The sequence below is a fragment of the Roseixanthobacter psychrophilus genome (assembly GCF_043195195.1).
Classification (GTDB): domain Bacteria; phylum Pseudomonadota; class Alphaproteobacteria; order Rhizobiales; family Xanthobacteraceae; genus NCEH01.
In genome coordinates, this window is record NZ_JBAFWT010000029.1 from 1 (window position 1) to 56,899 (window position 56,899).

Here is a 56,899-nt window from a genome sequence, read left to right on the forward strand (position 1 = left end):
GTCCGGCAGGCGCTCCTCGTGGCCGGTCTCCTCCAGCATCTTGAGGAAGAGGAGAAAGGTCAGCTCGGTCACATACTCATTGTAGGTGACGCCGTCGTCGCGCAGCACATGGCACAGGCTCCAGAGCTTGGCCACGATATCGGTGGTGGTGGTCATTTACCAAACCTTCGTGAGCTGATCGCCGCCGTCGAGGTGATACATGTTAAATCCAAGCTCATTAAATATAGTAGGCATTACCTTCTTCATTTCAGAAGCTGCGTGCAATGCAATTTGAAGGTCATTCTTTTTGTTTCTTCTCCGAGAGCGGTTCTTAAGTCGCTCTTGAATTAGAAATGACCAAAATATCATATCAACACACGAAGAAACAACCCAATCCACGGACTTCGAATAACCTGCAATCCAATTGAAATTAATTCCTGTATTTCTATCTAGTAAAAATTTAGCGTTATTTTCATTGCATATGAGACAGCTTCCAAAATACAATCCTGTCAAGGTGTAGCTTGAATTAGATGATCTCAATATATTTCTAAGTTTGGTTCTCGAGATATCATGGCCTTCACTTCCTTGAAGAGAGCTTTGATCTCCATGGGCGGCCAAATATATGGCGTGAAATTTGATGTCGCTTCCAACAAATGCCGTTGTTGTCGATAGGGAACTCTCATCGCAAAACATGTCATAACGAAATGAGAATGGGTTTCCTGTCGCGAGACCGCAAACACTTTCGAATAGGCCTCTCACGCTATGATTTCCATCGTCCCACCAGCGAGCTTCAATAACAGCGAGTCCAGTTTCCATTTTTCTATACCGCTCTTTTCCACATCTCTTCGTTGATCCCAGCGAGGATGCTCTCAAGCTCCCCGCCGAACACCTTATTCAGCCGATTGAACCCCCCATCGGCGCTGAAGGGCTCCTTGTCGATGGCCTCGCGGTCGACGACCACTTCCTTCTCGATCTGCTCGCCGATGCGCTTCAACCACTTTTTCTGCGGCTCCGTCCAGGAGCGTCCTGCCAGGATGGAGCGCATGGCCGCTTTCACGCGGTCGGCGTAAGGCACCAGCGGATCGCCGATCGCCGCCTGCCGCACGAAGCCGATGATGGAGGCTGCGATCTCCTCATTCCTCGCGTCAGCCCAGGCGCGGCGCAGGTTCGCTTCCGAATAGCCCTTGCGGTCGAGGGCGAGGCGCAGCTCCTTGAGATCGGCACGGGTGAGGTCGCGGGGACGCTGCACCACCAGTTTCAGCGCGGCGATGGCGTTCATGTTGTCGCGCACGAAGGCCGAGAAACTGTCGAGGAAATCCTCCGGCTTTTCGCCCGTGCCATAGCCGCGCGTGACGGCGACGATCTCGTCGTCATGGTTTGAGATGGGGATGAAGCGCGGCGCCTGCCCATCTGCCTGCCAGTCGAGGATCGGCCCAATGGCGGTCCGGCCGTTAAGCCAGGATGCCAGAGCCGCCGGCGCGTCGGACAACACCTGCTGCAACATCGCCTCAGGGGTTATGCCTGCGATCGCCTCGAACCGTTGTCGGGCTTCCGCGGGCAGCTTTCCGAGCCGACGCCGCAGCTTGACGGCCAATTGCTGGCGGATCGCTTCGCGTTGGGCATCGTCGGTCGCACCGATCATCTCGGCGACGAGCTGTTCGAAGCTGATGGCGGGATTGACCACCACCGGCTTCATGTCGGTGAGGTTCTGGAGGTGCGGGTAGAGGTCCACCGCGTCGAAGATGCGGAACACCTCCTTGTTGATCTCGTCGCACCGCCGCGTGGCCCGCCCGATCATCTGCTCGTAGAGAATGCGGCTGTTCACCCGGCGCAGGAAGACGAGGTTGACGATCTTCGGAACGTCGATGCCGGTGGTGAGCAGATCGACGGTCACTGCGACCTTCGGATTCGTGTCGTTACGGAAGGAGCGGATCAAGGTCTGCACCTTGTCCACGCTGCCAGTAATCTTCCTAACCGCTGCATCTTCAATCTCGCCATAGGCGTGGGCGAAAGCCTTCTTGATGGCGTTCACGACCATATCGGCATGGCCATCGGTGGCGGCGAAGATCAGGGTCTTGCCGGGCAGTGACGGGTCAATGTGCCTCGCCAACTCTTCCGCGACCACGCGGTTGAATTCGGAAGTGATGACCTGCTTGTTGAATTGCTCGACCTCGAAATGAATCTCATCGGGCAGGATCGCGGTGTCGATTTCGCCGGTGGCAGGCGCAAGGTGTTCCACCTGCTCTCCCTCGGAGAACGCGATGCCCGAGCGAGCGAGGGCGGTCTCAATGCGGATGGGCGGTTCATGATCGATGAGAAAGCCGTCGATGACCGCCTCGCGGTAGGAATAGCGGAAGATCGGCTCGCCGAAGATGTCGGTGGTGTGCAATGCCGGCGTGGCGGTAAGGCCGACCTTCACCGCATCGAAATACTCCAGCACCCGCCGGTATTTGGAGATGTAGTCCTCCTGGCCCCGGAAGCTGAGCTCCTCGTCGGACATCTCGCGGTCCAGCAGATAGCCGCGGTGGCATTCGTCGATGACCATAAGATCGTACTGATCGACCGGCGGAGATTCTGACCCATCGGCGGCATACAGCACCCGCTTCACCAGCCCTTGGATGGTGCAGATGTGGACTTTCGTCTCCAGATCTGGCGTGACATCTTCGAGCCCCTTCAATCCGAAGATCTCGGCGAACGTTTTGCCTGATACGACCTTCGTGGTTGAGAACTCGCCCTCCGTCTGGTGGCCGAGCGCCGAGCGATCCACCACGAAGCAGATGCGGCGGAACCGCTTGGCGGAAAGCAACCGGTAGAGCAGAGCGATGGCGAGCTTGGTCTTGCCGGTGCCGGTCGCCATGGCAACCAGCATGGACCTCCGTTCCTCGGCGAGCGCCGCCTCGACGGCACGTATGGCATTCTCCTGATAATGGCGGAGAGGGAAGCCGAACGCGAAGGGCTGGGCCTTCAACGCAGCAGAGGCGGCGTCCTGGTCCACTTCGAGCAGGCCGGTGAGGCCCTCCGGCGTCGGCCAGTCCACCAGAGCGCGGCGGTGGTTTGCAGCGCGGCGCGTATCCCGGAACCAGATGCCGCTCTCGGTCTCGATCTGCTTGAGGTAGGAGCGCCCGTTGGCGGCGAAGACGAACGGCACGCGATGGTCACCCCACGGGCCGCCCGCATAGACGAAGTCGGTGCTGTCCTTGATGCCGATCGAATAACGTTGTGATTGGTCGATGGCGGCGGAGACGTTCCGGCGCTGGCGCTTGGCCTCCACCACACCGATCAGGGTGGTCCCGACGAACAGGGCATAGTCGGCCCGTCCTTTGGCGGTGGGCCATTCGGCGATGGCCATGTTCCGGCCCTTGGCGGGACGCACGCCTGAGCTATGGCGCAGATCCCTGGTGTCTGCCTCCCAGCCCCGATCGCGGAGTTGCTGGTCAATGAGGGCGCGAGTTTCCGCCTCGTCGAGTTCGAGCTTGGCAGCGGCCTGCTCGCCACGCTCCACCAGTTCGATCGCGTCTTGTCGTGGCGCGGCTTCGGCCTCCGACTGGAGGGCCGCGAGTTTCTCCGCGATGGCGGCCTTCTCCGCCTCCGTCTCCTGGGCCAGTTGCTCCCACGCCGCCCGCTCTTCCGCTTCTCGCCTCAGCCGTTCATCAAGCGTTTCGCGAGCACGAGCATGCTCTTCTGCCTCACGACGCGCCGTGGCAGCGACATCCTCGCTCTCCGCAACCTTGCGGAGCAAAGCCCGAATCTCCTCACGCAATGCTGTGGTGGCATCGATCGGCTCCGGCGGTGGGAGAAACACGCCCGGATTGAAATTCGGCTGCCTTGCATAGGTGCGGTGAAACCAGATGCCGAGCGAATGGGCGAACTTGAGCGCGGTTAGGGCCTCTGCATGACTGCCTTTCGCCTCGTGAACGGCGGCATTGCCCGCCTTACGCAAGGCGTGAAAGACATCAGCGACTTCCTTGGGGATGATCCGCTCATAGGACAGGCGCCGCAGGGTGTCATCGAGCGTCTCGCGCTCACCGCGATACGAGGCATGGCGGGCAGCAATGATCTTTGCCGTCAGCTCCGCGAATTGGCGCAGCTTGACGATGGCCGTCGACGGGTCCTCGCGGAAGTAGCGCTCCGCGAGCCCTCCAAGCACCGAGAGCTTCGCGTCGTGGGCGTCCAGAAAGCCGAAATTAACTGAGCCCATTGCCCCCTCGCCGGCTGAGGTCCCGCGCGGCTCAATCTCACAGACCCACCGAGGAATGTCTAACGAGATAGGAGTGTCAGGCACCTTCATTCCGAGGAAGCCATGCGCAGCCCCCCATCCACGCGCTGCACAGCCGACACACCGATGCCGAGCGTCTTGGCCACCTTCACGATGCCCATGCCCTGCGCCCGAAGTGCCCGAATGCGGGCCTCCAGGTCTGCGCCGATGGTCGGCCGGCCCAACTTGCGGCCCTCTGCCTTCGCACGGGCAAGACCGGCCTTCACCCGCTCCTGGATCATGGCCCGCTCGAACTCGGCAAACACGCCCATCATCTGGAACATGGCCCGGCCGGAGGGCGTGGTGGTGTCCATGGCCTGCTGGTGCAGATAGAGGTCCGCGCCATATGCATGAAGCTCGGACAGGAAGGCCACGAGGTCCGGCATGGAACGGCCAAGGCGATCCACGGACCATGCGGCCACCATGTCCACCTCGCGCCGGGTGATCGCCTTCAGCATGGCGTCATAGCCGGGGCGCTGTTGCCGGCCCTTGGCCCTGGAGATGCCGGCGTCCTCGAACGTCACCACCACATCCCACCCCGCCTTGTCCGCCACGGTCTGTAGCTCGCGGCGCTGGTTCTCGGTGGTCTGATCGTGGGTGGAGACGCGGAAATAGAAGGCGACGCGCCGATGGGCCTTGGCGGGCATGGGTGGGTTCCAGGATGTCGGTGAGCTTCATACCGAATACAATTGATTACGGTATGGTGTCAACAACCTTCGCGAGGCGTTGGAAATGCTGGGGCCGAAGCGGTGGTTTTCAGAGGGGCTTTCGGTATGGGGGCGAGCCGTGCCGCACGGCAGCTCTCCTCTGCCTCCCGCCGGATGTGCGAAGGCCGCCGGAGAGGGACTCAGGGAAGATGCCCACGGCGATGGCGGCGGGCCGCACACCGATTGGCGCCGACCGGGGGGCGGGGGATGTGCCGTGCGTTGGTTTCTATCGAGACGGCTTCACGGATTTCCGGCAAATTTGGCCGGGGTGGTGCGGGACGGCGCTGGTCAAGGCCAGTTCGGGGCAAATCCCGATGAGTTGTTGAGCTGCAAGGGCCGGCGGGCCATTCTGGTGTCTAAGGTGTTCAATTTGAACAGCCCGCCGGTAAGTCGTTCAGAAGTCGGGGTTTCCCTCCTCTTCGCTATTTTCTGTCGGCTCCCACGGCCTACCGTCCGGGATCTTGGCCTCGATCTCGCGAAGGTGCCGCAACAGCTCCCGGCGATCCTCCTCGTTCAGCGCCCGTGCCTCCGCCGCCGCTTGGTCCAGGCTGGCCTTGGCGCGGGCAAGGGCGGTGATGGCCGGGACGCCTTGCGCTTCTCCGCCGTCCGGCCGCCCGCTGTCCTCGCCCATGGCGCGAAACACCGAGGGAAAGTCCTGCTGCATCCAGTTCCTGATGGTGGTGTGGCCGACGCGGTTGGCGTGATCCGTGGCAATCTCCCGGTACGACTTGAACCGCCGGCCGTCCCGGTGCTGGCGGCTGCGGACATAGGCGCGGAAGACCGTGCGCACCTCGCGGGGCTTGAGCGGCAGGCCATGGGACAGGTTCGCCCGTGCCGCCGCCCACTGCGCCTCTTCCTCGCTCATGTCGGCGACTTCGGCGCAGATGAAGGTCTCGCCGTTGAGCTTGGCGGCCTCCAGCCGGTGCCAGCCGTCCACGAGATAGAGGGCGCCGTTGATGCGGGCGACCTGGATGGGCGGCAGGGTGCCGCCGGTGCGCGTGACGGTGGCGTAGCTGCGCACGATGCCGGGATCGATCTGGGCGCGGACCTGCCAGTCCGAGCGGGTGACGATATCGGCGATGTCCAGGATGGTGGCGATGGGCGCGGGGCCGGCGGCCTTCGGGTGCGGGCCGTCGAGAAGATGAAATTCGTCCGTCATCGCACCACCCCTTCCATCCGCCCGAACGGGGCGGGTTCGTGGGGCGACGATACCGGCGGGCGGGCGCGGAGTGCCAGCTTGGCCTTCTCCGCCTCCGCCCGTGCCAGCCTGTCCACGGTCTCGTTCATGGCATCGCCGTCATGGCCCCGAACCCACCGCACATCAGCGTTGGGCTTGGCGTCCTTGGCGGCATAGAGAAGGCGCCAGAGGTCTGGATTCGCGACGGGCTTGCCCTGGGCATTGCGCCAGTTCCGCCGCTCCCAGCCCTGCCGCCATTGATTGAGGCCCTTCACGACATATTCGCTGTCGCAGAACAGCACGGAGGGAACGTCGGCGGGCAAGGCCCCGAGCGCCGCGAGGGCGGCCGTCAGTTCCATCCGGTTGTTCGTGGTGTCGGCGTCGGAGCCAGTGAGGGTTCGGGTGGCACCGTCCTTGCCGATGATCACCACCGCCCAGCCGCCGGGGCCGGGATTGCCGAGGCAGGAGCCGTCCGCATGGGCGATAATCATGCCAGCACTCCCGCCAGTTTGAGCGCGGCGACAGCGATATAGGGGGCGAAGACCGCCACGGGGGGAAGACTGCTGACGAGGCGCCAGGAGGTGAGGGCGTCTCGGATTTTTCGGCACAATGAGGCCGTGCCCCGCCGAGCGGCGGAGGCGCAAGAATGGATCATGGATGTCCTCGTGAGTTGGGTCGGTGTCCACGGCGTACGACCGCCCGCGCCGAAGCGAAACGGGCGCGAACGGGGCGGTGGGGCTCAAAGGTGGAGGCGCAAAACCGGCCGGCAGCGCTCGCGCCGCGAAGGTCCCGGTTTATGCTTGAGTGCGACCTAATTCGGACGCCTCTCAGATCGATTCAGAGGCGACCCTGGCGGCCGATTTGGCCTGATTTAGCAGGGGTATTGGCGCTGGAAAGCGGCCGCCGGCGACGCTCCTTGGCGATCTGCGAAGGCGGCGCACAGGCTGAGAAATTGGGGCCAGGAGTGACTCCGCGACCTGCACCGTGGCAGCGTTTGATCATCTGCTATGGCAGTTTCACCGCCTCCACGCACCTCCTGGCCTGTTCCATTAACGGCCCTGCGGAGTATCTACCGAGGGTCATGCCCGTTCGCTTGTGTCCGACCACCACGGCGATGATGCTCTCCGGCTGGTCGGCTCGTTCCGCCATGGTGATGAACCAGCGACGGAACGAGTGGAAGTTGACCAAGCTCCTCCGCTTGCCCGCCACCACAGCATCCACCCCGACCGTTCGCCGGTAGGCGGTGAAGGCGTTAGAAGCCTTGAACGACCGCTCTCTCATGCTCCCAGCCTTCCGAGGTGCCGGCCATTCCGGGAAGAGGCTGTCACCTGCCTCCTTGCCTTCGGTGCGGCGGCGCACGATCTCCGTCAAGGCCGAATGGATTGGCACGGCGCGAGGGGCCGGTTCCTTCTTTTGCGGCTTGAAAACAAAGAGACCGTCTGCGCAATCACCCACCTTGAGGTCCACAATGGCATCCAGCCGGGCGCCGGAAAGCGCCGCGATGCGCATCAAGTCGTGCATGGCTGGCGTAGTGTGTCCACCGAGGAGCCGTTGCATCTCATCGTTGCTGAAGGCCCGTTCCACCTCGTCGTGGGGCGTTGGCGGGGAGGAAATCTTCACCCCGTGCCAGACATTGGTTGTGACGTGTTCCCGGTGCTCCATCCACTGCCAGTAGCGGGACAGCCGCCCGATGTACTTATTCAGCGTCACCGCTCCCCGACCTCCGGCAATGCTCGCGAGGCTGTCCGCGAACCGCGTGGCCTCTTTCCGAGTGATTGCCTCGACGGTGGGCGAGATGCGTTCCCGCTCGCACCACGTCTGGAGAAATTGGATCGCCCGCGCATCATCAGCCTTTGTTCGGGCTTTGGTATGCTGTTGGGCCAAGTATGCCTCATGATGAGCGTCCAGCGGCGTGGCTTTCCCGGTGGCCAGGGCGACGTACGCCAGGGCTTTGCGCTCCCTCGCGGGGTCGTGGAGATAGATCGGCTCGCCCGTGTTCGGGTCGGTTTCGACAGCGGTGTAGGGGCCGGCAAGCTGAGCCGCGCGTTCAGCGATGGTGTCGCTCAGGATTTCAAGTTCGCTCGGATCGCTCACCGTCCGCCGATATGCGGCCAGGGCCAGCGCCTCGGTCGTCAGCACATCCTTCCCCTTCGTCCCACCTGCCTCCGCAATCCGCTGCTTGAACTCCGCCACCACCGGCCACTTGAGGCGGTTGGCGACGGCGAGGCTGTCGGTGTTGAGCGGGGCCTTCAGGCGCGTGCCGAGCTTGCCATGAAGCCTGCGAGGGACGGCGACGGAAACGCGCCATTTGCCGTCTTTCAGTTCAAGCCATCGACGGTCGGAGGAGGAGAGGCGTGCCATGTTTCTGCGACTGCGTACCCGGTTGCGTACCCGAAATGCGTACCCGAAACATGGGGCTCAAGTCCATGAATTTAAAGGGATGAACGCTTTCGCATTCGCGGAATGTAGTATCCCCTCGGCTCCACCACCTCGTCGTTCTTGTCGTCTCACGACACATCAAAGAACCGCAAAATCAGCCCCTTACGCGCTAATTGTCGCGCCGGCGCGTCTCTTGCGGTGCCGTTGCATCTCATGAGTTTGTAGGCAGGTTCGTCGGCATCTGCCTCGCGCCGACAAAAGTCACGCTTACGGGTACCTCTAGCGGACCTCGCGCCTCGCAACGCCAAGCCGAAGGACAAAGCCTACAAGCTGTTCGATGGCGGCGGCTTGCATGGGCTCGTCAGCCCGACCGGAAGCCGCATCTGGCGTCTCGCCTACAGGTTCGCCGGTAAGCCGAAGCAGCTTTCCTTCGGGCCCACGGGGGAGAGGAGAGTGAACCGCCAAGCGGCAAGAGGGGGCGCGCTGAGCGGGAAAGGCATCGAACGGCACACGCACCCGCCGACGGTTCATCAAACGACGGAGCCGCCGCTCAGTCTCGCCGCTGGGAGGCGAGGAAGTTGGAGAGCTGGCGGGAGGCCTCTTCGGAAGCAGCGGCACTGTCCTGTTCCGCCGCCCAAATCAGACGGTCCACCGTCCGCCGCGCGGCCGCCGACTGCTGCCCCTTGAAACGACGGATCATGAAAAGCGCCGCGTCATGCAGGGTAATGAGGGTCTCTCCCTCATCGGCGACGGGGACGGGCAGCGCGAGCTTTCGATTCCAATTGGCCATACCCAAAAACGCAGGAATGTGCGGATGGTTGCAGCTCTGCCCAGCACTGATCAAGAATTCCCCGGCCCACGCTCAGAGCACGGCGCGCATCAGTTCCAGGCGGTCACGGAAGGCGACCAGGGCACCGGGCGCTTCGGCATCGAGGCCATTGAGGACGAATTCCCCGAGCGCGTCGGCATTCTTCTCGTGCAGGAAGCCCATGGCTTCGTCGATCGAGGCGACCTCGCGGTCCTCGGTGCCAATGACAAGACGCAGGGAAGAGGGAGCGGCCGTGGTGAGGGAAAACGAGCCCATATTGGTTCCTTCCGTCCGTTTTTCGCAGCGCCTCGCGCGCTGGCCACATAGTAAACGCTCTACTCCGGCTCGGGTTCCGCCATAAGAAAAACCCCGCCCCCTTGCGGAAGGGACGGGGTCTTTTGCTCTGGCCCGCGCCGCAGTCTCAGCGGGTCGGGCCATCAGCGTCAGCGCTGGTCGGGATTGCGCTTCTGATCGGGGCGCTGCTGGTCGGAACGCTGCTCCGATCCGTGCTGGCCGGCCTGCTCGGGACGCTTCTGCGTTCCCTGCTGGCCCTGGCCGGCTCCGGTCTGGTTCTGCTGGCCGCCCGCCGGATTTTGCCCGCCCTGCTGGCGGTTGCGCTCTTCCTGTTGGCGCTGGCGATCCTTGTCCTGGGGATCGCGATCGTTGGGATTGCCCATCGGACGTTTCCTTTCGGTTGTCGGGGAGCGTGTCCCCGCAGACTCAACCAAGAGGGGTCCGACGCGTTCCAAGCTTGACCGAAAATAAAGCTGGCTCACCATTATCCCACAGGGCCCCGTCGGAAAGCCCGTCCCGCAAAGCAGCCTGGGACACCGGTGGGAAAGGCGCCCGGCCGACAGGCCGGGCGAAAGCGATCAACGGGCGGCGAGATAGCCGAGCACGAAGCCGACCGCGCCGGCGATCAGCAGCGCCGGCAACGGCCGGTGCTCCACCTCGCGTTCCACCATCCGCCGGCCCTCGCGCATCTTGTCGGCGGTGTCCCCCAACGCCCGCTGGGCGCCGCCGGTGACCTGGTCATACATGCCCTCGGCCTTGAGCGAGGCATTGCCGGAAAGGGCGCCGGCCGCTTCCTTGATGCGGCCGCCGGCCTGGTTCGCAACGCCTTGCACTGTGTTCTGGTCCATGGTTCGCTCCCTGCGTGATCCAGAATGGAAACGGGAGCTGGGGCGCGATGTTCCTTCAGAATGCCCAAATTGCTGCCGAAATCGGCAGGGTCCGCCCCGCGCCGGGGCCGCTTTGCCGTGTCGCCCGCTGCGCGCGTCTCTAACAGGGCTGGATAAGGGGCGCGTCATGGCCAATCCACTGGTCCGCAGGCTTCAACATTACGATCATCTTTCCGCAGATGAATGCCATCTGCTGGAGACGCTCCCCAGCCATATCGTGGAGATACCGTCCGGCGAGGACGCCGTGCGGGAAGGGAACCGTCCAGGGGTCAGCACGCTGGTGCTCAGCGGATATTGCGCGCGCTACAACCTCAGCGAGGACGGCCACCGGCGCATCACGGCGCTGCACATCTGCGGCGATTTCGTGGATCTCCACGGCTTCATCCTGCGCAAGATGGATCACAGCGTCGGGGCGCTGACCGATTGCCGGTTCGCCTGCGTCGACCATGCCGTCGTCAAGGAGCTCACCCGCACCCACCCCCACATCACGCGCCTGTTCTGGCTGAGCACGCTGGTGGATGCGGCGGTTCATCGCCAATGGCTCGCCATCTCCCATGCCTCGGCGGAAAAGCGCGCCGCCCATCTGTTCTGCGAATTGTTCGTGCGCAATGCGAGTGTCGGGCTTGCCACCGACGACAGCTATTGGCTGCCGATAACCCAGGTCGACCTCGCCGATGCGCTCAGCATTTCGAAGGTGCACATGAGCCGCACCATGAAGAGCCTGCGCGCGCGGAACCTGATCACCTGGGAAGACGACCGGCTGACCATCTCGGATTGGCAGGCCTTGGCCGCCTTCGCGGACTTCGATTCGACCTATCTCAGCCTGTCCAAGGAGCCGCGCTGAGCGCGCCACGGCGACGGTATTTTTTCCTGCAAAGTTAACCTGCGTTATCTCGCCCCCGGCTGGGGTCTGTCACACAGCGGCATGGAAACACACATCGCGCGTGAGATGGGGCGGGCTTTGAGCGGACGGCGAAACCGGGTGCTGCTGGTCGGCGACGAATATGTGCTCATGAGCGACATCGCGCGCATTCTCAGACGATGCGATTTCGACGTCGCGGGGCCAATCACCTTCTCCGCGACCGAAGCCTTCCTGCGGGAGGCGGCGCCCGTCGATGGGGTGGTGATCGACGTCAATCTTCACCAGCCGCAGCTTGAACCCCTCGCCATGCACCTGCGGGCGCAGGGGGTGCCGATGCTGTTCGTCGCGCCGCTCGGGATCGCGCGGGTGCCGCCGGCGCTGGCCGATGTCCCGGTGTGGGGGGACGCCTTCGACCACGAGAGCATCACGCCCCATCTGGAGGCGCTGATCGCACAGGGCGGGCGATAGCCCGGTCGGCCCTGCGTCTTTTCTCCTGCGAGAACTTCTGCGGAATTTGCAATGTTCGCGGTGGAACAGCCGGGTCAAGCGGGCTTGAATCCGGCGTTCTTCTACGCGTGGGAAATGTTTCACATGAAACATTCCGCCCAGCCCCGCCCGGCAACCCCTTCACGGGGCAAGATAAAGCGTCAGTCGCGCGGCGGCGTTCTCAAGATGGGTAATCGCCGCCGCCTGCGCCTTTTCGGCATTTCCAGCCGCAACCGCATCAAAGATTGCCTGATGCTCGCTCTGCACCGCCTCGGTCAAACCGTGCATGCGCGCGGTGTTCGAGCGGGCCGCGCGGATGAAGGTGCGCACCCGCCGATCGAGAAAATCCGAGAGATCGCGGAAGAAGGGATTGCCCGTGGCTTCCACAATCGCGCGGTGGAACGCAACATCCTCGTCCACGCCGGGATCACCCCGGTCGATGGCCGCCCGCATCGCGTCGAGCTGCGCCTGGATATGCTCCAGGTCTTGCGCGGTGCGGCGCACGGCGGCATGGGCGGTCGCCGTGGATTCAACCGCCATCAGGAGTTCCACGATGTGGCGGATCTCGTCCTCATTGTGGAAGTCCGAAATATCGATGCGAAACGTGGAGACGGCGCCCGGTTCGGCGACGAAGGCCCCTGCCCCCTGGCGTGTCAGCACCAGCCCGTCATGTTTCAGCCGGCCCACCGCCTCGCGCACGATGGGGCGGGACACGCCATAGGTGCCGGCCAGTTGCTGCTCGGTCGGCAGCCGCTCGCCCGGACGCAGCCGACCCGAGGAGATTTCCTCGCGCAGGCGCTGCGCCAAGGTGTCCGCCAGGGAGGGACCGCGTCCGATGATGTCGTGGGTCCGGGTCATCCTCTTTAACTCCAGATGCTCGGTGCGCCCGAGCGTCGGACCGGTTGCGAACAGAATCGCTCGCGCGATCCCCTTGCAACGTTAAGTCCTTCACGCCGAAAAATGGATAGACCGGCGGTGATGCGGCGATCGCTGTGCGCGGCGCCGAACACCCGCTTGTCTATCCAGGTGGAGGGCGCCCCCACCTCAACTCGCAATATAAAGACCACCATTGACGTGCACGGTCTCGCCGGTGACGAAACCGGCCCAGTCCGAGCAGAGAAACGCCACGACGCGGGCGATTTCCTCAACCGTGCCAAGCCGCTTCATCGGCGTCTGATCCAGCAGCGCGGCGCCCTTCGCATCCATCAGAGCGCGCACCATGGGCGTATCGATCAGCCCCGGCGACACCGCATTCACCCGCACGCGCGGCGCCAGCTCGATGGCCAGCGAGCGCGAGAAGCTGAGCACCGCGCCCTTGGCGGCGGAATAATCCGCATGGGCAAAGCTGCCGCGATGACCCGCCATGGAGGCGAGGTTCACAATGGCCGCGCCTTCCGCGAACAGCGGGATCGCCCGCCGGCAGGTGTAGAACACGCCGTCGAGATTGACCGCTATCCCCTTGCGCCAATAGGCATCATCCATCTCCGCCACCTGCCGCGCCCGATAGAGCCCGGCGGAGGTGACGAGAAAATCAAGCGCCCCGAACCGCGCCTTTGCCAAAGCAAGCGCGCGATCCGCATCATCAGGGTCGGCGGCATCCTGGCGGGTGGCGACGACGCGCGCCCCGGCGGGGTCCAGGGTGCGGGCGAACGCCTCGACACCTTCGGCATCGAGATCGGTGAGCACGCAATTGGCGCCGAGGTCGAAGAAGGTCTGCGCCACGGCGCGGGAAATCCCGCCATTGGCGCCGGTGAGAAACAGGGTCTTGCCCGTAAAATCGAACATGAAATCAACCGTTTCCTGACGCTTGAAATCAGGTGAGAAGCCAGCCGCCCGCGACATCGACCACCTGGCCGGTAACGAAACTCGCCTGCTCCGAAGTGAGGAACAGGCAGGTTCCCGCCACGTCCTCGGGCGATCCGAGCCGGCGCAGGGGCGTCGCCATACGCGCCGCCTCATTGGCTTCCGGCGCCGTCCCGCGCATCAGCGGGGTATCGATGCGGCCGGGGGCAAGTGCGTTCACCGTAATACCGAGCGGCCCGAGTTCGCCCGCCAGATGCTTGGTGAAGCCAATCAGCGCGGCCTTGGAGGCGGCGTAATGCACCGCGACGATGTCGCAATAGGTGCGCCCGGCGACCGAGGACACGTTGACGATCCGCCCGCGTCCCAATTCCCGCATGCCCGGCAGAACCACCCGGCTGCAATTGAAGGCGCCGGTGAGGTTCACATCGATGACCCGCCGCCATTCGGCAGGGTCCATGGCGAAGGCGTCGACCCGGCGCTTGTCGGCGCCGGTCTTGGGCGAGATGCCGGCATTGTTCACCAGCACGTCGATGGGTCCGAGCGCCGCCGTTGCGCTCTCGATGGCGTCCACGACCGCCTCATAGTCCGCGACATCGGCCGAAACCGCCACCGCCTTCACCCCCCGCGCAAGAGCAGCCTCAGCCGCGTCCCGTGCAAGGGCGGGGTCATAGTCGAGATAGGCAACGGCAGCGCCAGCATCGGCATGGGCATCGGCCATGGCCCGGCCGATGCCGCGGCCGGAGCCGGTGACGAGAACCACCCGCCCGCTATGCGACTGGTCCGGCCCACTCACTTGCCGGTCTCCAGCATGATCTTGCCGGAATGGGCGCTCGATTCCATCAGCGCATGGGCGGCCTGCGCCTCTTCCAGCGGGAAGGTGGCATGGATGACCGGGCGCACCGTTCCAGTCTCCAGCAGCGGCCATACATCGCGCCGCAGATGATCGGCGATCGCCGCCTTCAGCGGCACCGAGCGGGCGCGCAGGGTGGAGCCGGTGAGCGTCAGGCGCCGCAGCATGATGGGCATCAGATCAATGTCCACGCGGCTCGGCTGCAGAAACGCGATCTGCACCAAACGGCCTTCGAGCGCGAGGGCCGAGAGATTGCGCGCGATATAGGGACCGCCGACCATGTCGAGAATAACATCGACGCCCATGCCGTCGGTAAGACGCTTCACCTCGGCGACGAAATCGGCCGCACGATAATTGATGGCAACATCCGCGCCGAGCGCGGTGCAGAAATCGCATTTGTCCTGCGAGCCTGCGGTGGCGAACACGCGCGCACCTGCGTTCTTGGCAAGCTGGATCGCGGTCGAGCCGATACCGCTCGACCCGCCGTGGATCAGGATGGTCTCACCGGCAATCAAGCGCCCGCGGGTGAAGATGTTGTCATAGACGGTGTAGTAATTCTCCGGCAGCCCGGCCGCTTCCAGCAGCGACAGGGGCTTGGGCACCGGCAGGCACAAAGGTGCCTCGGCAACGCAATATTCCGCATAGCCGCCGCTGATAACAAGCGCACAAACCTCGTCGCCGATCGTCAAAGACGTGACGCCTTCACCAAGCGCAACCACACGCCCGCCGATCTCCAGGCCAGGAATTTCGGTGGCTCCCGGAGGCGGCGGATAGCCGCCGGCGCGCTGCAGGCAATCGGGACGATTAACGCCCGCCGCCACCACTTCAACCAGGACCTGCCCGGGGCCAGGAACCGGAAGGGGGGCGGTCTCGACGCGAATCACGTCCGGCCCGCCCGACCCCTCGAAACGGATCTGGCGCATGGTGGTCGGTAAATCTGACATTGGCGTATTTCCTCCGCGCGGCTCTTGAAGGGGCGGCCGCAACTCGTCGTGCGACGCTAGCAATTTCCCACTTGTCAGGCAACTTGGTTATCTGCACACTTAGCTGGAAGGTCGCTCCCGAGCGGCCGCTGATGTCGTCGGCCTACGGCGCGTTACTGGAGGAAATGATGAGGAAGATTGCGCGGGCAGCGTTGGCTGCCGCTATGATTGTGGGCGCGGCCCCGTTTGCCGGCATCGCACCCGCCACCGCCCAGCAGAACATCAAATTCGGCGCGCTCTATCCGTTCTCGGGCGGGCTCGCTCTGCTCGGCGACGAGAGCTTCCGCGGCCTGGAAATCGCTGTCGAGGAACGCAATGCCGCCGGCGGCATCAATGGCAAGACCATCACCCTGATCAAGGGCGATGCGGTGGATCCCAACCAGGCGGTCGGTGAAGCGCGCCGCCTGACCTCGGTAGATAATGTCTCCGCCATTTTCGGCACCTATTCCTCGTCCTTGTCGCTCGCGGCAACCCAGGTGGCAGAACTCGCCGGCGTGCCCTATTTCGAGCTTGGCGCGGTCTCCGATCCCATCACCGAACGCGGCTTCAAGAACGTGTTTCGCACCAATGCGACCGCCAAGGACTTCTCGGTCCGCATGGTCGATTCGGTTTCCGATGCCATCGCCCCGGCGCTCGGCAAAAAGCCTGAAGAGCTGAAGATCGGCATCATCTACGAAGATTCGCTCTACGGCCAGACCATGTCCGGCTATCAGAAGTCGCGTGCGGCCGAGAAGAAGCTGAACGTTGTCGAGGCCCTCGCCTATTCCGCCAAGTCCGTTGACCTGACCCCCGTCATCCTGCGCCTCAAGAGCGCCGGCGTGGATGTGGTGCTTCAGACCTCCTACCAGAACGACACCGTGCTGTTCTTCCGCCAGATGAAGGACCAGGGCTTCAAGCCCAAGGCGGTTATCGGCGCCGGCGGCGGCTATTCGCTGCGCGATACCGTGGCGGCCGTGGGTGCGGACAACATGGAAGGCGCGCTTGACGTGGACTTCACCCAGTACCGCACCAATCCCAAGGCGGCGCCGGGCATCGAGGAGTTCGTCACCAAGTACAAAGCCAAGTACGGCACCGATCCGCGCTCCGGGCACAGCCTTGCCAACTACATGGGCGCCAAGGTGTTCTTCGACGCCATCGCCGCCTCCAAGGATCTGACGGCGGACAACATCCGCGCCCAGGTGATGAAGGTCGACCTCCCGGTGGGCAGCACCGCCACCGGCTGGGGCGCCAAATTTTCCGAGCAGGGACAGAACACCCGCGCCCTCCCCTTCCTGATGCAGTGGCAGGGCGGCGAACTCGTCACCGTGTTCCCCGAAGCCGCCGCCGTCGCGAAGATGAAGGTCGGCGTCGGGACCAACTGAGCCTCCCGGCTTGCACCTTGCGGTCGCCGCCCCCGCGCGGCGGCCGCTTTTTCAAACAGATGCCATCGGCCTCCCCTGAGGGGCAGTTGATGCTCGCCGTGCCGTTGCCCACGGCGCTTTCCGCCGCCCCGTCCGCCTGGAGTCCCGCGCGATGGACGTTTTCATTCAGCTCCTGATCAACGGCATCCTGCTCGGCAGCATGTACGCGATCATCAGCGTTGGCCTGACCCTCATCTTCGGCATCGTCCGGGTGGTGAACTTCGCGCATGGCGAGTTCCTGATGGTCGGCATGTACGGCGCCTATCTGCTCGCCGCGAAATTCGGCCTGCATCCTTATGTTTCGGCCATTCCCATCGTGCTGCTGCTGTTCGCCTTCGGCGCCCTGGTGCAGCGCTTCATCATCCAGCCGTTGCTGTCCGCCGAAGAGCATATCCAGATCTTCGCGACCGTCGGCCTGTCCACGGCGCTGATGAACCTCGCGCTGATGATCTTCGGCGCGGACCTCTATTCGGTGCCCCCCTCGGCTGTGCAGCATTCCATCAATATCGGCGGCTTCACTTTGGTGATCGGCCAGATCGTGATGTTCTTCTGCGCGCTGGCCCTGGTGGCGGGCCTGCATCTGTTCATGCAATCCACCCCGCTCGGCCGCGCCATCCGCGCCACGGCGCAGAACCGCAACGCCGCGCTGCTCATGGGCGTGCGCGTGGACCGCATCTATGTCATCGCCTTCGGCCTCGGCGCGGCCTGCGTCGGCCTCGCCAGCGCGCTGGTGATGCCGCTCTATCCCGTGACGCCCACCATCGGCACTTATTTTGTGCTCACCGCCTTCGTGGTGGTGGTGCTCGGCGGCATGCGCTCCATGTACGGCGCTTTCTTCGGTGCCATGATCATCGGCGTCGTGGATAGTCTTTCGGGATATTACATCGCGCCCGACCTCAAGGAGGTCGTATATTTCATGATCTTCATCCTGATCTTGATCTTCAAGCCGACCGGCCTGTTTGGCCTCGGCCGCGGGACGGAGTGATCCCATGACCGTCAAAGCAACCTCCGCTCCCGCCACTCACCCGAAGCGCCCCGGCCTCCTCGCCAGTCTGACCCATCCGCGCGTCTATTGCGCGCTGATCGCGCTGGCGCTGATACTGATCATCCCGATGGTCTCCGGCTCGCCGTTCGTGGTGCACGTGTTCGTCACCATCTGCGTGTTCGCCGCGCTCTCCACCGCCTGGAACATCGTCGGCGGCTATGCCGGCCAGCTCTCCCTCGGCCACATGGTGTTCTACGGCATCGGCGGCTACACGACCGCGCTGCTGATCACCCATTTCGGCCTGACGCCCTGGCTCGGCATGCTGGTGGGCGCGGCGCTGGCGGCGGTCGTCGGGCTGGCCATCGGCTATCCCTGCTTTCGCCTGCGCGGTCCGTTCTTCTCGCTGGCCACCATCGCATTCCTGGAAGTGGTACGGCTGCTGTCGATCCACTTCCATGAAGTCACCGGCGGTTCCGCGGGCCTGATCGTGCCGCTGAAGCTCGGCTGGACGTGGATGATCTTCCGCGACAAGATCAATTATCTCTACATCGCCTTCGGCCTGCTGCTGCTGTGCATCGCGGTGTCTTATCTCATCCGCAACTCGCGCCTCGGCTTCTATCTGACGGCGGTGCGCGAGCGTGATCCGGCGGCGCTGGCGGCGGGCGTGAACAACACGTCGGTGAAGCTGCAGGCGATCGCCATCTCGGCGGCACTCACGGCCCTGGTCGGCGCCTTTCACGCCATGTACATGACCTTCCTCGAGCCGGCGACCATGTTCTCGCTCGCCACCTCGATCGAGATCGCCATGTTCTCGCTGATCGGCGGGCTCGGCACGGTGGCGGGTCCCCTGCTCGGCACGGTGCTGGTGGTGCCGCTCGCGGAACTGGCGCGCGGCTGGCTCGGCGCCTCCGCCAACGGCCTGCACGGCTTCGTCTACGGCACGGTGCTGGTGATCATAACCCTCACCTTGCCCGGCGGCCTGGTCGGCACATTTGGCAAGCGGGTCGGCCGCTGGATCGATGCCCTGCCCGGCGGCGGGCGCGTGGCCCCGGTGCGCGAGGCACCTGCCCCGAATGCCATCACCGGCACGCCCGGCGAACCGATCCTCATCGCCAAGAACCTGACGAAGACCTTCGGTGGCCTGGTCGCCACCGACAACATTTCGCTCACTCTCAAACGCGGCGAGATTCTGGGCATCATCGGCCCCAACGGCGCTGGCAAGACCACCTTCTTCAACCAGCTCTCGGGGTTCCTGCACCCCAATTCCGGCTCGGTTGAGATTATCGGCGCGGATGGAGTTGCGGTGACGCCGAGCAGCGCCGACGGCTTTGCCCGGCGCGGCATCGGCCGCACGTTCCAGATCGTCCAGCCGTTCGGCAAGCTCACCGTGCTGGAGAACATCATGATCGGCGCTTTCCTGCGCCATCCCAAGGTGGAGGACGCCCGCGCCGCCGCCCTGCGCGTGGCGAAGGTGGTGGGGCTCGACGATGTGAGGGATGTCGAGGCCGGCACCTTGCCCATCGGCGGGCTCAAGCGGCTGGAAGTGGCGCGCACGCTCGCCACCGAGCCCAGCATCCTGCTGCTGGATGAAGTGATGGCGGGCCAGAGCCAGGCCGATACCCAGCGCATGGTCGAGCTCATCCGCACCATCCGCGACCATGGCGTCACCGTGGTCGCCATCGAGCACAACATGCAGGCCATCATGAGCCTGTCCGACCGGATCGCGGTGATCGATTCCGGCAAGCTGATCGCGGAGGGGCCGCCACAGGAAGTCGTGCGCGACCGCCGCGTGATCGAAGCCTATCTCGGGGAGGATTACGCCGATGCTCAAGGTCTCTGAGATTTCGGCCGGCTACGGCCGCACCATCATCCTCGAAGACGTCTCGATCCGCGTCGGGCGCGGCGAGGTGGTCACCATCATCGGCGCGAACGGCGCCGGCAAGACCACGCTACTGCGCGCCATCTCCGGCCTCGTGAAGCCAGGGCGCGGGGAAATCACCTTCGACGGCCAGCGCATCGACCGTATGGATCCGGCCGATATCGTCGGGCGCGGGCTGGTCATGGTGCCGGAGGCGCGCCAGCTGTTTCCGGTCATGACCGTCAAGGACAACGTCCTGATGGGTTGCTACCACCCCAAGGCGCGGGAAGGCGCGGCGCAGCGGTTCGAGGAAGTGCTCGACATTTTCCCCCGGGTGCGCGAGCGCCTCACCCAGTTCGCCGGCTCGCTCTCGGGCGGCGAACAACAGATGGTGGCCATTGCCCGCGGCCTCATGGCGGCGCCCAAGCTGCTGATGCTGGACGAGCCTTCCCTCGGCCTTGCCCCCATCATCGTGCAGCAGATGTTCGATGTGCTCGACCGCATCTGCAAGATGGGCACGACGGTGCTTCTTGTGGAACAGAAAGCCTTCCACGCGCTGAAGATCGCCGACCGCGCCTACGTGATCGAGAACGGCCGCATCGCCATCGAGAACACCGGCCCCGGCCTGCTCGCCGATCCGCACATCAAGACCGTCTATCTCGGCATTTGAACCTTCGGAACCCTTGCCATGCTGCATAAGAATTTCATCGCCGGCGACTGGGTCGAAGGCACGCGGGTGAACCGCAACATCAACCCCTCCAACCTCGACGACCTCGTCGGCGAATATGCGCTCGCCGATGCGGCGCAGGCGCAGGCGGCCATCGATGCCGCATTCACCGCCTTCCCGGCCTGGGCCGCCGCCAGCCCGGAAGTGCGCGCCGACGCGCTCGACCGCATCGGCACGGAAATCCTCGCCCGCAAGGTGGAACTCGGCACCCTGCTCGCCCGCGAGGAGGGCAAGACGCTCGCCGAGGGCATCGGCGAAGCCACCCGCGCGGGCCGCGTGTTCAAATTCTTCTCCGGCGAGGCGCTGCGCCTCACGGGCGATAAACTCGCCTCGGTGCGGCCCGGCGTGGACGTGGAGATCACCCGCGAGCCGGAAGGCGTCGTCGGCCTGATCACGCCCTGGAATTTCCCCATCGCCATTCCCGCCTGGAAGATCGCGCCCGCCCTCGCCTATGGCAATTGCGTGGTGTTCAAGCCGGCGGAACTGGTGCCTGGCTCGGCCTGGGCGCTGGCGGAGATCATCTCCCGCGCAGACCTGCCGGAGGGCGTGTTCAACCTGGTGATGGGGCCGGGCTCGCAGGTCGGCAACGCGCTGGTGAATTCGCCCAAGGTGCGCGCCATCTCCTTCACCGGCTCGGTGCCGGTGGGCCGTCGCATCGCTGGCGATCTCGTGGCGCGCGGCGCCAAGTTCCAGTTGGAGATGGGCGGCAAGAATCCGCTCGTGGTGCTCGATGACGCGGACCTGAAGACCGCCGTGGAATGCGCGGTCAACGGCGCCTTCTATTCCACCGGCCAGCGCTGCACCGCCTCGTCGCGCCTGATCGTGCAGAGCGAGATCCACGACCGCTTCGTCGCCGCCCTGGCGGAACGCCTCGCCGCCCTGAAGGTGGACGATGCGCTGAAGGCCGGCACCGATATCGGCCCGGTGGTGAGCCAGGAGCAACTCGACCAGGACCTCGACTATGTCGGTATCGGCAAGGCCGAGGGCGCCAAGGTGATCGGCGGCGAACGCCTGGAGCGTGGCACGCCGGGCTATTACATGGCCCCCGCTCTGATGACCGAGACCGACAATTCCATGCGGATCAACCGCGAGGAAATCTTCGGCCCCGTCGCCAGCGTGATCCGCGTGCGCGACTATGAAGAAGCCATCACGGTCGCCAACGATACCGAATTTGGTCTTTCCTCCGGCATCTGCACCACCTCGCTCAAGCATGCGAGCGACTTCCGCCGCCGCTCCCAGGCCGGCATGGTCATGGTGAACCTCGCCACCGCCGGCGTCGATTATCACGCCCCGTTCGGCGGCCGGAAGGGCTCGTCCTACGGCCCGCGCGAGCAGGGCGCCTATGCCCGGGAATTCTACACCGCGGTGAAGACCGCCTACACGCTGGCGGGATGACATGACGCAAATCACCGGGCACACGCGCCTCTTCGGCATCCTGGCCGATCCCATTCACCATGTGAAAACCCCCCAGGCGCTCAACGCCCTGATGGCTAAGCGGGGCTATGACGGCGTGCTGGTGCCGCTGCACGCCAGCGCAGAAGACCTTGCCACCGTGGTCGGCGGGATGCGGCTGCTGCGCAATCTCGGCGGCCTCATCGTCACCGTGCCACACAAGACCGCCGTGGTGGATCTGTGCGACGAGGTGAGCGAGAGCGCGCGCCTCATCGGCGCCGTCAACACCATCCGTCGCGAGGCGGACGGGCGGTTGGTGGGCGAGATGTTGGACGGGCACGGTTTCGTCGCCGGATTGCGCCAGAATGGCATCGAACCCGAAGGGCGCAGCGCCTATCTGGCCGGTGCCGGCGGCGCCGCCAATGCCATCGCTTTCGCCCTGGCGCAGGCGGGTATTTCGCGCCTCACCATCGCCAACCGCACCCGCGCCAAGGCGGAAGACCTCGCCGGCCGGCTCGCCGGTCCCTTCCCTAACCTACAGGTGGACATCGGCACGCCCGATCCCTCCGGCCACGATCTGGTGGTGAACGCCACCTCGCTCGGCCTGAAGGAGGGCGACCCGCTGCCCCTGGACGTGGCGTGCCTGACGCCCGACCAGATCGTCGCCGAGATCATCATGCAGCCCGTCACCACGGCGCTGCTGGCAGCGGCGCAGGCGCGCGGCTGCCGCATCCAGCCGGGCCAGCCCATGCTGGACTGCCAATTGGAGCTGATGGCGCGCTTCGTGGGAATGGAACCGTGAACGCGCTTGTCTCCCCCGCGCTTCCGGCCGTCGGCCTGCTGAAGGGCCGCTGTGCCCTGGTGACCGGCGGCGCCTCGGGCATCGGCCTTGCGATCAGCCGGGCGCTGCGGGCCCAGGGCGCGCGCCTCGTGCTGCTCGATCCAGATCCCAAGTCCGGCGCCGTAGCAGTAGAGCTTGGCGAGACCATCGCGGTTTCCGGCTCCGTGACCAGCCGTGCCGACGTAGCGCGCGCCTGCGATGCGGCCGAGGATTTCGGCGGGCTCGACATCGCGCTGGCCAATGCCGGAATCTCCTCGAACCAACCGACCCTCGACGTCACCGACGCTGATTGGCAAAGGGTGATGGACATCAACCTTACCGGCGTCTTCCTCACCGCCCAGGAAGCGGGCCGGCGGATGCTAGAGCGCGGGCGCGGCTCGATCCTCCTCATGGCCTCCATGTATGGCGTGGTCGCCGCTCCGGAACGCATCGGCTACTGCGTCTCCAAGGCGGGCGTGGTGATGATGGCCAAGGCGCTGGCGGTGGAATGGGCATCACGCGGCGTGCGTGTGAACGCCCTTGCCCCCGGCTATGTGCGCACCCCCTTCCTGGACGATCTTGCCGCACGCGGCCGGCTCGACCTCGACCGTCTGAAAATGCGCACCCCCATCGGCCGGCTGATCGCGCCCGAAGAGGTGGCGCAGGCGGCGGTGTTCCTCGCCAGCGACCATGCAGGCGCCATCACCGGGCAGGTGCTCGGCGTCGACGGCGGCTGGGCCGCCTACGGATATCTCTGAAGATTTGCACGAAGAGAGCGGCCCCCTCGGCCGGTCTTTGGGAGAATGATTATGGCGGACCGCATCGCGCTGCAGGCAGCGGCACCCTGGATCGAACTGCGCACCACCGAGGCCGACTGGCAGCAGGCGGACCCGAAGCTTCTGGGCGAACTGCTCACCCAGATGAACCTGATCCGCGCCTTCGAGGAGACGGTGCTTGAACTGGCCGGCGAAGGGCTGGTCCATGGCCCCGCCCATTCCTCGGTCGGCCAGGAAGGTGGCGCCGCCGGCTCCATCGTCGGGCTGCGGCCGGGCGACCAGGTGAACGGCTCCCATCGCGGCCATCATCAATTCCTCGCCAAAGCCCTCGCCTATATCGCGCCGGGCCTCGATCCGAAGGCCGCCTTCCCCAAAGGCACCGAGCCGCTGATGTACCAATCGCTCGCCGAGATCCTCGGGCTTGAACCGGGCTTCGGCCACGGGCGCGGCGGCTCCATGCATCTGCGCTGGGGGGAAGCGGGCGCTATCGGCACCAATGCCATCGTCGGCGGCGGCGTGCCGCTCGCGGCGGGCGCGGCGATGGCCCACAAGCTCGCCGGCACGGGCGATGTCGCCATCACCTATTTCGGCGACGGGGCGGTGAATATCGGCGCAGTGCTGGAGACCATGAATCTCGCCGCCGCCTGGAATTTGCCGCTGCTGTTCTTCATCGAGAACAATGGCTACGCGGTTGCAACCACCGTCGCCGAGGCGACGCGCGACCCGCGCCTGTCCGGCCGTGGTCCCGGCTTCGGCATCCCCTCCTGGCGGGTGGACGGCATGGACCCGCTGGCGGTCCATCTCGCAACCCAGGAAGCCCTCGCGGTGATGCGCTCGGGCCAGGGGCCGGCGGTGATCGAGGTCGAGGTCTATCGCTATTTCCACCAAAATGGCCCGCTGCCGGGCTCCGCCTTCGGTTATCGCACCAAGGAGGAGGAAGCCTCCTGGCGCGCCCGCGACCCCATCGATCGCACCGGCCGCGCCTTGGTGCAGCAGGGGGCCTTGGGCCAGAGCGATCTCGATGCGCTGCGCGAGCGCTGCAAGGCGCTGATGGGGGAAGTCGCCGCCCGGCTCGTGGAGCCAGACGGCAACAGGCGCCGGGTGCAGCCGGCGCTCTGGCCTGATGTCGGTTTCGTCGATACCGGCATTCGCGGCGACCTCTCCGAGCTGAAGGGGGCCCGGGTGGAGGAGGCGGTGACGTTCGCCGGCCCCACCGTTGCGCGCAAGTTCGTGGATGCCATCGCCGACGTGCTGCATCGCCGCTTCGAGACCGATGCGCGCCTTGTCATCATGGGAGAGGATATCCACCGTTTGAAGGGCGGCACCAACGGCGCCACGCGTGGTCTTGCCGCCGCCTTCCCGGACCGGGTGTTCGGCACCCCCATCAGCGAAGGCGCGTTCGCCGGCCTCGCGGGCGGCCTTGCCATGGACGGGCGCTATCGGCCGATCATCGAGTTCATGTATCCCGATTTCATGTGGGTCGCGGCCGACCAGGTGTTCAACCAGATCGGCAAGGCGCGCCACATGTTCGGTGCTGATGTGGACGTGCCCCTGGTGCTGCGCACCAAGATCGCCATGGGCACGGGCTACGGCTCCCAGCATTCGCTGGACCCGGCGGGCATGTTCGCCACCTCGCCGGGCTGGCGCATCGTCGCGCCCTCCACCCCGTTCGACTATGTGGGCTTGATGAATGCCGCGCTGGCCTGCAACGATCCCGTGCTCGTCATCGAACATGTGGATCTCTATCAGACCATGGGCAATATCCCGATTACCGACCTCGACTACATCATCCCGCTCGGCAAGGCCCGCGTCGCGCGGGCGGGCAACGACCTCACCATCCTGACCTATTCGGCCATGGTGAACCGCAGCCAGGAAGCGGTCGAGCAACTCGGCGTCGATGCCGAGATCATCGACCTGCGCACCCTTGACCGCGCCTCGCTCGATTGGGACACCATTGGCGAAAGCATCCGCAAGACCAACAATGTCGTGATCGTCGAGCAGGGCTCGGTGGGCACCTCCTACGGCAGCTTCCTCGCCGATGAGATCCAGCGCCGCTACATGGATTGGCTCGACCAGCCGATCCAGCGCGTCACCGGCAAGGAAGCCTCGCCCACCATCTCCAAGGTGCTGGAGCGCGCCGCTTATGCCGGGACGCCGGAAGTTGCGGACGGGCTCGCGGTGGCCATGGCGGCGCGCGGAACCCCGCTCCCAGCCGCCCTGCTCGCGCAGGCCGCATCATGAGCGCGGCGGACCAAACCCACACCGCGCTGCTGGCGCAGCTTCAGGACATCGTCGGTCCCACAGGGCTCATCACCGGCGAAGCCGACATGGAACTCTATGCCATCGACTGGCGCCGGCAATTCCCGGGCAAGCCGCTGTGCGTGGTGCGGCCGGCATCCACCGCCGAGGTGTCTTTGGTGGTTCGGGCCTGCGCCGAGGCAGGTGCGGCAATCGTGCCCCAGGGCGGCAATACCGGACTTGCGGCCGGTGCGGTGCCGGACGGCTCGGGGGCGCAGGTTGTGCTTTCGCTCACCCGCATGAATGCCGTTCGCGCGCTCGACCCCATCGGCATGACGCTTGAGGCTGACGCCGGATGCATCCTGAAGGTGGCGCAGGACGCTGCCGCCGAGGCCGGCCGGCTTCTGCCGGTGAGCCTCGCGGCGGAGGGGTCCGCCACCGTCGGCGGCATCGTCTCCACCAATGCGGGCGGGGTGAATGTGCTGCGTTACGGCATGACCCGCGCCCTCGTGCTGGGCCTGGAGGTGGTGCTGGCCGACGGCACCATCGTCAATGGCATGCGTCGCCTGCGCAAAGACAATGCCGGCTATGACTGGAAGCAACTTTTCATCGGCAGCGAAGGCACGCTCGGTATCGTCACCGCAGCCATCCTACGCTTGGTGCCGCGCCCCAAGCAAACGGTCACCGCACTGCTCAGCGTACCCTCCCCCGCCGCCGCATTGCAATTGCTGGCGCTGACACAGGAGGAACTGGGGGATTCCATCTCCGCCTTCGAGCTGATTTCCAGTGTCTCATTCGATCTGGTGCGGCGCCACGCGGGCCTCAGCCCGCCGATCGCAGCCGGCGACTGGTTCGTGCTCATTGAGGCGGGCGCGAGCCTGAGCGGTCTGCGCGACGCAGCAGAAGCAGCGCTTTCGGCGGCCTTGGAACAAGAAATTGCCCTCGACGGCGTGGTGGCGGAATCCGGCGCCCAGGCAGCCCAGCTCTGGGCCTTGCGCGAGCACATTTCCGAGGGCGAGGCGCGCGAGGGCAAGAGCCTGAAGCACGATATCTCCGTGCCCATCACAGACATTCCCGCCTTCCTCGATGCCGCCGACGCGGCGCTGGCAGCAGGGGCGCCTGGGGCGCGGGCCAATGTGTTCGGCCATGTGGGCGACGGCAACCTGCACTACAACGTGCTGGTGGATTCAAGCCATGACGGCGCCGCCATAAACCGCCTCGTGCACGATGTGGTGGACAGCTTCGGCGGCTCCATCTCGGCCGAGCACGGCATCGGCCAATACCGGGTGGAGGAGCTTTTGCGCCGCCGCTCGGCCGAGGAGACCGCCCTGTGCGCGACCCTCAAGACGGCTCTCGATCCGCACCAGCGGCTCAATCCCGGAAAGGTGCTGCCCGTGCGCGCGCCTTGAGCGCGCACGGGGGCCCACGTCAAGAAGAGACCCCAAAGGGGGATGTCATGGAAACGTTCGACTACATCATCGTCGGCGGTGGCACCGCCGGCTGCATCCTTGCGGCCCGCCTGTCGGAAGATGCCAAGCGCTCCGTGCTCCTTCTGGAAGCCGGCGGGCCCGACAACGGGTTCTGGATTCCCATCCCCGCCGGCTTCTCCAAGCTGTTGAGCGGCGCCGCCTTCAACTGGCGTTTTACGACGGAGAAGGAGGAAAACACCGGCAATCGCGAGATCGTCGTGCCGCGCGGCAAGGGGCTCGGCGGCTCCACCTTGATCAACGGCATGATCTATGTGCGCGGCCAGCCGCAGGATTACGACGGCTGGGCGCAGCGCGGCGCCCTCGGCTGGAGCGCCGCCGACGTGCTGCCCTATTTCCAAAAGATGGAGACCTTCGCCGCACCGGATGCCGACCCCTCGCGTGGCGCATCCGGCCCGATGAACATCGTGCGGGTGGCCGAGCGGCCGGTGCTCTCGGAAGCCTTCATCGCCGCCGCCGAAGAGGCCGGCTATGCCCGCAATCCCGACTATAACGGCCCGGACCAGGAGGGCTTCGGCTATTATCAGGTCAACCAGAAGGACGGCCGGCGCTGGACCGTGGTGGATGCCTATCTACGCCCCGCCCTCGGCCGGCCGAACCTGAAGGTTGTCACCCGCGCCCATGTTCTGAAGCTCGACTTCTCCGGCCGACGCGCTACCGACGTGCGATATCGCGTGGGCGGCAAGGATCTGGTGGCGCAGGCGCGGGGCGAGGTGATTCTCACCGCCGGCGCGGTGCAGTCGCCGCAATTGCTGGAACTTTCGGGCATCGGCGATCCGCAAACCCTATCGGCCGCCGGCCTGCCGGTGTTCCATGAGCTGAAGGGCGTCGGCAATAATTACCGCGACCATTTCGCCACCCGCATGAACTGGCGGGTGAAGCTGCCCATCACCCTTAACGAGCAGACCCGGGGTCTGAAGCTCGGCAAGGCGGTGGCGCAATATTTCCTCACCCGCACCGGCATCCTTACCCTTGGCACCGGGCTCGCCCACGGCTTCGTGAAGACCCGGCCGGAACTGGAAACACCCGACATCCAGTATTTCTTTATGCATGCGAGCTATGCCAACGCCGCCGATCGCGCGCTGGACCATCTGCCGGGTATGACCATCGGCGTCACCCAATTGCGCCCGCAATCCATCGGCTCGATCCATGTGAAATCGGCCGACCCGTTCGCCCAGCCCTCCATCCGCCCGAATTTCCTCGCGGTGCAGGAGGATTGCGACAGCCTGGTGGGCGGGATGAAGATCGCCCGCACCATCGTTGAGCAGAAAGCCATGGACCCCTATCGGGCCTATGAGATGAACCCCGGACCCGACGTGCAGAGCGACGCGCAATGGCTCGAATTCGCGCGCACCACGGGCCAGACCATCTACCACCCCATCGGCACCTGCGCGATGGGCACCGGCCCCGCCGCCGTGGTGGATCCGCGCCTGAAGGTGCACGGGCTCGACGGCCTGCGGGTGGTGGATGCCTCCATCATGCCCACCATCGTCTCGGCCAACACCCAGGCCGCCGTGATGATGATCGCCGAGAAGGCCGCCGACCTCATCAAGGCCGACGCGATCGAGTAAAATACGCAGTGCAGGCCGATCGTAGACGTTCGGCTCCTCCCTTGAGAACCGCTTTTAAGATCAGATGGAGGTCACGCCACGGAGCCACTGAGAGCAACAGCACGTCGTGTGGTTCGGCTTCTTCTTTTAGGGATCACGTCGCCCAGAAGAGAAAAATCGGCCACCACTTTCGTCCGAAATAAGCTTTTTATTTAAAAATTGCGCGATTTTGTTAAATACAAAATCATTTATATTTATATCGTCACAAGGAACCCTACTTATAAACCGCTCCGCCATCTCACTTAAAACAATATCAGGCGCAAATTTTGAAACCAAATCATAATCTATATTTGGCGACCACACGAAGAGAACCGAAGAAAATGTCTCGGCCAAAAGAGCGGTAAATGAGGCGGTTCCATAACCTGAAAAAGAGTCCCCAAATAAAATAATACGTCTTTTATCGCAATTATTTGATTCATTTTGGAATTCCACCGAAGCGCCGCCATGAATTTCACCATGGAGCTGTGGCTTCAGAAGTTTTAGAAATTTGACAACCTCATTCTCGAAGACAATATGCGAATTATAGGAGACTTGACGCGAGCGATAAATCTCTTTTATCAGGGGATTAAGTTTACTCCCAAGATCAAGGACACGCTCCCGATCCCTAAAGGGACGGTCGAGCAACCCCAATTTTGGAGCAGCGCCAACGCGTTTGCAAAATTCCTTATAGGCAGAAAATGCGCCTTCATAAGTCCAGTGGGTGTCGGTTTTCCAGAAGAGTGGGGCGGCTTTTTTTTCTCTGGCAAAGGAATCTTCGAGATTCATCGCAATGCTGTTCAGATCTGGATCTGAACCAAGAACGAACGACGTTGGCGTCAGCGTCGGAAGACTGAAGCAGGGCGGCAATACGTCCCGGTAGACCGATAATTTATCCGGCACCCAGAAATGCAGGTATTGTGCGCCAAGCTTGGCCATGCGCTCCTGCCGCTGCCGCAGCGTGCGCTGCCAAGAATCGACTTTATCGGCCAGCACCGTAGCGGGATTTTGCATTAACTCACCCACCGAGTTAGAGCCTCCGATTAGGAAGAGCCAACCTTCCTGTCCTCGGAGCACATCATTTTCAATTTTTCCCGCATCTCCAGCGTCAGTCACGTTTACGTCTCCATTGCCGGTCATTTTGAGCCACAGCGGTCTACAGGCTTAAGTTCCTCGCCTGAGTTCGGCGATGAGGATGGGTGCATGAAACATCTGGTGCTCGCTTTGCTCGTCTTCTGGCTTGCGTCGCTTAACGCGACCTTCGCCGCTGAACCGGACGGTGACAAGTGCGATGCTGCCGAAACAGAACTGGCATCGGCTATCGCTATTGCGGATACCAGCTCCTCAGTCCGTCGCCATAATATGCTTGTGGAGCATCTTCCTCCGTCTGCCGATGTTGTATTTTTGGGTGACAGTATAGTGCAATTGTGGCCGCAGGATTTGATTGAAAGCACATTTGATGGAATGTCAGTTTTGAATCTCGGAGTCGGGCGGGATAAAATCAGAAATGTCAGGTTTCGCCTGCACGATGCACGCGTCAGTTTATCAAAAATACACCCTCGCTATGTCATTTCACTTGTTGGAACAAACGATTTGGGACTGCACGAGCGGCCTTGTGTTCGCGATATGCAATACCAAGCCCTTTCAGCCGACATTCGCGAGATTTGGCCTGACGCACGCCAGGTTATGGTCGGGATTTTACCTAGAGGTCCCGGCCTTAAATCGTACACGGACGAGAGGGCGCAGGCGGACGCTGCCATGCACCGTGCATTGGAACATGAACCTCGAAGTTTCTATGTAAATCTTGACTCATTTATCTCATGTGAAAGTGAAACCAGCTGTGCGAGTTTTAGACCCGATATGGTACACCCCTCACGACTGGGTTTTATTGGGTTGAGCAATGGGTTGAAAAAATTCATCCAGTCAATCAAATAAGAGAAAACCGATCGACGGGAAGTTAAATACTACTCCGACCGACACCGTTTCGTTGGCTCTGGGCCACGTGATGGGCTCCGCAGAGGGATCGCGGACGCCATAAGGGCGCGTCTTCCCCGGCCATTTCGACAGAGACCCATAATTCTGGAAAAGGATAAAGGCGAGCCTGATTGAGCCCGGACGGCCACATCCGCTAGGGTGGCGCTTCGCAATTCTGGTGCGGCATGGATACGATTTGGCTTGAAGATTTCCTGGCATTGCTGGACGAGGGCGGATTCTCCCACGCCGCGCGCAAGCGCTCCGTTAGCCAGTCCGCGTTTAGCCGCCGCATCCGCGCCTTGGAAGACTGGGTGGGCGTGCCGCTGATCGAGCGCACCACGCATTCCCTCAAGCTGACCCCCGCGGGCGAGCGCCTGAGGCCAGTGGCGGAAGAGGCGCTGCGGCGCCTGCACCACGGCCGGCAGGAGGCGCTGATCGCGGCGCAGGCGAGCGGCGCGACGATCCGCTTCGCCGCCACCCATGTGCTCTCGCTCACCTTCTTCCCGCCGTGGCTGCGCGACCTCGAAACCAAGCTCGACGCCCCGGCCACGTTCGCACTTACCGCCGACAACATGGTGGCCTGCGAGAACCTGATGGTGGAAGGCAAGGCCCATCTGCTGCTGTGCCACCACCACCCGGCGGCGCACGTCCGCCTGGAGGAGCCGGCCTTTCTCTCGACAACCATTGGCGCAGATCGCTTGGTGCCAGTGGGGACGCCGGCGCGCGTCCGGGTTGGCGGCCCCTACCTCGCCTATGCCCCGACTTCCGGCATGGGCCGCATTCTCGCGGCGTCTGGTCTAACAAAGGACGAGACCGGCGAGCCGGCCTTCACCTCCCATCTCGCGGGCGTGCTGGCAACGCTCGCGCGCGACGGCCGTGGCATCGCCTGGGTCCCGCTGAGCCTAGTGGCGGCCGACATCCAAGCTGAGCGTCTTGCCCGCGCCTCCGATGCCGAGAGCGCCATGGATATTTGCCTGTTCCGCCCCCGCGCCCGCCAGAGTGCCGCCGTCGAGGCGCTCTGGACGGCGGTAAAGGGGTCGGCAATCTAAGGCATTTGGTATGCGCGGTCGGCCTGCGCCGACACGTCCTATTTTGCCTTGATGAGGAACTGCCAGTTGGGTGGGAAGGTCACGAGAATATCCTGGCGCCCGATGAGATGGGCATAGCCGCGCCAGTTGCGGGCAAAGTCCCACGGCTCGCGCTCGCTCAACGGGGCCAGCAGCGCCAGGAACATCATCTGCAGCAGCAAGATCACGGCCGCGGCCCTAAGCCAGCGGCTGGCAGCGCCATCCAGTATCAGGCTGGCAAAGGAAAATCCGGCCATGACCATGGGGATGAAGAAGTAGCGATCGCCATTGGTCTCGGCGAGCGGATTGGGCACGGTCGAAAATTTATGTGTTGTCGCCAGCAGGACGATGAGGGCGAAGGCAAGGCACCCTGCCCGCAGAACACGGGCGGAGCCCCAAAACAGCCCCGCCAGCAGCAGCGGGCCGAACATCAGGCTGAGGATGGACAATGGTCCCGTGCTCTGCTCCAGCCAGCGCTGGAGGCAGTGCAGCAGCGTGCCGGAAAAATCGCTTACGCCGCCACCCTCGACAGCCGCTGCCACGCTCTGTCGCGTCAGGAAATAGAACTGGACCGCCGCCCCCGCCGCCGCGATCGCAACCAGGACCGCCCCGTGCCCGTCACGTGAGCGCCAGGCGCGAGCCGCTCGATAGGCCCAGAGCGGCGCCGACAGCACCATGAACGGACCCGTCAGCGCGGTCGTAGCCATGAAGGCAATCTGGTTGCCGCGCACGAAGCGTGAGGTTGATACGGGCGCAAGGGCCAGCACCGGTAAGGCGCAAGCCATCACCCATTGCAGGTTGGTCGGCGTCGCCCACACCTCCCCCGCGTGGGGAACCAGAAGCAGCAGCAGCGCCCACAAGGCGCCCAGCACACGGGTGCCCGCCGAAGTCGCGAGGACGCCCGCAGTCCAGGCAGATACGGCAACGCTTGCATAGGCATAGAGGGTCGGATGCAATTTGTAGGGAAAAAGCTCGACACCGGCCGCGATCAAGCGTGGGACCAAATGGAGATATCCCGCATAGGGAACAAACAGCGTTTCATGGAGCGGTTTCACATAGGCCGCAGCCCAGAACACACTAAGGTCTTCCGCCCAGAAGCTCGGCTCCGCCAGATAGGGTGTGACGCGCAAATACATCGCGATGCAAAACAGCAGAACGACCGCCAGGAAAAACGGGAAAACACCCCCGCCTTCCCGCCCCATCTGCGCCCGGCGCATGTCAGCTTCCGCATTCATAAAAACATCCGCCCCCAGATCGCTCGGAACCGCAGATAGCACGGCCTTCCGATGGAAGAACAGGCATGCGTGCGTCGGTTCCGGGCCCTCCTCGCTTGGCCACGTTGAACTTGCGCGCCCTCCGGCGCAAAACAGGCAAATTGCTGCGCAAGGATCGTCCATGCTCCCATCTGACATCGAGGCCCGCAAAGCCCAGGCCCGCGCTTGGTTCGAAGCGTTGCAGGGGCACATCATCGCTGCCTTCGAAACGCTGGAGGCCCAGGCCCCCGCCTCGCTCTATCCCGGTCCGCCGGCCACCTTCGAACGCTCGCCCTGGAACCGGACCGACCATAGCGGCGCGCCGGGGGGCGGCGGCACCATGGCGCTCATGCGCGGGCGGCTGTTCGAAAAAGTGGGCGTGCACACCTCCACGGTGTTTGGCGAATTCGCGCCCGAATTCCGCGCCCAGATCCCCGGCGCGGCGGACGATCCGCGCTTCTGGGCCTCCGGCATCTCGCTGATCGCCCATATGACGAACCCCCATGTGCCGGCTGTGCACATGAACACCCGCTTCGTGGTGACCACCAAAAGCTGGTTCGGCGGCGGCGCGGACCTCACCCCGGTATTGGATCGCCGCCGCACCCAAGACGACCCCGATACCATCGTCTTCCATGAAGCCATGGAGGCCGCATGCGCCCCTCATGCGGTGGCGGACTATCCCCGCCTGAAAGCGTGGTGCGAGGAATATTTCTTCCTAAAGCACCGCAACGAGCCGCGCGGCATCGGCGGCATTTTCTATGACTGGCTGGACAGCGGGGATTTCGGCGCCGACTTCGCCTTTACCCAGGACGTCGGCCGCGTCTTCCTCGACATCTATCCCCGCCTCGTGCGCGCCAATGCCGCCACCCCCTGGACCGAGGCCGACCGCGAGGAGCAGCTTGTCCGGCGCGGGCGATATGTGGAGTTCAACCTGCTGTATGATCGCGGTACGATCTTCGGGTTGAAGACCGGGGGCAACGTCGCATCCATCCTGTCTTCCATGCCGCCGGTGGTGAAATGGCCTTAAAGTGTGGTTTGCACCGTGGCGGAGCGGTTGTGTGATGGCACTGTCATACAAGCCGTTTAGGCCGTGGGCATCTGTTGAGGAGATGCTGCAATGGCCTTCGCGCCCGGTGAAATCGTTCAACTCAAGTCCGGCAGCCCGGCTCTGACCATTATCGCCGTGGACGGCGAGATCGTCGAAGTCATCTGGTTCGCTGAGGAAGTGGCCGAATTCCGGACTCAGAAGCTTCCGGCGGTCGCCCTCGACGTGCTCGAAATCGAAGAATTCGACCTCGATGAGGACGAAGAGGAAGAAGACGAGGATTGATTTTCAAGGCCGCGCCTGGATTGGCGCTACGCTCTTCCCTCAAGGCCCTTCTGCGGAAGGGCCTTTTTCATTTTGTCGGCGACCGCAACGACTGCGACGCCACAGCCACCGCCGTCCCACCATCAAGCACCGCAGCGAAAAGCGCCTCCAAGCGCTCCGGCTCTGACGGAAAATCCGCACCGATCCAGTCCGCCTCCAAGCGCGCGAGCGCGGCCCCAAGCGCCGGCCCCGGTTGAAGCCCCGCGGCGATGAAATCAGCGGCGGAATAGGGCAGCGCCGGCACCTGCCAGGTCCGCGCGGCCTCAAGGACGCCCGCCGCTGCTCCGGCCGACGTCCGCCTGCGGGCCGCATTCACCAGCAGGCGATCCTCGAAAGCAGCATAACCCAGGCGATAGACCAAGGCCCGCGCCGCACGGGCATCGACATCCCCCCCAAACAGTCCCGCCATGCCCTGGAGGCGGCGGAATGCCTCGTTCGAAAGGCGCAGGCGCGCGCGCAGCCGAAGGGCATCCTCGAGGATGCGTACCGCCAATGCCCCCAATCGGCGCACCGCGTCCGGCGCCAAGTCGAGATCGGCTTCCAGCCCCGCCAGCCGCTCGAACGCGACAAGATCTGGCACGCCGGCCAGAATCGTCGGCAGAAAGCCGGTTTCGCTCATCAGGCGGACCGTCGCTTCGGCGCCTGCGGACGCAAGCAGCTTCAGCAGTTCCGCACCCACGCGCTCGCGAGACAGGCGCAGGATGCCGGTGCGCAGGCCGATCGCAGCGCGCAGCGCCGTAGGGTCCATGGCGCCCCGACCATAGGCCGCATGAAAGCGGAACAGACGCAGGATGCGCAAATGGTCCTCACGGATGCGGGTCTGCGCATCACCGATGAAACGCACACGTCCTTCCCTGAGGTCCTTGATGCCCCCTACGAGATCGATCACCCGGCCCTGCGCGTCGGCATAGAGGGCGTTCATCGTGAAGTCGCGCCGCGCCGCATCCGCGCCCCAGTCGCGACCGAAGCGCACGACAGCGTGGCGGCCATCGGTCTCAACGTCCTCGCGCAAGCTGGTGACCTCGAACGGCATCCCGTCCGCGACCACCGTCACGGTGCCATGGGTAAGACCCGTGGGTACCGCTTTCAGGCCGGCGGCAACGGCGCGGCGCATGGTTTCCTGCGGCAGGGCGGTGGTGGCGAGGTCGACATCGCTCACCGGCCGGCCGAGCAGCGCATTGCGCACCGCCCCGCCAACGATCCGCGTTTCCTCCCCGGCGCCATTGAGCGCACCAAGCACGCGGCGCAGCGGCGGCGCGGCAAACCAGGCGGCCTCGGCGATCGAAGGGACATCGGCGACCGAGGGGGCGGTCATTCGAACCGGCCGGGCACGAGCACCCCATCCTTCACCTGTGCGGGGATATAGCGACTGCCTGGAGGTGCGCCGCGCCCATGCTCGAAGACCAGCAGGCCGAGCGCCATAAGGGCGATGGCGAACACCGAAAGCACCACCATCATGCGTGGAGACCATTCCGCCGGCAGGATGGAGCCGCGCGTGACCAGCAGCAGCAGGGCATAGAGGACGAACGGCGTCAGAAAAAGACCGCCTTCGATCAGGAGCGTGCGGAGCATCAGCCATAAACCCGGTCATAGAGATTGCGCAGGATGCCCGCCGTGGCGCCCCAGATGAAGCGCTCGCGATAGGGCATCGCGTAGAAATGGCGCAGCACGCCGTTGCGCTCTCCGGACTGCCGCAGATGGTTCGCCGGCGTCATCAGGAAGGCGAGCGGCACCTCGAACGCCTCCTGCACCTCCGCGGGATTGAGCGTCATCCCATAAGCAGGGTCCACCCGCGCCACCACGGGCGCGATCCAAAAACCGGTGCTGGAGAGATACCCATCGAGAAATCCCAGCGGCTCGATGAAACGAGCCGCAAGGCCCACCTCCTCGCGCGCTTCCCGCAGCGCCGCTTCCACCTCATCCTTGTCCTCCGGGTCCACCCGCCCGCCGGGAAAGGCGATCTGGCCGGGATGGTGGGAGAGGTTGGACGCGCGCAGCGTGAGCAGGACCGCAGGCTCCGCCCGCGCCACGATGGGCACCAGAACGGCGGCATGCCGCGGCTCGCGCTGTGGCAGGAGCGAAGCCGGATCGGTAGCGAGCATGTGATCGCCGTTAAGGCCGGCTGCGCTCTCAGGGGAAAACGGCGGCGGCGGCGCCGTGCGCAGCCTTGTCCGCGCCCGGGCGCGGAAATCATCGAACGTGTCCATGCGCGTCTTCAGCAACTCCGTCATGTCGAGGCCCGGTCCAGCGCGTCCGCCGCCATCATGGGATAGAAGCACCCGCCGGACGCGATTCCGAACATGGGGTGCCCGTCCACATCGCGCACCTCCCCATGATCCACCAGATCCACGAACACGGCCCGAGTCAGGCGCGCCTCCAACCCGCGCCTTACATGGAGGTAGGGACGCACTTCGCCAATCCCCTTGCCGGGCGCGAAACGCAGATCGTGGCCGGGACCGCACCGCACGATGTCATCAAGATTGGTACGAAAAACCAAGACCTTGCCGGCGTCCCCCGCCTCCTCGGCGAAATCCACCGCCAGGAACGGCGCGTCCTCCACCTTCAGTCCGACCTTCTCGGCCGGCGTCTTGAGCACGAAACGCTCGCCCTCGCGCGTCAGTACCGAGGAGAACAGGCGCACCAGCGCCGGCCGGCCGATGGGCGTGCCGGCATAGAACCATGTGCCGTCGGCGGCGATCCTCATGTCGATATCGCCGCAATCGGGGGGATTCCAGTGCTCCAGCGGCGCCGGGCCGCGCCCGCCCGCCGCCGCGGCCGCAGCCATAAGGGCGTCGAGCCGCCCGGTGTCGCCGGGCGTCGCATCGCGGCTGTCTGTCATGGGGTCCTCGCGATGAGTTGAGCAAGGGAAGGTGTGCGTATGCGAAGCTGTGGTTCGACGCGGCGCAAACATATCGTAAGCTGGTCGTTCCGGCCTCCGCGAACTTTAGCGTCGGGAAGGTGGATTTGCGGGCCTCGTCTTGCCGTCTTTGCACGGGAAGATACACCGCCAAAGGAGAAGCGTGGATGTCGGCAGCAAGCGAGACGTTCGATCTGGACCAGATGATCATCCGCAATGCGGAGGCCGCAGCGGCCAGCGTGCGCACCGCGCGCGCCGCCATCGCTTCGGTGATTTTCGGCCAGGAAGCCGTAATCGACCATGCCCTCATCACCATTCTTGCCGGCGGCCACGGTCTGCTGGTGGGCGTGCCGGGCCTGGCCAAGACCAAGCTCGTGGAAACCATGGGCACCGTGCTCGGCCTCGATGCCCGCCGCGTCCAATTCACCCCGGACCTGATGCCATCCGACATTCTCGGCGCCGAGGTGCTGGAAGAAAGCGCTGGAGGCAAGCGCGCGTTCCGCTTCATTCGCGGGCCGATCTTCGCCCAATTGCTGATGGCCGACGAAATCAACCGCGCCAGCCCACGCACCCAATCGGCACTGCTGCAGGCGATGCAGGAATATCACGTCACCGTCGCCGGCGAGCGGCACGATCTGCCGAAACCCTTTCACGTTCTGGCGACGCAGAACCCGCTGGAACAGGAAGGCACCTATCCGCTGCCTGAAGCCCAGCTCGACCGCTTCCTGATGGAAATCAACGTGGATTATCCCGACCGCGATGCGGAGCGGCGCATCCTGTTCGATACCACCGGCGCCGAGGAGACCAAGCCCCGCGCCGCCATGAGCGTGGAAGATCTGCTCACCGCCCAGCGTCTGGTGCGGCGCCTGCCGGTGGGGGATTCGGTGGTGGAAGCCATTCTCACCCTCGTGCGCTCGGCCCGGCCGAATGCCGAAGGACCGGAACAAAAGCTGATCGCCTGGGGTCCCGGGCCCCGCGCCAGCCAGGCGCTGATGCTGGCGGTCCGCGCCCGCGCTTTGCTGGACGGGCGCTATGCCCCGTCGGTGGACGACGTGGTGGCGCTGGCCGAGCCGGTGCTGAAGCATCGCATGGCGCTGACCTTCTCCGCCCGTGCCGAGGGCGAGAGCGTGCCGCGCATCGTGCGTCGGCTCGCCGGTCGCCTCGGCTGAGGCGGGGCGCGTGGAGGACACCACCCAGCGCTCGGTCGCGCGCGCCTCCCACGATTCCGCAGCGCTGGCGGCGGCCATGCCGCGCCTGGTGCTGGAGGCGCGCCGCATCGCCTCCAGCGTGCAGCACGGCCTGCACGGACGGCGGCGCGTCGGGTCGGGCGAGAATTTCTGGCAATACCGTCGCTTCACGGACGGCGAGCCGGCGGCGCGGGTGGATTGGCGCCGCTCGGCGCGCGACGACCATTTGTACGTCCGCGAGCGCGAATGGGAGGCCGCCCACACGGTGTGGATCTGGCCCAATCTCTCCCCCTCCATGGATTATGCCTCACCGCGATTGCCGCCCAAGCGCGAGCGCGCGCTGGTGCTCGCCTTCGCCCTGGCGGACCTGCTGGTGAAGGGGGGCGAGCGGGTCGGCATGCCCAATCTCATGCGGCCTTCCGCCAACCGCCGGATCGTCGAGCGCATGGCCGAAGCGGTGCTGCATGCGCCGGAGCACCCGGCCCTTCCGCCCGCCTTCAATCCCTCGCCCTTGTCGGAACTCGTCCTGCTGGGTGATTTCTGGAGCCCCACGCAGGAGGTGACGACGCGTATTCGCCAACTCGCAGGCTCCGGCGCGCACGGCCATGTTGTGCAAGTGGTCGATCCCGCGGAAGAAACCTTTCCGTTTTCCGGCCGGGTCGAGTTCCACGGGCCTGAGGATGGGCTTTCCCTCACGGTCGGACGGGCGGAGACTTGGCGCGCCGATTATGAAACCCGCCTCGCCGCCCATCGCGCCGCCATCCGCGCGGCAGCGGAGGGCATGGGCTGGGCGTTCGCAGTCCACCGCACCGACCGGCCGGCGAGCGAAATGCTGCTCATCCTGCATTCGCGCATGGGCAGCGGAGAGCTGGTCGCGCCCAAGGCGGCAGAACCGGACGTACTGAGGAGCCCCGGGCCATGATGGGGTTTCCCCTCGCCTTTGCCACGCCGCTCATCCTGACGGCATTCCTGGCCCTGCCGCTGCTATGGTTCGTGCTTCGGGTGGTGCCGCCGAAGCCGCGCGAGATCGTGTTTCCGCCAACCCGCCTGCTGCTCGACATCAAGCCGAAGGAAGAGACGCCGGCTCGCACCCCCTGGTGGCTCACCGCCCTGCGGCTTTTGCTCGCCGCGCTGGTCATTCTTGCTGCCGCAGGTCCGATCTGGAACCCGCCCGCCGTAACACCAGCCGCCAGTGGGCCGATGGTGCTGCTGCTGGACCAGGGCTGGCCCGCCGCCGCCAGCTGGGAGGCGCGCAAGGCCGCCGCCGCCGGCTTCATCGATGAGGCGGAAAGCGGCGGACGCGGCGTTGCCCTCATCCCCACCGCCGACGTGCCGAAAGACGTGACGCTGTTGCGCCCCGGGCAGGCGCGCGACAAGCTGCGTGCGCTGGAACCGGTGCCTTATGCCCCGCCCCGCAAGGAAGCGCTGGCGCTCGCGGCGCGCCACCTCGCCGCCGAACCGCAGGCCGGCTTGATCTTCATCAGCGATGGCGTCGACCTGAAGGCGGACGACACGCTTTCCGCCGACCTTGCGGCGCTGAAGCCGGCCCACCCGCCGCTGGTGATTTCCGGTGGCGTGGATGCGCCATTGGCCCTCGCCGCGCCGGAGAATGCCGCCGGCGCGCTCACCGTCAAGGTCCTGCGCCCAACGGCCGGCAGCCCGCGTGCGGGACGGGTGGAGGCGCGTGACCTCAAGGGGCTGAGCCTCGGCGAGAGCAGCTTCTCCTTCCCCCCCGACGCCACCGAGACCGACGCCCGCTTCGACCTTCCGGTGGAGATTCGCAACGATGTGGCGCGGCTGGAAATTGTCGGCCAGCGCTCCGCCGGCGCGGTGCAATTGCTCGACAAGCGTTGGCGCCGGCGCACGGTAGGCGTGGTCTCCGGCGCGAGCACCGATACCGGCCAGCCCCTGCTGGCGCCGACCTATTATCTTTCCCGCGCGCTCGCGCCGTTCGCCGACGTGCGGCTGGCCGACAACGGCGCCCCGGCCGAAGCCATCAACCGCTTCCTCGACCAGCGCCTGCCGGTGATCGTACTGACCGACGTCGGCACGGTGCCGCCCGCCACCCGCACGCGGCTCGCCCGCTTCGTGGAGGATGGCGGCGTCCTGGTGCGCTTTGCCGGGCCGCGCCTCGCCAACGCGCAGGACGACCTGCTGCCGGTGCACCTGCGGCGCGGCGGGCGGGTACTCGGCGGCTCGCTCTCGTGGGAAACGCCCCAGGCGCTCGGCAGCCTCAGCCCCGACGGCCCGTTCCGCGACCTTGCGCTGCCCAACGATGTTGTCGTGACGCGTCAAGTTCTGGCCGATCCGGATGGCGCCCTCGGCGAGCGCACCTGGGCGGCGCTGCAGGATGGCACACCGCTCGTCACCGGCGCCCGCTGGGGTAAGGGAGAAATCGTGCTGTTCCACGTCACCGCCGACACGTCCTGGTCCAACCTTCCGCTCTCCGGCACCTTCGTGGAGATGCTGCGCCGCGTGCTTGCGCTCGCTGACACCGACGCCCTGCCCCCTGAGCAGGCGACGACCGGGGCCGCGGCTGCGGTTTCCAATGTCGGGGCTGTGCCCGCGGCGGTGCCACCGACCCGGGTGCTGGACGGGTTCGGCGCCTTCCACCCCCCGGGCGCGACGGTTCGTCCGATTCCTGCAAACTTCAACGGCCACCCCAGCGCCGACCATCCGCCCGGCTTCTACGGTCCGCCGGACGGGCTGATCGCGGTGAACACCCTTCAGCCGGCTGACCGCCTCGCGCCGCTCGATCTCTCGGCCTTGGGCGGCGCCATTGAGCCGCTGCGCGAGAGCGCGCCGCGCGACCTGCGCGGGCCGATTCTGCTCGCCGCCATGGTGCTGCTGCTGCTGGATGGCTTGGCGGTGCTGCTGCTCGGCCGGGGCTTGAGCCGGCTGGGACCGCGCGGCGGCGCCCGCAGCCGGGCCGCAAAAGCGGGAACGGCGGCACTGCTCGCCCTTCTCGCCGCCCTCCTGGTCGCGCACGGCTCCCCTGCCCTCGCGGCCGACGACGATTTCGCGGTGAAAGCCACATCCCAGACCCGCTTGGCCTATGTCCTCACCGGCGATGCGGAGACCGACGAAATCAGCCGCGCGGGGCTTGACGGGCTGACCAATTTCCTCAGCCAGCGCACCGCGCTTCAGGCGGGGCCGACCATGGGCGTGGACATTGCCAAGGACGAATTGGCCTTCTTCCCCCTGCTCTATTGGCCGGTGCGCGCCGATGCGCCGGTGCCGCCGGCCGCCGTCCTCGCGCGGGTGGATGCCTATATGAAGCAGGGCGGCACGGTGATCTTCGACACCCGCGACGCACTCGAAAGCCCACAAGGTCCCGGCGCCCCCCTCTCGCCTGCCGCCGCGCGGCTGCGGGAACTTCTCTCAGGCCTCGACATCCCCGAGCTGGAGCCAGTGCCGCGCGATCACGTTCTCACCAAGGCGTTTTATCTTCTCAAGGATTTTCCCGGCCGCTTCGCCGGAGGCACCACCTGGGTGCAAGCCTTGCCCGCAGCGCAGGAGGGCGAGGATCGTCCGGCGCGGGCGGGCGATGGCGTTTCCCCCGTCATCATCACCTCCAACGATCTCGCAGGCGCCTGGGCGGTGGGTCCGGATGGAGATCCGCTGCTGCCCCTCACCCCCGGCGAGCCACGCCAGCGCGAGTTTGCGTTCCGCACGGGGGCCAATATCGCCATGTATGTGCTGACCGGGAACTACAAGGCCGATCAGGTGCATGTGCCGGCGCTGCTGGAGCGGCTGGGCCAATGAGGAAAGACTTCGCCTTTTCCCTGTGGCTGGACGCCGACCCTCGCCCGCCTGAGGCAGCGGCCCCCTGTCACAAGGACGCCGCATGACCTACGGCCTCGCCTTCGAACCATTCGTTTCAGTCCCCCTGTTGGTGGCCCTCGGCCTTCTGGCCGTGCTGGTGGCCGGGCTGCTGCTCGCCTCGCGCAGCCGCGGCGCGCTGTTTCGCGCGCTGGCCCTGCTGGTGGGCCTGCTCGCGCTTTCCAACCCTTCGCTCACCCGCGAGGAGCGCGAGCCGCTGTCCTCGGTGGTGGCGGTGGTGGTGGACAAGAGCGCAAGCCAGGATTTCGGCGAGCGCACCGCCCAGACGGAAGCGGCCCGCGCGGCGCTGGCGGAGCGGCTCGGCCGCATCCCGAACATGGAGGTCCGCACCATCGAGGCCGACGCCCGCAACGGCGAGACCGATGGCACGCGGCTGTTCTCAGCCCTCTCCGCTGGCCTCGCCGACGTGCCGCCCGAGCGGGTGGCCGGTGCCATCTTGATCACCGACGGGCGGGTCCACGACGTGCCGGCGGATGCCGCCGCGCTGGGCTTTTCCGCCCCGGTGCACGCTCTCATCACCGGCAAGGCGGGCGAGCGCGATCGGCGCGTGGCGTTCGAGAAGGCACCGCGCTTCGGCATTGTCGGCCAGAAGCAGACCATCACTTTCCGCGTCACGGACGAGGGCGCACCTGCAGGTGCGCGCGTGCCCGCAACCATTCGCCGCGACGGCGAGGTGATCGGCACCCCCATCGTCACTGCCGGCCGCTCCGCCACCCTGGAGGTGGAGATCACGCACGCAGGCGCCAACATCGTCGAGATCGAGGTGCCCCCGCTGCCCGACGAGCTGACGCAGGTGAACAACCGCACCGCCGTTTCCATCGATGGCGTGCGCGACAAGCTGCGGGTGCTGCTGGTCTCGGGCGAACCCAACGTGGGCGAGCGCACCTGGCGCAATCTGCTGAAGAGCGACGCCAATGTGGACCTCGTGCATTTCACCATCCTGCGCCCGCCGGAGAAGCAGGACGGCACCCCCATCAATGAACTCTCGCTGATCGCGTTTCCGACCCGCGAGCTGTTTCAAACCAAGATCCGCGACTTCGATCTGATCATCTTCGATCGCTATTCCCAGCAGGGCGTGCTGCCGCAGATCTATTTCGACAATATCGTGCGCTATGTGCGCGCCGGCGGTGCGGTGCTGGTGGCGGCGGGGACCGATTATGTGGACCCGGGCTCGCTCTACAACACGCCGTTGGAAGCCATCCTGCCGGGTATTCCCACCGGCAACACCACGGAAGCGCCCTATCGCGCGACGCTCACCGAACCCGGCAAGCGCCACCCGGTGACCCGCGCGCTGCCCGGCTCGCAGACCGAGCCCCCGCAATGGAGCCGCTTCTTCCGCGTGATCGATTCCACCGTGCGCTCGGGCACGTCGGTGCTGGCCGCGCCCGGGGACAAGCCGGTGCTGATCCTCGACCGGGTGGGCGAAGGGCGAGTGGCGCTGCTGCTCTCCGACCAAATCTGGCTGTGGGCACGCGGCTATGAGGGCGGCGGCCCCTATCTCGACCTGCTGCGTCGCCTGTCCCATTGGCTAATGAAGGAGCCGGATTTGGAGGAGGAGCGCCTGAAGCTCTCCACCTCCGGCCGCGATCTGGTGGTGGAGCGCCAGACCATGGGCGACACCGTGCCGCCGGCCGTCATCACCCCGCCCACCGGCGCCCCGCGCACGCTCACCCTCTCGCAGGTGGAGCCTGGCCTGTGGCGCGCGACCACGCCGGCCGACCGATTGGGCCTGTGGCGCGCCGCCAACGGCAATCTCAATGCTTTGGTGAACATCGGCCCGCTGAATCCGAAGGAATTCGCCGAGGTCACCTCGACCCGCGAGGTGGTGGCGCCGATCTCCACCGCCACCGGCGGCGGCATCTGGCGCCTCGCCGATCTCAATGGCGGCGTACCGCGTGTCGTCACCATGAGCACCGGCGAGCGCCTCGCCGGGGAGGACTGGATGGGCCTGCGCACCCGCGACGTCTCCGTTGTGCGCGGCATCGGCCTGTTCCCCCTGTTCGCGGGGCTCTCCGGGCTGCTGCTGATGCTCGGGTTCATCGCCGCGACGTGGGTGCGGGAGGGGCGGTGAGCGATCCTACCTTGCTCTAGAACCACCAGCAGGGTACCCCGCAGAACTACCCACCCCTTGAATTTTCTCCGAGCATTCGATATAAAATAAAAACTCCATCGTGCCCCAATATATTAAATAGGTCGCGGTGGCATAAAAGGGCTCCTGCGGGAGCCCTTGCTATTTGGGGGTCTCCTGTGCAGCGTATCGCGGTCTTTGTGGATGCCGGCTACCTGTTCGCCCAAGGCAGTAGCGCACTTACCGGTGGCAAGAAGGCAAGAGCCGACCTCACCCTTGATGCTCCAGCCGCCATTAGCGAGTTAAAGCAGATTGCTGCAACGTGCGCGCCTTCATGTTCTCTACTTCGGATTTATTGGTATGATGGGACGCTCGGCAGTCGCCCAACGGCAGACCACGCCGTTCTGGCTCAACTGAATGACGTTAAAGTAAGATTAGGCGCGGTAAATAGCCAAGGTCAGCAAAAGGGTGTCGATTCACTTATCGTGACAGACCTAATTGAACTTGCTCGACAAAAATCAATTTACGATGCGCTTGTTTTAGCCGGCGATGAAGATATTCGGGTTGGCGTTCAAATAGCACAAACATACGGCGTTCGTGTCCATTTACTTGGAATAAGCCCGAGTAGAGGAAGCCAATCTCGCGAATTGCTTCAAGAAGTTGACACCACTCATGAGTGGCAATCTGATGTTGTGCGACGATTCCTTTCCGAGAGAACGACGCCGACGCTTAAGAATGCATCAGAGATGCTTCATCAGCCGACTGTGGAGGCTAACGCGACGGCTTCACTCGGCGGAACGGTTGCCGACCAAATTGAAAATGTGGTCTGCTCATTCATTGATGCCCTAGAATCCACCGATATAGAAAAATTGATGGCTTATTGGCAAACTGAGCGAGGACTTCCCAGCGAATACGATAGCCCTCTATTGAGGAAGGCCAGACAAGCCCTAGGGCGCGACCTCGAAACTGAAGAAAAACGTCTTCTTCGGAAGAAAATTCAAGCGAAAATACAAATTTACTCCAAAACTTAATCTTCCAACCGCCCCCCTCACCCCCGCGCGGCGGCCCGCTCTTCCGCCGCGCGCAGCTTCTCGGCCCGCTTGGTGGCGATGGAGGCGATGATCACGGCCAGAGTTACGACGCCGATCAGGATCGAGCAGGCGGCGTTGATCTCGGGTGTCACGCCAAGGCGCACCTGGGAGTAGATGCGCATGGGCAAGGTGGTGGCGCCCGGTCCGGTGGTGAAGCTGGCGATCACCAGATCGTCCAGCGACAGGGTGAACGCCAGCATGAAGCCGGAGAGCACCGCCGGCAGGATCAGCGGCAGAGTGATGGTGAAGAAGGTCTTGAACGGGGGGCAGCCGAGATCGAGCGCCGCCTCCTCCAGCGAGCGATCGAAGGTGACGAGGCGCGATTGCACCACCACCGCCACAAAGCACAGGGTGAAGGTGATGTGGGCGAGCGTGATGGTCCAGAAGCCCCGCTCGAAGCCGATCGCCACAAACAAAAGCAGCAGCGACAGGCCGGTGATGACTTCCGGCATCACCAGCGGCGCATAGGCCATGCCCGAGAACAAGGTGCGGCCGAAAAACCGGCCGTAGCGGGTGAGCGCCAGCGCCGCCATGGTGCCGAGCACCGTTGCAACCAGGGAGGAGATGAAGGCCACCCGCAGCGTCACCCATGCCGCGTCGATGAGCTGCTCGTTCTGGAACAGGGACACGTACCATTGGAACGAGAAACCGGCCCACACGGTGACGAGGCGCGATGCGTTGAAGGAATAGATCACCAAGAGCAGGATGGGGATGTAGAGAAACGCGAACCCCAGCACCAGCGAGGTGACGTTGAACCAGGAGAGGTTCTTGTTCATTTCCCCGCCTCCAATTGGCGCGCCTGGATATTCTGGTAGATCACGATCGGCACCACCAGCAGCAGCAACAGCAGCACCGCCACCGCCGAGGACGAGGTCCAGGAGCGGTTGACCGTGAATTCGGTCCAGAGCGACTTGCCGATCATCATGGTGTCGGAGCCGCCCAGAAGATCGGGAATAACGAACTCACCCACCGCCGGGATGAAGCACAACAGCGCGCCCGCCGCGACGCCGGGCAGAGAGAGCGGGAAGGTGATGAGCCAGAATGCCCGCGCCGAGGGACAGCCGAGATCCTCCGCCGCCTCCAGCAAGGTGGGATCAAGCTTTTCCAGCGCCGAATAGAGTGGGAGCACCATGAACGGCAGGTAGGAATAGACGATGCCGATATAGACCGCGAGATCGGTATTCAGGATCTCCAGCGGCGTGTCGATCACGCCCAGCGCAAGAAGCGCCTGATTGAGCAATCCCTCCTGGGAGAGGATGCCGATCCAGGCATAGACGCGGATCAGGAACGAGGTCCAGAACGGCAGGATCACCAGCATCAGCAAAGTGGGCTGGATGGAACGCGGCGCCCGCGCCATGGCATAGGCGATGGGATAGCCCACCAGCAGCAACAGCACGGTGGAGATGGAGGCGATGACCAGGCTGGAGCCATAGGCGCTGATGAACTCGTTATCGAAGTCCAGCACATAGAAATAATTGGCGAAGGAGAGTTGGGAAAAATAGTCCTTCAGCCCTGCCCAGCCCTGGGAGAGATCCAGCAGCGGCGTATAGGGGGGCGAGGCGAGGATATCCTGGGACACGCTGATCTTCACCACGATCAGGAACGGCACCAGGAATAGGAAAAGCAGCCACAGATATGGGACGGCGATGACGATGAGCCGTCCGCGTCCCTTTTCGCCAGCCATGGGCATGGTGCGTCTCCTTCAGCGTGTCAGGACCACGCCGGCGCTCGGCGCGAAGGTGACGAAAACCTTGTCTTCCCAAGAGATCGGCCGTTCCACCACACGCGACTGGTTGGGCAACGACACCTTGATGCGCGTGCCGCAGGGCAGTTCCACATGGTAGATCGAGAGATCGCCGAGATAGCCGATGTCCCAGATCTCGCCGCTGAAGCAATTGCGGCTCATGTCGGCCGGCGCCTCCAGGGAGATGCGCATCTTCTCGGGCCGGATGGCGAGCCAAGCGGTATCGCCGGGATTTGCCTCCACGCTCTGCGCGATCTCGATCGGCGCGGGGGTGAGGCTGCTGCTCAGGTGCACATCGCCGTTGACGCAGCTTTCCACCTTGCATTCCAGCATGTTCACATCGCCGATGAAGTCGGCGACATAGCGCGTGGCCGGCGCCTCATAGATGGTCGAGGGCGGGGCCACCTGCACCAGCACGCCATTGTTCATCACCGCGATGCGGTCCGCCACGGTCATGGCCTCTTCCTGGTCGTGGGTCACGATCAGGAAGGTCATGCCCAGGTCCATCTGCAGGTCCATGAGCTCGAATTGGGTTTCCTCGCGCAGCTTCTTGTCGAGCGCGCCCAGCGGCTCGTCCAGCAGCAGCACCTTGGGCCGCGTCGCGAGCGAGCGGGCCAGCGCCACGCGCTGGCGCTGCCCGCCGGACAATTGGTGCGGCTTGCGCTGGGCGAATTTCTCCAGCTTCACCAACTTGAGCATTTCCGCGACGCGGCTGGCGATCTCCCCCTTGGGCATGCCCAATTGCTTGGGGCCGAAGGCGATGTTGTCGGCAACGCTCATGTGCGGAAACAGCGCGTAGGACTGGAACATCATATTGACCGGCCGCTTGTAGGGCGGGACGCCGGCAAGGTCATGTCCAGCGAGCAGGACGCGGCCCTCGGTGGGCTCCTCAAAGCCTGCGAGCATGCGCATCAAGGTGGTCTTGCCGCAGCCGGAGGGCCCGAGCAGCGCGAAGAATTCACGCTCGTAGATGTCGATGCTTACGTGATCGACGGCGGTGAACTCACCGAAGCGCTTGACCACATTCTCGAACCGGATCAGCGGCGTTGCCGCGGGATCGGTCCATGGCGCGAAGGAGCGCCTCACGGCGCCGATGGTTTGCGTACGCGCCTTTTCGGTTGCCATCGGCTCCCCCGCTACCCATGCCTGTGGGAAAGCTAGCACCAATCCTGCGCCGCTCAAGTCTTGTGCACGCGCAAAAAACAGAAGGCGGCGCCCAAGGAAGCGGCAAAATGCCCTGCAAGCCAACGGAAGGTCGGTTTATGGCGGTATTATAATGCCTGATCCAGACCGGTTCGGCCGCGCTCCATGCGACCAGAAATCGGCCGAGCCGGCACTTGCGCCCGTGCCGGGGGGCGTCTCCCGACCTTTCCACAGCGAAAGGCGCCGGCAAATCGGGGGCCGATCCCATCTCGCCACGGCGGCATCTTTTCCGGATCGCGCCGGGCCATGGCAGGGGTTTCCCCGACTTTTTGCGGGCGATGCAAGATTGACCACAGATCCGGGGGAGCCATGGGCTTGCACCCTCAGCCGGCTTGTGGCAAGGAACCCACCACTCGCGGCGGGCCACTCCGTCGCCGGCTCGGTCCTGTTATGTGCGCGCGAAATTTTCGCGCCTCCGAAGACGTCTTCGGCCAGGATCGTCAGGATGCTGCGGTAGCTCAGTGGTAGAGCACTCCATTGGTAATGGAGAGGTCGAGAGTTCAATCCTCTCTCGCAGCACCAGCATTTCCAACGGCTTCATTAAACATGAGCGAAAGAGCCGGACAGATATCCGGACAGAAATGACCCGGAGCGCGGGAATACGACCGCCAGCCCAAATGAAAAGGGCCGCACATGGCGAGCCCCTCCGAACTTGGCGAATTTCGCGAAGGCCACCAGCTACGACACCTCATACCGCTCCGGTAGCGCAGGGTTTCGCGGCGGTGATCATGCGTCACCGCCTTCTGGCTTCTTCACCCCATGCTTCACCGGAAGATCGGCGAGGGTCACGAGGCCGGCAGCGGTCACCAGCGCGCGCGTCGAGACGCGATCGCGGCCTTCGCTGTCTTGGTATGGGTGGTCGTCGTGCTCCATGTAGCGCGGCCGCATGGCATCGTAAGCGAGCCAGTTTTTGTTGCCGGGGCGCTTGAAGGTCCACCGGATGCGCTGGAGGAAGGCGATCAGCTCGTTGCGGCCAACGCCGAGTGTCTTGGTGGCGTCGGAGATGCGCATGGAGCCATCCGCGCCTTCGAGCACCGCCAGCGTCTTGGCCTTCACGCCGAGGGCCTTGTTCTCGACTTCCAACTTGATCCGCTCCTCGGTGCGCTGGAGCAGGACCGCGCGCAGCGTAACCGGATCGCGTAAGGCCTCGATCGGGTCCATCGACCGGGCGCCCTGGGCTTCGATCTCAGCCAGCTTGTCCGTCATGCGCTTGCGGAGGCGGACATCATAGCCGGACACCAGCGTGAGCGTGTGTTCCTTATCGAGATGGATCATCGTGACACAACCACGGGCATCCTTCTCCCAAGTCACTGATTTTCCGAGATGACACAAAACGGCGTCATCCATCCGCAAGTCCTCGAACTTCCCGTCGAGGTCGCGATCATGCCCTGATCGACGCACTCGCCTTAAACGAAGTCGCGAGCCAGTTCGATGCCTTATGCGGAAGCAGCTTGAGTTCCCGGCCCCGCGTCTGACCGGGCGCCCAGCCGCCCGGCACTTCTTCGTCTTTACCGCTGTCTTCGAATTCCGCGCATTCCGGAAACTCGAAGCGAGAAATATAAATTCCCGTGGCTTTACCGCCCATTCAGTTGGCGGGCATCGTGGGCGTGCCCTTATAAAGATTTTGGAGCGGTCCGATGTCATAGAGGGGCGGATTGTTGGACAAGAAACCGATCTGGAAGTTCGGCGGATACTTCGCCAATTCCAAGAGATAGGTGCCGAGCGTGTTGCCAATGGGAACCGCCAGTGGCAGGTGACGGATGCCCACGCTCACATCTTCCTGTGGGTTGGTATAGAGGTTAACCATGATCCCGCCGCCCGTCTCCGTCACGATGGGACCGCTGAAGCCGCCGGTATTGCCGCGCTTGAAGAGGCCGTCTTCTATTTCCGCGGTCATGATGTACTTGAATTCGTCCACACGCGTCGCACTGACGTATTGGTTCATCGTGTAGATGCGCGAGCGGCGGGCCGACTGACCGTGGTCCGCCACTAGGAAAGAGGCCTGGTCCACACCGTCAACATAGCGATCCTTCGGCAGGTATTCGGCGACTTTCGCGCCCGGCACGCCGGCCAGCGAGATCAGCGTATTGAAGATGTCGGCCTGATCGAACAGGCCTTCCGACTTGCGCGGCTTAATCATATTCTTCCAGTAGACGAAGGTCGGCACGCGCACGCCGCCTTCCCAGCTCGACCCCTTGCAGCCGCGGAACATGGTGCGTCCATGGGGCGGAATCTCGCATTCGGGGCCGTTGTCCGACGACAAGATTATCATGGTGTTTTCGAGCTGCCCGGTCTCGGCCAACTTCGCCGTGATGCGACGGAGGATATCATCCATCTGAACCATGCAGTCGCTATAGCTGGTGCGCGCCCGCGAGCGGCCTGCCCACTCGTCGGAGGGGTAATTGTCAAAATGGCAGCCACGGGTGGCGTGGTAGAGATAGAAAGGCTCCGGCTTCGTCTTCATCTTGTCGATGAAGTTGAGGCTCGTCTTCAGCCATTCCTCATCCAGCGTCTTGATGGTGGTGAGGTCAATCTCTTTCAGGTTTTCGCACTTCTCCGTGTCTGCGGTCGAGCAGTGCACGTCATGATGGTTGAAGGGATCCTGCTCAAGCATCTTGAAGCGCTCAGGACTGAGGGCCACTTCGGGATTGAAATAGACATCCCGCCACTCGGTATACATGTCGGAGACGCTGAGAAAGCCGCGAAAATCATCATAGCCCACATTCTGGGGCAGAGAGCCACGGTTCTCGCCCATGTGCCATTTGCCGACGCCTTGCGTGACATAGCCAAGCGTCTTCAGAATGGCCGGCAAAGTGATGACACCAGAAAGCCCGCCGGGCTCGCCATACATGGGCGGGCGCAGAACGCCATGGTGCAGGGGATTCTGGCCGGTGTGGATGGTCGCCCGCGACGGTGAGCACGACGGCGTGGAGTAAGCAGAGGTGAGAAGCAGACCTTCATTGGCGAGCGCGTCCATATTGGGCGTATCGTTGCCTACCGCGATGCCGCCCCCATTGAAGCCGGGGTCCGACCAACCCACGTCATCCATAAGAAAGACAACGAAATTCGGCTTCTTGCCGGTCTTTGCCTGAAGCGCCGCGAGCTTGGCAACGGCTTCTTTGTCCTGATCGGGATGGGGGACCACGGCAAACATGTTGTCTGCAGGCTTCACCGGCGCCACCGTCACGAACTGATCGGGATGGCTAAAACCCGGAGCATTCGTCTGGCCGGTTGAGGCGCCCCGCGTGGTGGTTTGTGCCACGCTTGGTGCAGCCCCGAACACAAGCGCTGCCAGCACGCCCATTCCCGCGGTGGTACCCCACAAACTCCGCTTGCTCCACGCCATGGCCAGCTCCCAGCATCGTTTTTTCAACAATGTTATGCTCTTAATTTTAGAATGCGCGAGATGTCCCGATCACAACATTGATCCGTCTCAATAAAAGAAGATATGCTGGCTATGATTATTTGACGGAAATGACCCAAAAACCTGTTGGCACGATGGTTTTGCGCCTGAAAATTGGTCTGCCTTCAGGCCCGCAAGCATCTTTTGGCTTGCCGCGTCATCTGTTGCCGAATTCTTGCAAGCGAGGCACGAAAACAAAAGAGGTACTAATGTAATCCCCGCGCGCGGCATACATTATGAATTTGGGAGGCGCTCCAATTTTGGCCGGCGGCTCTGACCCACGCGGGCTTGACCCAGATCATGGCTCCGCCCAAGTTCTGGGTGCGAAAGAAAAGGTGAAGGCCGCTAGCTGAGCTTCCGGAACCGCGATCCTTCTGGCGGCTGCCGCGATCGGGAAATGAAAGCCCGTCGGGGTTCACACTATTCGGGTGCGAGAGCCTCGCACGCCCGATACGAATATTGCCGATTTTACCCTGCGGACGGCATTGCCGCCCGACTGATCCAGGATCGCGATCATGGCCCGCCACGGGACGTTGCTGAACCTCATCTTCGGCGCATTCCTGGCACGCGCGCTCCTGGCCTGCGCGCTCCTGGCTTCGCTGTTGATACTGGCCCTCGGCTGGGCGCATGGGGAGGGGGCGACGCCTGCGCTCTCTTCCACCGGAGTGGGGGTGCTTACGGCTGCGGCGCCGCCCGGCACGGTGGGCTCCAACGCCTGCGCCGGCTGCCATGCCCCGCAGACGACCGCCTGGCTCACCTCGCATCACGCCAAGGCGATGGCGCAGCCGACGGCCGAGACCGTGCGGGGCGATTTCGGCGGTGCGCGGGCGGAGAATCAGGGCGCCAGCGCCCGCTTCTTCCGCGACGGCGCGCGGTACATGGTCGAGACTGAGGGGCGCGACGGCAAGAGCGCGGCCTTCGAGGTCAGCCACACCTTCGGCTGGGAGCCGCTGCAGCAATATCTTGTCACCTTCCCGGACGGGCGCGTACAGGCCCTGCCATGGGCCTGGGATACGCGAAACAAGGAAGATGGCGGCCAACGCTGGTTCCACCTCTACCCGGACCGCCCGATGTCCGCGAGCGACCCCCTGCACTGGACCCGCTCCCTGCAGAACTGGAACTTCATGTGCGCGGAGTGCCACTCGACCTCGGTGAAGAAGGGCTATGACGCCGCCGCCGACAGCTACCACACGACATTTTCCGAGATCAGCGTCGGCTGCGAGAGCTGCCACGGTGCCGGCGGCGGTCATGTCGCCTGGGCGAAGGCCGGAGCCTCCCCCGGTGTCATCGGCCGGGGCTTCGCCGCGACAGCGCCAACCCGCCCCGCGCCCGACTGGTCGCCCGACCCGGCAACCGGCAGCCCCGCCCGTGGCGTCGCCCGCCCCGCAGGCGACGAGGTCGAGACCTGCGCCCGCTGCCATGCGCGCCGCTCGCCCCTCTCGGAGGACTGGCACCCCGGCCGTCCGCTTACCGATACGCATATGCCGGCCTTGCTCACCCCGGATCTGTTCGAGAAGGACGGGCAGATGAAGGATGAGGTCTTCAACGATCATTCCTTCAAGCAGAGCTTGATGTACGCGAAAGGCGTCGTGTGCAGCGATTGCCACGATCCCCATTCCGGCCAGCTCAAGGCGGAGGGTCCGGCGGTCTGCGGCCAGTGCCATGTGCCCGATCGTTTCGCGAGCCCGGCGCACACCGGCCATCCGGCGGGGCCGAAGGCGCCCGATTGCATCTCCTGCCACATGCCCGAGCGCACCTACATGGTCGTCGACGGCCGCCACGACCATTCGTTCCGCATCCCGCGCCCGGACCTCTCGGCCGCGTTCGGCACGCCCAACACCTGCAATGCCTGCCATTCTGACAAGACGGCGGGCTGGGCGGCAGAGGCGATCGAGCGCTGGCACGGTCCCGACCGCAAAGGCCATCAAGGATGGACGCAGGCCATGCATCTTGCCGGTACGGGCAATCCGGCCGCGCGGGAGATGCTGGTCAAGCTGGCCGCCGACCCCGGCGTGCCTGCCGTGGCGCGGGCAACGATGATCGCTGAATTGCAGGCTTTTCTCTCGGTCACGTCACAGGGGGCAATAGGGAAGGCTTTGTCTGATCCCGATCCGCTGGTGCGCGTCGCGGCGCTGCGTGGCCTTTCCGGGCAATCTCTGGAAATGCGCTGGCGCAGCGCCGCACCACGCCTCGCCGATCCATCCGCGGCGGTGAGAATCGAAGCCGCCCTGCGGCTGGCCGACCAGCCGCTCGGCAACCTGCCTGCGGCCGATCGCGCGCGGCTGGAAGCGGCATTCGCCGAGTATGAGGCGGCGCAGCGCCTCAATGCGGACAGGCCGGACGCCCGCTCCACCCTCAGCAGCTTCTTCCTGCAACGGGGCGAGCCTGCCAAGGCGGAAGCGGAACTTCTTGCCGGGCTGAAGCTGGAGCCGGGCGCGACCCCGCTTTCCGTCAACCTCGCCGATCTCTATCGCGTACAGGGCCGTGAGGCGGACGCGGAAAAGGTTCTGCGCCGGGCTATCGAACTTGCACCGGAGGCGGCGCCCCCCCGCCATTCCCTTGGTCTCGCCCTGATCCGGCAGAAGCGCACCGACGAGGCGGTCGATCAGCTTGGACGCGCTTCCCGTCTCGATACGGCGCATGCCCGATACGCCTACGTTTATGCCGTGGCCCTGCAATCGACCGGCAAGGCGAAGGAGGCGGGCGGCGTCATCGCCGATGCGCTGGCGCATAATCCTTATGATGCGGGACTGGTGACGCTCGCCCTACAGAACGCGCTGCGCACCGGGGATAAGGCGGCCGCCGCGCCCCTTGCCCGCCGGTTGTCGGATCTTCAGCCAGACAATGCCGACATCGCGCGCCTCGCGGCTCAACTGGGGGGCCGTTAGCGCATGAGACACGCCACCGAAACCACAAGCGCGCCTCAACCGCCACAGATGCATAACCATAAACTGCAACAGCAATCCGGGAAGCAGTGACCGGCGCCTATCCGTGGCCAACATCACTTGCCGAGGCTCTCGCGGAGGTGAAACAGTGAGACCGTCTCAAATGGGATCGAGCTCTGTTCTGCGGCGGCGAATGGAGCCACTATGGGGATGTTGAGTGCCGCGTTCAGCTGCTGGATCACGCGCTGAACTCCGGCCAGGCAGCAGCTTCGTGGGATGACGTGCGGGCCCGGTTCGATTGGGTGCGACACGATGGGCAATGGTCCAATCTCTCGGATCGGGACAGGCAATTTCTAGATCGGCTGGAGGCTGACTTCGCCTTCCTCCGGGCGGCGGCGCAGATCACCCAATCTGGACGCGCATCAGACGAAACAAATGCCCCCGAGGAGGGCATTTCAGCGCCCATCCAATTTGGGCGCCGCACCAATGCCGACAAGCGCGCGGACGTGCTGCACATGTTGGACGAGCGCCCCGAGCTTTCCGACCGGGACATTGCCCGGCGAGTCGGAGTCTCGCCTCAGACCGTAAACACTTGGCGCCGGAAGAAGCGCGCCGTGAGGCCAAATGCAGAGCAAGGAGCTTCGTGCGGTTTTTCCTGATCGGCCTGTACACCGGAACCAAGTCGTCAGCGATCAGGGGTTTACAGTGGATGCCCAACCTCAAGGGCGGTTGGGTCGATCTGGAGGCCGGGGTAATGCACCGTCGCACAGTCACCGATCGCCAGACGAATAAGCGTCAATCACCATTGCGAATTCCCCCTCGCCTCCGGGCATCTGGCGAAAGCTGGCCCTAATCCTCTGCGGCAAAGATGCGGGGGGCGGCGATCGCGCCACCGGCACGGTGATCCTCGGCGCCCTCCCCATGAATGCAGAGCCGCGTGCGACGAGATCGTCGCTGCGCTCGGGCGCCGGGTGTCGCTCCGCGGCCAAGCCCATCTCCAATGCCAGCGACCATGGGGCGCTGGCGCCACGCGCTATCGTGCTGCCGCCGCCGCGAGGGCGCGGGTCTGCGCGGAGATGGCGTCCGCGGGCATCTGAAGCCGGTAGAATGTAACCGGAACCTCCGCCTCATAGGAGCGCGTGCCAAGGCCGGACGTGACAATGCGGAAACTCACCGGCTGCGGGCCGGCGAGTGTCGCGTCCCCGCCTGCGGCGAGACGCAGGAAATCGTCGGTGCGGGTGACCAGCGGGGAAATCAGGAAGCCGTCGCGGGCCATGCCGGGGATCAGGCGGAAGCGCCGCGCGCTGCCGTCGGCCATGTCCAGTTCCAGGAAGACCGGCGGCGTGCGAAAGACCAGGTTCATCACACGTCCGAGCAGCGTCGGGCGGATGTTCATGGTCACGAATATGGGTTGGGTCGTGGCCGGCAGGGGCACCTTCTCCCGCAAGCGCACGGTTTCCTGGCCGATCGGCGTCAGCAGGTCTGGGAGCGGCACGGCGCGCTTGCGCAGCACCACCAGGTCGGGCAGCGCCTGGACCGGCTCGTAGCGGGCGAGGAACAGTGGCCACAGGGCCCCCTCGCTCAAGGCAGGCAGGCGCTCATCGATGGGTGCGAGGCCGAACAGCAGGTTGTCCGGCGCGCGCGGTCCCTCGAAGAACGCGCGATTGTTCTGGATGAGGGTCGGGGTGTAGGTGGTGTATTCCTGGATCGTCGGGCGGGGCTGATATTTTAGCCCATTGGCCAGCACACGGGTTTGCAGGTTCGGGATCACATCCACCGTCCCCTCCAGCGGGGGCAGCGGGTGCGCGGCACGCAGCTGCGCGAGCACCTGCTGCTTGATGGCTGCGCGCTCCGCGAAGAAACGCGTTTGCGCGAGTTGGAAATCCAGCCCCGGACCGAACTGCGCAACGCCATCTTTCAGCCGGCCGGCGGCTTGCGCCCAGGCCGGTTCGTGCACGACCGGACGCGTGGCGGCAAGGCCGAGCCCCACAATCACGCCGGTCACCAGAACCGCACTCGCAAACGCGATGCGGCCCGCGGGGGCGACACTGCCGGCCACCAGCAGGGAAAGCACCGCAAGGCCCGCCCAAGCGTGGAATGAATGGCCATCATGCCGCACGAATCCGGCCTTGAAGCAAATCAGCAGCACCGCCAGCACGAACAGCACGCGCAGCCCTTCCACCCAGAAGGCGGCGCGATCCGCATTGACGCGCAGG

Annotated in this window: 50 protein-coding genes, 1 tRNA gene and 2 pseudogenes (1 of these 53 cut by a window edge); 25 read left to right on the forward strand and 28 right to left on the reverse strand. The window is 64.6% G+C overall.

Annotation, left to right across the window (positions count from 1 at the left end):
- From V5F77_RS20680 to V5F77_RS20710, 7 genes are all read right to left on the reverse strand, one after another.
- The coding region (locus tag V5F77_RS20680) for a type I restriction-modification system subunit M N-terminal domain-containing protein (protein WP_429007301.1) at positions 1–156 on the reverse strand (156 nt) is incomplete at its 3' end.
- Positions 157–795: a hypothetical protein gene (locus V5F77_RS20685; RefSeq protein ID WP_429007238.1), complete on the reverse strand. Its 639-nt coding sequence runs from the start codon at positions 793–795 to the stop codon at positions 157–159.
- 4 nt (positions 796–799) lie between these two features.
- Positions 800–4,177: a type I restriction-modification system endonuclease gene (hsdR, locus tag V5F77_RS20690; RefSeq protein ID WP_429007239.1), complete on the reverse strand. Its 3,378-nt coding sequence runs from the start codon at positions 4,175–4,177 to the stop codon at positions 800–802.
- Between the two features lie 86 nt (positions 4,178–4,263).
- Entirely contained in the window at positions 4,264–4,881 is a 618-nt protein-coding gene (locus tag V5F77_RS20695) for a recombinase family protein (protein WP_429007240.1), read from the reverse strand.
- Between the two features lie 454 nt (positions 4,882–5,335).
- Positions 5,336–6,100 (reverse strand): ParB/RepB/Spo0J family partition protein, encoded by a 765-nt coding sequence (locus V5F77_RS20700; RefSeq protein ID WP_429007241.1) that lies wholly within the window; start codon positions 6,098–6,100, stop codon positions 5,336–5,338.
- The gene (gene rnhA, locus V5F77_RS20705) at positions 6,097–6,609 is read right to left on the reverse strand and encodes a ribonuclease HI (protein WP_429007242.1); all 513 of its coding nucleotides are present in this window, start codon (positions 6,607–6,609) and stop codon (positions 6,097–6,099) included. Before rnhA ends, V5F77_RS20700 begins: the two co-directional genes overlap by 4 nt.
- A gap of 514 nt (positions 6,610–7,123) precedes the next feature.
- On the reverse strand, positions 7,124–8,479 hold the full coding sequence (locus tag V5F77_RS20710; protein ID WP_429007243.1) for a tyrosine-type recombinase/integrase: 1,356 nt from the start codon (positions 8,477–8,479) through the stop codon (positions 7,124–7,126).
- A gap of 315 nt (positions 8,480–8,794) precedes the next feature.
- Between V5F77_RS20710 and V5F77_RS20715 the strand changes: the two are divergent.
- Positions 8,795–8,959: pseudogene (locus V5F77_RS20715) on the forward strand (Arm DNA-binding domain-containing protein); the annotation flags it as partial.
- An 88-nt stretch (positions 8,960–9,047) separates the two neighbouring features.
- Here the strand turns inward: V5F77_RS20715 and V5F77_RS20720 are convergent.
- The 4 genes from V5F77_RS20720 to V5F77_RS20735 all read right to left on the reverse strand — a co-directional run bounded on the left by V5F77_RS20720 (position 9,048) and on the right by V5F77_RS20735 (position 10,447).
- A complete protein-coding gene (locus V5F77_RS20720; RefSeq protein ID WP_429007244.1) occupies positions 9,048–9,341 on the reverse strand; it encodes a hypothetical protein in 294 nt (97 codons plus the stop codon).
- An 18-nt stretch (positions 9,342–9,359) separates the two neighbouring features.
- Positions 9,360–9,581 carry a hypothetical protein gene (locus tag V5F77_RS20725; RefSeq protein ID WP_429007245.1) on the reverse strand — a complete coding sequence of 74 codons (222 nt, stop codon included), beginning with the start codon at positions 9,579–9,581 and terminating at the stop codon, positions 9,360–9,362.
- 167 nt (positions 9,582–9,748) lie between these two features.
- Entirely contained in the window at positions 9,749–9,982 is a 234-nt protein-coding gene (locus V5F77_RS20730) for a hypothetical protein (protein WP_429007246.1), read from the reverse strand.
- A 195-nt stretch (positions 9,983–10,177) separates the two neighbouring features.
- Positions 10,178–10,447: a CsbD family protein gene (locus V5F77_RS20735; RefSeq protein WP_429007247.1), complete on the reverse strand. Its 270-nt coding sequence runs from the start codon at positions 10,445–10,447 to the stop codon at positions 10,178–10,180.
- Positions 10,448–10,613: 166 nt separating this feature from the next.
- On the opposite strand from V5F77_RS20735, the gene V5F77_RS20740 reads away from it, so the two are divergent.
- Positions 10,614–11,330, forward strand: coding sequence for a Crp/Fnr family transcriptional regulator (locus V5F77_RS20740; protein WP_429007248.1), 717 nt, complete (start codon positions 10,614–10,616; stop codon positions 11,328–11,330).
- Between the two features lie 117 nt (positions 11,331–11,447).
- The gene (locus tag V5F77_RS20745; RefSeq protein WP_429007249.1) at positions 11,448–11,816 is read left to right on the forward strand and encodes a hypothetical protein; all 369 of its coding nucleotides are present in this window, start codon (positions 11,448–11,450) and stop codon (positions 11,814–11,816) included.
- 159 nt (positions 11,817–11,975) lie between these two features.
- Here the strand turns inward: V5F77_RS20745 and V5F77_RS20750 are convergent, their stop codons facing one another.
- The 4 genes from V5F77_RS20750 to V5F77_RS20765 all read right to left on the reverse strand — a co-directional run bounded on the left by V5F77_RS20750 (position 11,976) and on the right by V5F77_RS20765 (position 15,431).
- On the reverse strand, positions 11,976–12,692 hold the full coding sequence (locus V5F77_RS20750; protein WP_429007250.1) for a FadR/GntR family transcriptional regulator: 717 nt from the start codon (positions 12,690–12,692) through the stop codon (positions 11,976–11,978).
- A gap of 186 nt (positions 12,693–12,878) precedes the next feature.
- Positions 12,879–13,619 (reverse strand): SDR family NAD(P)-dependent oxidoreductase, encoded by a 741-nt coding sequence (locus tag V5F77_RS20755; RefSeq protein ID WP_429007251.1) that lies wholly within the window; start codon positions 13,617–13,619, stop codon positions 12,879–12,881.
- A 28-nt stretch (positions 13,620–13,647) separates the two neighbouring features.
- A complete protein-coding gene (locus V5F77_RS20760) occupies positions 13,648–14,430 on the reverse strand; it encodes an SDR family oxidoreductase (protein WP_429007252.1) in 783 nt (260 codons plus the stop codon).
- Positions 14,427–15,431 carry an NAD(P)H-quinone oxidoreductase gene (locus tag V5F77_RS20765; RefSeq protein WP_429007253.1) on the reverse strand — a complete coding sequence of 335 codons (1,005 nt, stop codon included), beginning with the start codon at positions 15,429–15,431 and terminating at the stop codon, positions 14,427–14,429. The genes V5F77_RS20760 and V5F77_RS20765 overlap by 4 nt, the downstream gene beginning before the upstream one ends.
- A gap of 167 nt (positions 15,432–15,598) precedes the next feature.
- Here V5F77_RS20765 and V5F77_RS20770 point away from each other — a divergent pair, with 167 nt between their 5' ends.
- The 10 genes from V5F77_RS20770 (at position 15,599) to V5F77_RS20815 (ending at position 28,724) form a co-directional block, all read left to right on the forward strand.
- On the forward strand, positions 15,599–16,831 hold the full coding sequence (locus tag V5F77_RS20770; protein ID WP_429007302.1) for an ABC transporter substrate-binding protein: 1,233 nt from the start codon (positions 15,599–15,601) through the stop codon (positions 16,829–16,831).
- Positions 16,832–16,982: 151 nt separating this feature from the next.
- A complete protein-coding gene (locus V5F77_RS20775) occupies positions 16,983–17,855 on the forward strand; it encodes a branched-chain amino acid ABC transporter permease (RefSeq protein ID WP_429007254.1) in 873 nt (290 codons plus the stop codon).
- 4 nt (positions 17,856–17,859) lie between these two features.
- Positions 17,860–19,695 carry a branched-chain amino acid ABC transporter ATP-binding protein/permease gene (locus V5F77_RS20780; RefSeq protein ID WP_429007255.1) on the forward strand — a complete coding sequence of 612 codons (1,836 nt, stop codon included), beginning with the start codon at positions 17,860–17,862 and terminating at the stop codon, positions 19,693–19,695.
- The gene (locus tag V5F77_RS20785; protein ID WP_429007256.1) at positions 19,679–20,383 is read left to right on the forward strand and encodes an ABC transporter ATP-binding protein; all 705 of its coding nucleotides are present in this window, start codon (positions 19,679–19,681) and stop codon (positions 20,381–20,383) included. Before V5F77_RS20780 ends, V5F77_RS20785 begins: the two co-directional genes overlap by 17 nt.
- Before the next feature lie 18 nt (positions 20,384–20,401).
- Complete coding sequence (locus V5F77_RS20790) at positions 20,402–21,835, forward strand: aldehyde dehydrogenase family protein (RefSeq protein ID WP_429007257.1); 1,434 nt, start codon at positions 20,402–20,404, stop codon at positions 21,833–21,835.
- 1 nt (position 21,836) lies between these two features.
- Positions 21,837–22,634, forward strand: a complete 798-nt coding sequence (locus V5F77_RS20795; RefSeq protein ID WP_429007258.1) for a shikimate dehydrogenase family protein — start codon at positions 21,837–21,839, stop codon at positions 22,632–22,634.
- Complete coding sequence (locus V5F77_RS20800) at positions 22,631–23,410, forward strand: SDR family NAD(P)-dependent oxidoreductase (protein ID WP_429007259.1); 780 nt, start codon at positions 22,631–22,633, stop codon at positions 23,408–23,410. The genes V5F77_RS20795 and V5F77_RS20800 overlap by 4 nt, the downstream gene beginning before the upstream one ends.
- Positions 23,411–23,461: 51 nt before the next feature.
- A complete protein-coding gene (locus tag V5F77_RS20805) occupies positions 23,462–25,669 on the forward strand; it encodes an alpha-ketoacid dehydrogenase subunit alpha/beta (protein WP_429007260.1) in 2,208 nt (735 codons plus the stop codon).
- Positions 25,666–27,075 carry an FAD-binding oxidoreductase gene (locus V5F77_RS20810; protein WP_429007261.1) on the forward strand — a complete coding sequence of 470 codons (1,410 nt, stop codon included), beginning with the start codon at positions 25,666–25,668 and terminating at the stop codon, positions 27,073–27,075. The genes V5F77_RS20805 and V5F77_RS20810 overlap by 4 nt, the downstream gene beginning before the upstream one ends.
- 47 nt (positions 27,076–27,122) lie before the next feature.
- Positions 27,123–28,724, forward strand: a complete 1,602-nt coding sequence (locus V5F77_RS20815; protein WP_429007262.1) for a GMC family oxidoreductase — start codon at positions 27,123–27,125, stop codon at positions 28,722–28,724.
- A gap of 126 nt (positions 28,725–28,850) precedes the next feature.
- Here V5F77_RS20815 and V5F77_RS20820 read toward each other — a convergent pair whose 3' ends face one another.
- The gene (locus V5F77_RS20820) at positions 28,851–29,855 is read right to left on the reverse strand and encodes an alginate O-acetyltransferase AlgX-related protein (RefSeq protein ID WP_429007263.1); all 1,005 of its coding nucleotides are present in this window, start codon (positions 29,853–29,855) and stop codon (positions 28,851–28,853) included.
- A gap of 87 nt (positions 29,856–29,942) precedes the next feature.
- Between V5F77_RS20820 and V5F77_RS20825 the strand changes: the two genes are divergently transcribed.
- Positions 29,943–30,674: a GDSL-type esterase/lipase family protein gene (locus tag V5F77_RS20825; RefSeq protein WP_429007264.1), complete on the forward strand. Its 732-nt coding sequence runs from the start codon at positions 29,943–29,945 to the stop codon at positions 30,672–30,674.
- A gap of 224 nt (positions 30,675–30,898) precedes the next feature.
- On the forward strand, positions 30,899–31,762 hold the full coding sequence (locus V5F77_RS20830) for a LysR family transcriptional regulator (RefSeq protein ID WP_429007265.1): 864 nt from the start codon (positions 30,899–30,901) through the stop codon (positions 31,760–31,762).
- A gap of 38 nt (positions 31,763–31,800) precedes the next feature.
- Here V5F77_RS20830 and V5F77_RS20835 read toward each other — a convergent pair whose 3' ends face one another.
- A complete protein-coding gene (locus tag V5F77_RS20835) occupies positions 31,801–33,015 on the reverse strand; it encodes a hypothetical protein (protein WP_429007266.1) in 1,215 nt (404 codons plus the stop codon).
- Positions 33,016–33,175: 160 nt separating this feature from the next.
- Between V5F77_RS20835 and hemF the strand changes: the two genes are divergently transcribed.
- Both hemF and V5F77_RS20845 read left to right on the forward strand, forming a co-directional pair.
- Positions 33,176–34,060, forward strand: coding sequence for an oxygen-dependent coproporphyrinogen oxidase (gene hemF / locus V5F77_RS20840; protein WP_429007267.1), 885 nt, complete (start codon positions 33,176–33,178; stop codon positions 34,058–34,060).
- A 90-nt stretch (positions 34,061–34,150) separates the two neighbouring features.
- Positions 34,151–34,363 (forward strand): DUF2158 domain-containing protein, encoded by a 213-nt coding sequence (locus V5F77_RS20845; protein WP_429007268.1) that lies wholly within the window; start codon positions 34,151–34,153, stop codon positions 34,361–34,363.
- Positions 34,364–34,430: 67 nt separating this feature from the next.
- Here the strand turns inward: V5F77_RS20845 and V5F77_RS20850 are convergent, their stop codons facing one another.
- Genes V5F77_RS20850 through V5F77_RS20865 form a run of 4 tightly spaced genes read right to left on the reverse strand, consistent with a single transcriptional unit; the run spans position 34,431 to position 37,241 of the window.
- Positions 34,431–35,717 carry a CCA tRNA nucleotidyltransferase gene (locus V5F77_RS20850; protein WP_429007269.1) on the reverse strand — a complete coding sequence of 429 codons (1,287 nt, stop codon included), beginning with the start codon at positions 35,715–35,717 and terminating at the stop codon, positions 34,431–34,433.
- Positions 35,714–35,974: a DUF6111 family protein gene (locus tag V5F77_RS20855; protein ID WP_429007270.1), complete on the reverse strand. Its 261-nt coding sequence runs from the start codon at positions 35,972–35,974 to the stop codon at positions 35,714–35,716. Before V5F77_RS20855 ends, V5F77_RS20850 begins: the two co-directional genes overlap by 4 nt.
- Positions 35,974–36,609, reverse strand: coding sequence for a CoA pyrophosphatase (locus tag V5F77_RS20860; RefSeq protein ID WP_429007271.1), 636 nt, complete (start codon positions 36,607–36,609; stop codon positions 35,974–35,976). Before V5F77_RS20860 ends, V5F77_RS20855 begins: the two co-directional genes overlap by 1 nt.
- Before the next feature lie 20 nt (positions 36,610–36,629).
- Positions 36,630–37,241 (reverse strand): DUF1285 domain-containing protein, encoded by a 612-nt coding sequence (locus V5F77_RS20865; protein WP_429007272.1) that lies wholly within the window; start codon positions 37,239–37,241, stop codon positions 36,630–36,632.
- Between the two features lie 185 nt (positions 37,242–37,426).
- On the opposite strand from V5F77_RS20865, the gene V5F77_RS20870 reads away from it, so the two are divergent.
- The 5 genes from V5F77_RS20870 (at position 37,427) to V5F77_RS20890 (ending at position 45,388) form a co-directional block, all read left to right on the forward strand.
- Positions 37,427–38,428, forward strand: a complete 1,002-nt coding sequence (locus tag V5F77_RS20870) for an AAA family ATPase (RefSeq protein WP_429007273.1) — start codon at positions 37,427–37,429, stop codon at positions 38,426–38,428.
- A gap of 10 nt (positions 38,429–38,438) precedes the next feature.
- On the forward strand, positions 38,439–39,368 hold the full coding sequence (locus V5F77_RS20875; protein ID WP_429007274.1) for a DUF58 domain-containing protein: 930 nt from the start codon (positions 38,439–38,441) through the stop codon (positions 39,366–39,368).
- Positions 39,365–42,211: a DUF4159 domain-containing protein gene (locus V5F77_RS20880; RefSeq protein WP_429007275.1), complete on the forward strand. Its 2,847-nt coding sequence runs from the start codon at positions 39,365–39,367 to the stop codon at positions 42,209–42,211. Before V5F77_RS20875 ends, V5F77_RS20880 begins: the two co-directional genes overlap by 4 nt.
- An 82-nt stretch (positions 42,212–42,293) precedes the next feature.
- Positions 42,294–44,360: a hypothetical protein gene (locus V5F77_RS20885; RefSeq protein ID WP_429007276.1), complete on the forward strand. Its 2,067-nt coding sequence runs from the start codon at positions 42,294–42,296 to the stop codon at positions 44,358–44,360.
- Between the two features lie 176 nt (positions 44,361–44,536).
- Positions 44,537–45,388 carry an NYN domain-containing protein gene (locus V5F77_RS20890; protein ID WP_429007277.1) on the forward strand — a complete coding sequence of 284 codons (852 nt, stop codon included), beginning with the start codon at positions 44,537–44,539 and terminating at the stop codon, positions 45,386–45,388.
- A gap of 17 nt (positions 45,389–45,405) precedes the next feature.
- Here V5F77_RS20890 and V5F77_RS20895 read toward each other — a convergent pair whose 3' ends face one another.
- From V5F77_RS20895 to V5F77_RS20905, 3 genes are read right to left on the reverse strand one after another with little or no spacing between them, the layout of a single operon-like run.
- Complete coding sequence (locus V5F77_RS20895; protein WP_429007278.1) at positions 45,406–46,224, reverse strand: ABC transporter permease; 819 nt, start codon at positions 46,222–46,224, stop codon at positions 45,406–45,408.
- Positions 46,221–47,138: an ABC transporter permease gene (locus V5F77_RS20900; RefSeq protein ID WP_429007279.1), complete on the reverse strand. Its 918-nt coding sequence runs from the start codon at positions 47,136–47,138 to the stop codon at positions 46,221–46,223. Before V5F77_RS20900 ends, V5F77_RS20895 begins: the two co-directional genes overlap by 4 nt.
- A 12-nt stretch (positions 47,139–47,150) precedes the next feature.
- Positions 47,151–48,317: an ABC transporter ATP-binding protein gene (locus tag V5F77_RS20905; protein WP_429007280.1), complete on the reverse strand. Its 1,167-nt coding sequence runs from the start codon at positions 48,315–48,317 to the stop codon at positions 47,151–47,153.
- A gap of 525 nt (positions 48,318–48,842) precedes the next feature.
- Between V5F77_RS20905 and V5F77_RS20910 the strand changes: the two genes are divergently transcribed.
- Positions 48,843–48,917 (forward strand) — tRNA-Thr (locus tag V5F77_RS20910).
- A gap of 204 nt (positions 48,918–49,121) precedes the next feature.
- On the opposite strand, the gene V5F77_RS20915 is transcribed toward V5F77_RS20910, so the two are convergent.
- From V5F77_RS20915 to V5F77_RS20925, 3 genes are all read right to left on the reverse strand, one after another.
- Positions 49,122–49,670 carry a phage antirepressor KilAC domain-containing protein gene (locus tag V5F77_RS20915; protein WP_429007281.1) on the reverse strand — a complete coding sequence of 183 codons (549 nt, stop codon included), beginning with the start codon at positions 49,668–49,670 and terminating at the stop codon, positions 49,122–49,124.
- Between the two features lie 106 nt (positions 49,671–49,776).
- Positions 49,777–49,980, reverse strand: coding sequence for a hypothetical protein (locus V5F77_RS20920; RefSeq protein WP_429007282.1), 204 nt, complete (start codon positions 49,978–49,980; stop codon positions 49,777–49,779).
- Positions 49,981–51,741, reverse strand: a complete 1,761-nt coding sequence (locus V5F77_RS20925; protein WP_429007283.1) for a sulfatase-like hydrolase/transferase — start codon at positions 51,739–51,741, stop codon at positions 49,981–49,983. It lies immediately after the preceding gene.
- 572 nt (positions 51,742–52,313) lie between these two features.
- Between V5F77_RS20925 and V5F77_RS20930 the strand changes: the two genes are divergently transcribed.
- Both V5F77_RS20930 and V5F77_RS29440 read left to right on the forward strand, forming a co-directional pair.
- Complete coding sequence (locus V5F77_RS20930; protein ID WP_429007284.1) at positions 52,314–54,686, forward strand: cytochrome c3 family protein; 2,373 nt, start codon at positions 52,314–52,316, stop codon at positions 54,684–54,686.
- Between the two features lie 458 nt (positions 54,687–55,144).
- A pseudogene (locus tag V5F77_RS29440) lies at positions 55,145–55,342 on the forward strand (winged helix-turn-helix domain-containing protein); the annotation flags it as partial.
- A gap of 374 nt (positions 55,343–55,716) precedes the next feature.
- Here V5F77_RS29440 and V5F77_RS20940 read toward each other — a convergent pair.
- Positions 55,717–56,899, reverse strand: partial view of a hypothetical protein gene (locus tag V5F77_RS20940; protein ID WP_429007285.1) — the 3' portion only. The gene runs 791 nt beyond the window's last position; only the last 1,183 of its 1,974 coding nucleotides appear in the window; its start codon lies beyond the right edge, outside the window; the stop codon is at positions 55,717–55,719.

Bases quoted from the DNA above. Each gene is read 5' to 3' on its own strand.
- V5F77_RS20685 (WP_429007238.1), bottom strand. From the start codon at position 795: ATGGAAACTGGACTCGCTGTTATTGAAGCTCGCTGGTGGGACGATGGA.
- hsdR (WP_429007239.1), bottom strand. From the start codon at position 4,177: ATGGGCTCAGTTAATTTCGGCTTTCTGGACGCCCACGACGCGAAGCTC.
- V5F77_RS20695 (WP_429007240.1), bottom strand. From the start codon at position 4,881: ATGCCCGCCAAGGCCCATCGGCGCGTCGCCTTCTATTTCCGCGTCTCC.
- V5F77_RS20700 (WP_429007241.1), bottom strand. From the start codon at position 6,100: ATGACGGACGAATTTCATCTTCTCGACGGCCCGCACCCGAAGGCCGCC.
- rnhA (WP_429007242.1), bottom strand. From the start codon at position 6,609: ATGATTATCGCCCATGCGGACGGCTCCTGCCTCGGCAATCCCGGCCCC.
- V5F77_RS20710 (WP_429007243.1), bottom strand. From the start codon at position 8,479: ATGGCACGCCTCTCCTCCTCCGACCGTCGATGGCTTGAACTGAAAGAC.
- V5F77_RS20725 (WP_429007245.1), bottom strand. From the start codon at position 9,581: ATGGGCTCGTTTTCCCTCACCACGGCCGCTCCCTCTTCCCTGCGTCTT.
- V5F77_RS20730 (WP_429007246.1), bottom strand. From the start codon at position 9,982: ATGGGCAATCCCAACGATCGCGATCCCCAGGACAAGGATCGCCAGCGC.
- V5F77_RS20735 (WP_429007247.1), bottom strand. From the start codon at position 10,447: ATGGACCAGAACACAGTGCAAGGCGTTGCGAACCAGGCCGGCGGCCGC.
- V5F77_RS20740 (WP_429007248.1), top strand. From the start codon at position 10,614: ATGGCCAATCCACTGGTCCGCAGGCTTCAACATTACGATCATCTTTCC.
- V5F77_RS20750 (WP_429007250.1), bottom strand. From the start codon at position 12,692: ATGACCCGGACCCACGACATCATCGGACGCGGTCCCTCCCTGGCGGAC.
- V5F77_RS20755 (WP_429007251.1), bottom strand. From the start codon at position 13,619: ATGTTCGATTTTACGGGCAAGACCCTGTTTCTCACCGGCGCCAATGGC.
- V5F77_RS20765 (WP_429007253.1), bottom strand. From the start codon at position 15,431: ATGTCAGATTTACCGACCACCATGCGCCAGATCCGTTTCGAGGGGTCG.
- V5F77_RS20770 (WP_429007302.1), top strand. From the start codon at position 15,599: ATGAGGAAGATTGCGCGGGCAGCGTTGGCTGCCGCTATGATTGTGGGC.
- V5F77_RS20775 (WP_429007254.1), top strand. From the start codon at position 16,983: ATGGACGTTTTCATTCAGCTCCTGATCAACGGCATCCTGCTCGGCAGC.
- V5F77_RS20780 (WP_429007255.1), top strand. From the start codon at position 17,860: ATGACCGTCAAAGCAACCTCCGCTCCCGCCACTCACCCGAAGCGCCCC.
- V5F77_RS20785 (WP_429007256.1), top strand. From the start codon at position 19,679: ATGCTCAAGGTCTCTGAGATTTCGGCCGGCTACGGCCGCACCATCATC.
- V5F77_RS20790 (WP_429007257.1), top strand. From the start codon at position 20,402: ATGCTGCATAAGAATTTCATCGCCGGCGACTGGGTCGAAGGCACGCGG.
- V5F77_RS20795 (WP_429007258.1), top strand. From the start codon at position 21,837: ATGACGCAAATCACCGGGCACACGCGCCTCTTCGGCATCCTGGCCGAT.
- V5F77_RS20805 (WP_429007260.1), top strand. From the start codon at position 23,462: ATGGCGGACCGCATCGCGCTGCAGGCAGCGGCACCCTGGATCGAACTG.
- V5F77_RS20810 (WP_429007261.1), top strand. From the start codon at position 25,666: ATGAGCGCGGCGGACCAAACCCACACCGCGCTGCTGGCGCAGCTTCAG.
- V5F77_RS20815 (WP_429007262.1), top strand. From the start codon at position 27,123: ATGGAAACGTTCGACTACATCATCGTCGGCGGTGGCACCGCCGGCTGC.
- V5F77_RS20825 (WP_429007264.1), top strand. From the start codon at position 29,943: ATGAAACATCTGGTGCTCGCTTTGCTCGTCTTCTGGCTTGCGTCGCTT.
- V5F77_RS20830 (WP_429007265.1), top strand. From the start codon at position 30,899: ATGGATACGATTTGGCTTGAAGATTTCCTGGCATTGCTGGACGAGGGC.
- V5F77_RS20835 (WP_429007266.1), bottom strand. From the start codon at position 33,015: ATGAATGCGGAAGCTGACATGCGCCGGGCGCAGATGGGGCGGGAAGGC.
- hemF (WP_429007267.1), top strand. From the start codon at position 33,176: ATGCTCCCATCTGACATCGAGGCCCGCAAAGCCCAGGCCCGCGCTTGG.
- V5F77_RS20845 (WP_429007268.1), top strand. From the start codon at position 34,151: ATGGCCTTCGCGCCCGGTGAAATCGTTCAACTCAAGTCCGGCAGCCCG.
- V5F77_RS20850 (WP_429007269.1), bottom strand. From the start codon at position 35,717: ATGACCGCCCCCTCGGTCGCCGATGTCCCTTCGATCGCCGAGGCCGCC.
- V5F77_RS20855 (WP_429007270.1), bottom strand. From the start codon at position 35,974: ATGCTCCGCACGCTCCTGATCGAAGGCGGTCTTTTTCTGACGCCGTTC.
- V5F77_RS20860 (WP_429007271.1), bottom strand. From the start codon at position 36,609: ATGGACACGTTCGATGATTTCCGCGCCCGGGCGCGGACAAGGCTGCGC.
- V5F77_RS20865 (WP_429007272.1), bottom strand. From the start codon at position 37,241: ATGACAGACAGCCGCGATGCGACGCCCGGCGACACCGGGCGGCTCGAC.
- V5F77_RS20870 (WP_429007273.1), top strand. From the start codon at position 37,427: ATGTCGGCAGCAAGCGAGACGTTCGATCTGGACCAGATGATCATCCGC.
- V5F77_RS20880 (WP_429007275.1), top strand. From the start codon at position 39,365: ATGATGGGGTTTCCCCTCGCCTTTGCCACGCCGCTCATCCTGACGGCA.
- V5F77_RS20885 (WP_429007276.1), top strand. From the start codon at position 42,294: ATGACCTACGGCCTCGCCTTCGAACCATTCGTTTCAGTCCCCCTGTTG.
- V5F77_RS20895 (WP_429007278.1), bottom strand. From the start codon at position 46,224: ATGAACAAGAACCTCTCCTGGTTCAACGTCACCTCGCTGGTGCTGGGG.
- V5F77_RS20900 (WP_429007279.1), bottom strand. From the start codon at position 47,138: ATGCCCATGGCTGGCGAAAAGGGACGCGGACGGCTCATCGTCATCGCC.
- V5F77_RS20905 (WP_429007280.1), bottom strand. From the start codon at position 48,317: ATGGCAACCGAAAAGGCGCGTACGCAAACCATCGGCGCCGTGAGGCGC.
- V5F77_RS20915 (WP_429007281.1), bottom strand. From the start codon at position 49,670: ATGATCCATCTCGATAAGGAACACACGCTCACGCTGGTGTCCGGCTAT.
- V5F77_RS20920 (WP_429007282.1), bottom strand. From the start codon at position 49,980: ATGGGCGGTAAAGCCACGGGAATTTATATTTCTCGCTTCGAGTTTCCG.
- V5F77_RS20925 (WP_429007283.1), bottom strand. From the start codon at position 51,741: ATGGCGTGGAGCAAGCGGAGTTTGTGGGGTACCACCGCGGGAATGGGC.
- V5F77_RS20930 (WP_429007284.1), top strand. From the start codon at position 52,314: ATGGCCCGCCACGGGACGTTGCTGAACCTCATCTTCGGCGCATTCCTG.